Genomic DNA, 54551 nt, shown 5'->3' with positions numbered 1-54551 from the left:
CACAGCTGCGCAGCAAGGACATGAAAATCGAGCTCACAGAGCAGGGTAAAGCCCTACTGGCCAAACGTGGATTCGATCAGGTGCTGGGTGCGCGCCCGCTGCGTCGCACCATCCAGCGCGAGATCGAGGACCAGCTCTCCGAGAAGATCCTCTTCGGCGAGATCGGCCCCGGCCAGACCATCGTGGTCGACGTCGAAGGCTGGGACCGTGTCGCGGATCCCGACGGCGCGGAAGCCGCGAGCTTGGTATTTCGAGTGGAAAGCCGGGAGATTTCGCTGACCTGATTCCGCTGTAATCCGCCGCGCAACACACGACGTGTTGTGCGGCTTCGGCGTGCAATTAATCAGTGCTAATTCGGTGGGACCGGAAATTAATCTTGATACTTGGCCCTTTTGATTCTGCTCATATCATTGACCTAGATAAGTTCAAAAACATATAGTTAATGAGGATCGTTCCAACTAGTACCGCAGACGCTGGAGGTGTCTGGATTGAGCGCCATCAAAGAGACGTACGAATCGCTGAACTTAGAACCGAAGCCGATCCGTCCGCACATCCTCGCCGCCGCTACCGTGGCCTTCGGCGAGGACTACTACGCGGCACGGAAAGAGACCATCAATCTCTCCGGTTTCGTCCAACTGAACAAGTGGCCGATGCCCGGATTCGAGCACCGCGTCGACGAAAGGGGCTACGCGGAGTTCCAGACCGAGTTGATCTCGGCGCCCGAGGTCGGTATCAAGGGCTTCAGCTACGAGTTGGACGACCGCATCCAGGTGCTGTCCAACCCGTTCCTGCCCAATACCGGTCACGTACGGCAGATCACGCCCGGCAAGAACTTCCCCGCGGAGTTCAACATTCGCCGGTTCGGCATCCTGGAGTCCAGCACGTTGCGCCTGGCACACCGCAACGTGATCGACATCTACGGGGTCGTCGACCACATCCCGCCGTTCAAGAAGCCACTGACCGGCCCGTACCTCGGCAAGCCGCGGGGCGACGGACCGTTCGACGTGATCGTCGGGCCCAACGTGGTCCGGGGCACCACCTTGCCCGAGGCCTGGTACCCCGCCAACGATGACAACGAGCCGGTGGGCATCACGCCGAGCATGTTCTTCATGCCCAGCGCCGGGCCGTGCATCTCCATGCTGGTCGATCCGTCGATGATCATGCAGGTGTCGTTGGAGGGCCAGGCCAAGCTGGAGGTGGGCGGTAAGGAAGTGACCGTCGACCTGGCCGGTGATTACAAGAACGCCGCAGGCACGGAGATCCTGCTGTTCGGACCGGAGAAGCACGACGAGGGTGCCGGCGTGCTGGCACAGATCTCGCGCGTCGCGATCTCCGGCCACTGCGCCGCGCTCGGCGGCCGCGTGATGCTGCGAGTCAGCTTCCCGCGGGTGTCCGGTGGCACGCTCGGCGAAGGCAGCGAAGACAGCCTGAGCCGCATCCGCTACCCCAGCGAGCTGCACATCGATACCGAGTTCGAGCTGGTCACGCCCGACGTGACGCTGTACGCGACGAACCCGGTGCATGTGTTCGGCAAGCTGTCGAGCATGGAGGCCACGGGCACCGAACTCCAGATGAACGGCACGGACACCGCGCTGGTCACCACGGAGGACGAGGTCAAGGCCAGGCTGACGGGCATCAACCTGGTCATGCGGGATTCGTTTGTCGGCGAGCACGCGGCCGTCAACGTATAGGCGGGCTTTCCCGGGCGGTCTTCGCTTGACGCGGGCCGCTCGGGTGAGTTCCCTTGAGTTATCAATAGCGATAGTTCAGCCTTGCTGGTCCCTCACCGCGTTGTCGGGAGGGACCAGCGTCCACGACCGGAGGCAGGCACTGTGGACCCGTTGACCCTTCTCATGCACCAGGTGATGCTTTCCGACCGGCCGCGGATGAATGCCTACGAGCAGGCGCTCGCGCAGGTCGTCGAGCCCGGCTCGATCGTGATCGACGTCGGCGCAGGAACTTTGGCGCTGTCGCTGCTGGCGCTGAAACACGGCGCCGAGCACGTGTACGCGATCGAGGCGGACCCGGATATGGCGGCGGTGGCCGACCGCATCATCGCGACCAACGATCTGAAAGAACAACTCACTCTGATCCAGGGTGACGCGCGGGCGGTCCGGCTGCCGCGCAAGGCCGATGTCATCGTCTCGGAGATGATGGGCAATCTCGGCCCGGAAGAGAACATGATGCGCGTGCTGGACAGCGTCGCCCGCAAGAACCTGGCGCCGAACGGCCGGATCATCCCGCGCGAGCTGAGCACCACCCTGGCCGCCATCGAATTCGATGACGAGGGCTGGGGGATGTGGGGACAGGACTTTCACGGCTTCCGGCTCGACGCCGTGCAGGACTTCGCCGAGCCACGCGCCCAGCTGCACTTCTTCCAGCGTGCGCCGCGGCTGCTCAGCGATCCCGTGCCGATCGCGGACCGCGTGCGGCTGCCCATCGCGCGGCCCGGCAGTTTGCACGCCGTCATGGGGTTCTTCACCGCCGACCTGATCGACGGCGTCTCCCTGTCGAATTTCCCTTCGTACCAAGGATGTAACTGGGCGGTGTGGATCTGGCCGCTGCGGCACACGCCGGTGCGCGCCGGCGATGCCATCCAGGCGACGGTGCATCGGCCGTCCGGTTCCGCCCGATCCCGGGTGGTCACCGACTGGCGGCTGGACTGCACGATCGCTCGGGGAGGGGAGGGGTGATGCCGATTTCCGTCGGAACTGTGCGCGACATCCCCGTACGCGCGCTGAAACTGTGCGGCCTGACCTGGTCGGGGGATCTGCTCTGGTTCTCCGAAGGCGTGCTCAACCAGATCATCGCGATCGACCCGGCGACGGGAGCGGTCGAACATCGAATCCCTTGTGCGGCAGTCCGGTCCGACCTCACCACGATGGGTGGCCATCTGATCCAGATCGTCGGCGACGACCGCGCCTTGCGCGTGATCGATCCGGCGACCGCGGATACGGTCGCGGAGTTGCCGAATCCCCGTCCGGGCGAAGGGTTGTCCGGAATCGAGGCGGCCCAGCACGGGGTGTGGCTCGGTTACGAGAATCGGAAGGCGATCGATCTGCGCACGCCCGACGGTCTGCAGTTGATCGACACCATCCCGGTGCACGCTCGGCCCGCGGGCGTCACCGTTTCCGACGACTACCTCGCCTACGCCGACTACAAGAACGCCATGATCAATCTGGTCAGCCTGGTGAGCCGTCGTGAGGTCGCTTCTTACCATGTCGCGGGCAATCCGACCGGACTGACCTGGGACGGCAGCCGGATCTGGTACTGCGACCACACCACCTTGCAGTTGCGGGCGATCATGGTGCCCGGCATCAGTGCCGGATAGCCGGTTTCGCCTTCGTCGCGTCCAGATCGCGCTGTAGGTCGCAGGGCAGCAACGGTTCCCGGAGCAGGCGCAGATAGCGTTCGGCGACGGGCTGATCCGTCGGCCCGGCGGCCAACCAGGCGCCGACCAGCCGGGCGCCCTCGATGTAGGTGACCGTGTATGCCCGCCACAGCGGGTCGGTCAGGAAGCGCACCATGTGCTGAGCGCGGTCGCGCGGCAGCAACAGCCACCGCTCGAGATAGTCGGTGACCTCGTCGACCGTGGCTCCCCGGTCGTGCAACATGATCGCCGCGTCCTGGCGAGCTGCGAACAGCCGCTGCAGCTGGGCCCGCACCCGCTCGACCAGCTCGCCGTCACTGAAAATCCCTTCCGCGGCGAGGATTTGCGCTGTCCATTCGCCCCACCCGGCGCCCAGGACCGCCACGTGCGCGAGTTCGGCGGTGCCTTCCGAGAGCAGGCATTGCGGCGTGTTCACCAGTGCGATGAGCTGTTCGCCGTGTCCGTGCTCGCGCACGAGTCCGGCCTCCTTGAGGCAGTGCTCGGTGTGATGGCCGGGATAGGATTCGTGGGTCACCAGGATCGGCAGCGCCGCGATCGCGCGCCCGGCCTCGTCGTTGAGCGCGACCTTCGAGCGGAAGCCGCCCAGATACCGGTTGAACGCGTTCCAGGGCTTGCCGTGCACCACTTCGTAGTCGACGCGCTCGCCGGCCGGCAGGCCGAACAGCGGTCGTGCCAACCCCCGCAGTTCGTCGGAAACCGCCTGTGCGGCTTGCTGTAAGCGGTCCGGTGGAACGCGATTGCGCTCGTAGTACGCGTCGAGCCGCTCCTGCACTCCGCCAGTGCCCGGTAGCAACTCGGCGATCGCCTCGTGTGCGTCGGCATAGCACGCCGGATCTCCGAGCGCGATCTCCACATCGAAGTACTGACGAATCTCGTCCCGGAAGGGTATGTCCGTGCCGGACAGTCGTTTTCCCACGCACTCCAGCGCCGTGAGTTGCGCCGACAGATACCGCTGCCGCGAGTCGGACAGCCCGGAGTCGGCGAGTTCGGCCCGCAGCCGAGCCGCCTGCCGAGCCAGATCGGCTGGGGCTGCAGGTGATTCGTCCGCAACTCGGGCCGCAAGTCGTGGATCGCCGAACCAGCAGTCCACGAAACCGTCGATCAGTCTTCCCAGACGCAGCCCCAGCAGCAGGTATTCGCGGACCACCGGCTCGTAGGCCGGGCGCTCGGATTCGGCGCCGCTCATTCGGCGGGGTCGAGCCAGAGGTTGGACAGATCGAACCACCGATCGATGGTGGGCATGGCGATCGCGTTGCGCACCCGGGCGCCCTTGATGTGCGGGATGGTCGGCGCGTGCACCAGGATCGGTACGATGGCCGCGTCTTTCATCACCTGCAGATCCACCGCGTGCCAGGCCGCGTGCGCCTGGGCCGGGTCGGTCGCCGAGAGCGCCTCGTCGATCATGCGGTCGACCTCGGGGTTGCTGTAGCACCCGTAGTTTCCGGTGCCGCGAATCTCGTTGGTCTGCAACATCGGTTGCAAGAAGGCGCGCCCGTTGTTGCCGAACCAGTCCGGTGTCCAGGCCGGCGTCGAGATATCCCATGCGCCCGCGCGCGCATTGGCCGGGTCCCGGAGAAACGGGTAGAAGTCGGTGTGCCCCAGGGCGACGACACGCAGTGTGATGCCGATTTTCGCGAGATCGATCGCCACCGCGGCAGCGACTTCGGGGTTCGCGTCGACATCGCGATGCGCGATCGTCAGCGTCAAGCCGTCCGGATAGCCCGCGGCGGCCAACAGCGCCCGCGCCTTCTCCGGATCGCCGCGATCACCCGGTGTCGCGTAGAGATCGAAGTCCTCGTAGCCGTAGTTGCCCGGCGGAATCGCGGAGCGGGCGGGCCACATCACCGTGCCGACACTCAGCTCGTCGAAGATGCGGACCATCACGGTCTTGTCGATCGCGTAGGAGATCGCCTGGCGCACTTGGGGTTTGCCCATGGCCCCGCCGGCGTTCGGGCTGACGGTGTTGAACACCAGGTACGGGTTCAACGCGTAGCCGAGGTTGTTGCCCGGATCGGTGGGGTTCTCGTCGTAGGTCTCGGTGACCGGCGACGCCCAGGACAGGTCCGCGTGCCCGGCTCTGATCCGCTGCCCGACCTGCTGCGGCGTCGCCTTCTCCATGACCACCTCGACACCGTCCAGATACTGGTGCCGTACCGGATCGGTCTCTTGCTGCCACACCGGGTTTCGGGCCATGCGCAGGTGCTTGCCATGGCTGTAGTGGGTCAGCCGGTAGGGCCCCAGCGACCTGACGTTGCGCCGGAATTCCGGACTGTCGGGGACGAAGTCGTCGTATTCGACCGGGGCAGGTGAGGCGAACATCATCGAGATGATGTGGATGAAGTCGAGGGCGGGGCGGATCAATTCGAACACCAGGGTGCGATCGTCGACCGCGGTGATCCCCGGGATATCGCGAGAGTTCTGGAACCGGGCGAGCTCGGCCGGCGCCGGGTTCCGATCGGGTACCGCGGCGGCGTAGTCGTCGCAGTATTCGGCCACGCCCTTGATGGTGCTGGTGTAGTAGTGGATCGCACCTGCGCGGAGCACGGGGTTGCACATGCGTTTGAACCCGCGGACGAAGTCGTGTGCGGTCACCTCGCGCGGGGGAGTGGTGTCCCACCGGACTCCTGGGCGCAGGCGCACGGTATAGGTCAGGTGGTCGCGACTGAGACCGCCGTTGTCGACCGTGGGGATCTCCAGCGCGACATCGGGTACCGGCGTCACCTGATTCCAGTCGTGCAGGTGCGCCACCGGGCGGTAGGTGAACAGCTGGCGGGTGAACAGCCTGATGATCTGCCCGGACAGCATGTAGTAGGAGCTCGCCGGGTCCACGTGATCCATGCTTCCCGGCCCGTACAGGCGCAAGGTGCCGCCGTACTTTGGCTGATCACCGTTCATTGCTCCGACCTCCTGGTCCGGACCGTGCCGAAAGATCCTCTAGATCACTATATGTAATGGAAGTATACTTTGGGGCGAATGCGGAAAGGTGGTGCGGCAGTGCGGGAGACAACCACGCGAGCAGGCTCTGCGGAGCCGCGGGCGCCCCGGCGCGGCGGCACGCTCACCCTGGTCGGCGCCGGTGACGTCGACTATCTCGACCCCGCGCTGGCGTACCACACGGCTACCCGCGGGATCGTGCGCGGCTACACCCGGCAGTTGGTCGGCTGCGTCGCGAGCCGCAACCGCGAGGAGGCCGGAAAGATCGTCGCGGACCTGGCGACCGAAGTACCGACCGTGGCGAACGGCCGGATCAGCGCGGACGGTACGCAGTACCGATTCACCCTCACCGAGGGCCTGCGGTGGAATACGCCGTGGGGTATCCGCCCACTGGTCGCGGGCGATATCGTGCGCGGGATCAAGCGACTGGCCCATCCGGTCGTGAGCAGTCCCGGCCTCGCCTACTACCTGAGCACGATCGAGGGCATGCTGGAGTTCCGGGACGCCGTGGCGGGCGCGCCGGCCGAGTCCGTCGCCGCTCGACTCGAGCACACGGAGATCAAAGGGGTTCGGGCGCAAGGGGACCGCGAGATCGTTTTCACCACCCGGCATCCGGCCTCGGATTTCTTGAACATGCTCGCGCTGCCGTTCGCCACGCCCGCGCCGGTGGAGTACCTGGATTTCGTCCCCGGCAGTCCCGAATTCAACCGGGTGCTCGCCTCCAACGGACCGTACCAGGTGGTGAATTACGTTCCGGGAGAACAGATCGTGCTCGAGCGGAATCCCGCATGGAAACCGAGATCCGATCGGCTGCGTGCCGCCTACGTCGACACCATCGTCGTTCGCGAGGGGATGTCGGAGCGCGCGGCCCACGAACTGGTCGCCACCGGTGCGGCCGAAATGCTCTGGGACATTCAACCGCTCACCGAGGAACTCCCGCAGCTGCTCGGCAGCGCTGATCCACGGCTGGAGGTATACCCCGCCGGATTGTTCAGTCCCTATATCGTGGTCAACTTTTCCAGTCCCGTCATGACCGCCCGTGCGGTGCGCGTCGCACTGCAGTACGCGGTGGACAAGGCCGCGGTATCGCGAGTGTGGGGCGGGCCGAGCCTGAACGACATCGCCGACCAGATCCTGCCGCCGCTGTGCACCGCGCACCGGGAATTTCGTCCGTACGGGACCGAAGGTGGCCGCGGTGATCCGGAACTGGCCAGGCGGCTGCTCGCCGACGCGGGTTATCCGGACGGACTGACATTGCGATTGGTATTCCGCGACCGCGACATCCACCCCGAAACGGCCGAGGTGGTCAAGGCCGCGATGGCGCGTGCCGGAATCCGCGTCGAGTTGGTCGGCGTCTCGATCAATGAACTGTTCTCGGACTACTTTTCCTCGTCGGCCACGCGCACGAGCTGGGATATCGCCCTCACCGGCTGGGAGCCGGACTGGTACGGCAACAACGCGCGCACCTACTTGCAGCCCCTGTTCGACAGCCGGGGCGTGGTCGAGGGCGGTGACTGGGGTTCCAACTTCGGCCGCTATCGCAGTGCGAAGGTCAACGAGTTGCTCGGCGCCGCGCTCACTTCGGCGGACGAGACCCGCGCCGCCGAGCTCTTCCGCCGGATGGAGGCCGAGGTGCTGCACGACGCCGCGGTGGTGCCGGTGCTCTTCGCGCACCAGTACTGGTTCCACGCCACGACCGTCCGGAACTGGCTGCCCTACCCGGTGCTCAACGGCGATCTCACCAACCTGTGGCTCGCTGGAAAGAGCCGTTGACATGCTGGAACGGCCCACGGCGACGCCCATCCACCGTTACTGTGTGTCCGAACTACTATCGAAAGCTTTACCGAATCTCATCAACGTAGAGGAGGCACCATGGTTGCATCGCAACCGATCGAACCGCCGTCCGTGGATCTGGGCATGCTCATCCGCCGGCCACCGCACGACGTCTTCGAGGCCCTGGCCGACCCGTCGATAACGTCGAAATTCTGGTACACGAAGAGCAGCGGCCGCATGGCCGAGGGCGCCGAACTCACCTGGGAATGGGAAATGTACGGCGTCGCCCGCACGATTCGGGTGCAGAAGTTCGACACCGACAGCAAAATCCAATTCACTTGGGATAACTACAATCCCGAGGAGCCGACTACGGTAGAATTCACCTTGATACCGTATGAGAACGACACCACGTATCTGCATATCACCGAAACCGGTTACGGCGGCGATCTGCAAGCTCAGGTCGACGGCGTCCGGGATTCCACGGCCGGATTCGCCTATTTGATCGCCGCGTTGAAAGCGGCCCTCGAACACGACGTGACGCTTCGGTTGGTGCAGGACGAGAATCCACCGAATCTGCAACGGCACTGATCGTTAATTCACAGGCGCGGTAACTCGGCTGACGGGTGACGTCGCGATGCGGTGTGGCAATCACACAGTGAATGAGGATGAGCATCATGGAATTCACCTACGCGACACGCATCGCGACGACACCGGAACAGCTCTGGGCGGCTTTGACCCAGCCGGAATTCACCCGTCGATATTGGTTCGGCGTCGCCATGCATTCGGACTGGCGGGTCGGCTCGCCGGTGAAATGGCAGAACATGCCGGAGGAGGAGCCCCAGGATCTGGGGCAGGTCGTGCTGGCGGCCGACCCCTATCGCGTCCTGTCCTACAGCTGGCACCTGCTGCAGCCCGCGCACGCCATGCTCTTCGGCTGGTCGGACGCCGAACTCGCCGAGTACATGAAGGAACCGCGCACGATGGTCACCTTCGACATCGCACCCGACGGCGACGGCGCGGTCCGGCTGACGGTGACCCACGACGGCTTCGAACCCGGCAGCGTCATGTATCAGGCGATCAGCGGCCAACTGCCGGGCAGCGGCGGCTGGCCGGGACTGATGAACAATCTGAAGGCGTTGCTGGAGACCGGCACGGTTCTCGCCGCCACACCGTCGGCCGCGCATGCCATCCGCGGCGACGAATAGCCCACGCGGATCGATTCAGAAAGCGGCGAACCGATGACCACTATTTCTCGACAGCCGACCATCACTCCAGGCGGACTGCCGCTGCTCGGCCACGGGCTGGCGATGAAGCGAAATCCGGGTCAGCTGCTGCTCTCCCTGCAGTCCGGCGATCCGGTGACCATGATCAGGCTCGGCCGCAGGCCGATGTACGTCGTCAACGACGCCGACCTCATGCGACAGGTCATGCGCGCACCGGAGATCTTCGCCAGGGGCGGCCCGATCACCGAACGGTTCCGCGTCATGTTCGGCAACGGCCTCGGAATTTCCGACGGTGCTTTTCATCGGCGCCAGCGTCGCCTGCTGCAGCCCGCGTTCCATCGCACGCGGATCATCCACTACTGCTCGCTGATCAGCGAATTGGTCGCGGCGCGGATCGATGGCTGGTCCGAGGGGGAAACCCGCCGGATCGAGCGGGACATGGACGAACTCGCCCTGGCCAACGTGACCCAGGTGATCTTCGCGCCCGGCACCGCGCTGGATCAGCGGCGGTTCATGGACGCCACCGGTGTCGTGCTCGGCGGGCTGTTCCGGCGCATCGCGGACACCACCGGCGTGCTGACGAAGCTGCCGACCGCGGCGAATCGCCGCTACCGGGAGTCGGAAGACTACCTGCGGCGGACCATTCACGAGACGATCCGGGAGTATCGGGCCGGCGGCGAGGATCGCGGCGACCTGCTGTCGATGATGCTGTTCGCGCGCGACGAGGACGGCAGCCCGAGCATGAGCGATCAGCAGATCCACGACGAGGTGCTGACCTTCTTCATCGCGGGCAGCAACACCATCAGCAATACCCTGGCGTGGGCCTGTCACGAGATCGCCACCCACCCGGAGGTGGAGAAGCAGCTACACGAGGAAGTGGACAGCGTGCTCGCCGGCCGGGCCGCCGAATTCGACGATGTCGCCCGCTTGGAATACACCCGCCGGGTGTTGACCGAAACGTTGCGCCTGCGCACGCAAGGCTTCTTCCAGACGCGGATGACGACCGAGGACACCGAACTCGGCGGTTACCGCATACCGGGTGGTGAGGCGATCCTCTACAGCTTCTACGCGCTCATGCACAATCCCGGAATCTTCGCCGAGCCGGAGCGGTTCGATCCCGACCGCTGGTTGCCCGAGCGGCTGACCGCGACGCAGCGTAACGCGTTCATGCCGTTCGGTGCGGGGGTGCACGGCTGTATCGGTGAGACGTTCTCCTGGACGGAGCTGATCATCGTGCTCGCGACGATCATGGGGCGCTGGCGGCTGGCGTCCGTGCCGGGGCATCAGCCCCGGCCTAAACCGGCTGTGACGATGCCGGTGGACGCGCTCCCGATGACGGTGCACCGCAGGTCCGCCGCCACGGCCTAGGGCCTACAGTTCACCGGCGATGTGATTTCCCCGGGCGGCCGGGTCGTCGCTCAAATAGAATTCTCTGGAGGCTTGAATGTACTCGTCGGTGGTGATGTAACCGTCACCATCGGCGTCCAACAGGGCGAATGCCTTGTTCGTCTCCTCTTCGGACATTCCGCCTTTGATCTGGGCGGCCATCATTTCCTGCGCGTTGATTCGTCCGTCGCGGTCCTTGTCCGCAGCGGCGAATACCGCCATGCTGAACGGTATCGCAGAATTCTCGACGAATTTCTGAAATTCCGGATGGTCGCCCCAGGCCACCCATTCATCGATGGTCACCTTTTTGTCGCCGTCGGCGTCCAGTGATCCGGGCATATCCCGGAACATGCGGTGGGCCTGCCGGTGAATGCTGCTCCAGTCCGCCGATCGTGGCGGCAGATCGTATGTGTCGCACCACATTTGGGCCAGTGCCGTGACATCCAGTTCGTCCATGACGCCGTCCTGGTCGACATCATAGGCGCTGAACAATTTGCGGAGTTTGGTCGTTCTCAGTGCACTGGTCATCGCGAAATCTCCGTGTATTCGAACCGGATAGTGGGAATGCTGTCGATACTCGATCAACTAACAAATGCTATCATCTTGTATACCTATCTGACTACGGGAGGCTGGAGTGACGATCCGAGAATCCGGATATCACTGCGATGTAGTGATCGTCGGTGGTGGCGCGGCGGGCTTGAATGCCGCATTGATGCTGGCCCGGGCGCGATATTCGGTCGTTGTGGTGGACGGCGACCGGCCGCGCAACGCCCCCGCCGCGCATATGCACGGGTTCCTGAGCCGGGACGGCGTGGCGCCGGGGGAGTTGCTCGTGGCCGGCCGTGCGGAGGTGGCGGGTTACGGCGTCGAGTTCGTCACCGGCGAGGTGACGGCGGTGGCGGCCGCGGACGGGGGTTTCGACGTGGACGTCGTCGATTCCGCAACCATTCGCGGACGCCGCCTGCTCGTCGCGACCGGTCTCACCGATGAGCTGCCCGAGCTGCCCGGACTTGCCGAGCGGTGGGGCCGGGATGTGTTGCACTGCCCCTTCTGTCACGGCTGGGAGGTGCGGGATCAGGTCATCGGCGTGCTGTCCACCACGGCCATGTCCATGCACCAGGCCATGCTGTTCCGGCAGTGGTCGCCGCGGCTCAGCTTCCTGTCGCACACCGGGCCCGCCTGACCGACGCCGAGATCGAGCAGCTGGCCGCGCGCGATATCGAGATCATTCCCGGCGAGGTCGAAGCTGTGCAGGTCAGTGATGATCGCCTGACCGGAGTGCGGTTGCGCAGCGGTGCGACCGTCGAATTGCAGGCACTCGTGTGCGGCCCGCGCTTCTCCGCCCGCGCCGGCCTGCTCGCTCCGCTCGGGCTGACCCCGGCCGCGCACCCGAGCGGCATCGGCGACCACATCGCCGTCGACGCCACCGGCCGTACCGCCGTGCCGGGGGTCTGGGCCGCGGGCAACGTCGCCGATCCGGCCAAACAGCTGATCGGCGCCGCGGCCATGGGCGCCGAGGTCGCGGTCGCGATGATCGACGACCTGATCTCGGAGGAGGTGCGCGGCGCCGTCGACTCCCGGCGGGCCGCTGCCGGCGCGAAGTAGCCGATCCGGCGTCGGCGACCGTGGCCGCCGGCGCCGGTCGTCCTCACGAGGCCGGTGCGAGCGCATGCCGGCGTTCGATGGCGACGGAGACGAACGCGGTGGCCAGCGCGAGCGTCGCGACGATCACGCCGACCCAGATGACGTCCTCGATCGCCCGGTGCGCGATGACGACGCCGCCGATCGCCGGGCCGATCGCGTTGCCGATGTTGAAGGCGGACATGACAATCGCGACTGCCAAGGTCGGCGCTCCGACCGCGAAACCGATCACCCGCGAGCTGAGCGCGGCGGTCATCGAGAACGCGCACACGCCGAGCACGGTGATCGCCGCGGCCGCCGCGATGCTGTGGTGCACGACGATCCGCAGCACCACCATCATGACGATCATCGCCACCAGCGAGCCGATGACGTTCTTCATGGCCGACCACTGCGCCAGCCGGCCGCCGAGGGTGTTGCCCACGAACAACCCGACGCCGAACAGGAACAGCACGATCGGCGCCTGATGCACGCTGATACCGCTGGCGTCGGTGAGGATCGGCTGGATGTAGGCGTACACGCTGAACAGTGCCGTCTCGAACAGCACCGTGGTGGCGAGGGCGACGAAGACCCGGGTCTGCACCAGTGATCGCAGTTCGCGTGCGACCAGGGTTCCCAGCCCGACCTCCGGGCCGCGGTCGCGCGGCAGCCTGGGTACGAAGATCGTGACGAGCAGGGCGCCCACCGCGCTCATCACGCCGATCAGCACGAAGATGACCTGCCAGCTGAACACCGCGCCGACCAGGCTGCCCAGCGGTACGCCCGCCACGTTCGCCAGCGTCATACCGCCGAGGATCACCGCGATCGCCTGCGGCATCCGGCCGGGACCGGCGAGCGCGACGGCCATCACCTGAGCGACGGTCAGTGCGGTCGCACAGGCCACGGCCGCGATCAGCCGCATCGCGAACATGACGGGGAAGACCGGGATCACCGTCAGCAGATCGGCGACGCAGAAGACGACCACGGCGGCCACCATCACAGTCTTGCGGTCCCGTCCGAGCGTCAGGACCGCCATGGTGGGCGCGCCGATCAGCATGCCGATGGCGAACGCCGTGATCAGCTGACCGACCTGGGACACGGAGATGTCGAGCGAACCCGCGATCTGATCGACCAGGCCGGACACGATGAATTCCGAAGTGCCCAAGGCGAATACGCTCGCTCCGAGGACGTACACGCCGATCGGTAGGCGTTTGGAGACGCGAGGTTCCGCGGGGGCTTGATCGTCACGATTAGTCGTTTTGAACAGCCGCCGTCGGATCTCGGACACGCCCGATCACACTCCTGGTTCATATAGTTGTGCCGCCGACCTTACGGCTTTCGGCACACAATGAGGTAGTAACCGATCTTTTCGCGACAGAGTTCGAACATTGTGGTCATGCCGGATTCGAAGGCATCGATCCGTTCCTTGCCGTAGGCGGCGGCCAGGTCGGCGCGCTGGTCGGCCAAGCGGTGCAGGAATGCCCGGTAGAACCGGCGCACGCGATCGCTGCAGTCGAGCTCCTCGAGCACCTCGAAGCCCGCCGCGATCGCCGGCGCCACGGCCTCGCGCATGGTGGTCGGTGGATCCGGTACGGTATTCGCCCGCAAGACCTCCCGTTGCGCCGCCGTCACGTCCGCGATGAGCGGGTATTCCGAGTACACGAGTCGGCTGCCGGGGCGCAGCACTCGATGGATCTCGCCGAACCACTTGTTCTTGTCCCCGGCGTTGGGCACCGAGTCGAAGGCGATGGCGGCGTCGAACTCGGCGTCCGCGAACGGAAGTGCGGCGGCATCGGCCAAGGTGATGGCGATTCGTTCGGACAGGCCGGCCCGCGCGACATTCCTGCTCGCCTCAGCGACTTCCCAGCCGCTGACGGTGATACCGGTGACCGAGATGCCGAGGCGCTCGGCCAGGCGAATCGCCGGTTCGGCCACGCCGCAACCCACATCGAGCAGATGCTGACCCTGCTGCAGGGGCAGTCGGTCGGCGATCATCCAGGTGAGCCTGCCCATGGCTTCGAGGAACGGCGTGTCGTCCTGGTCGTCATCCCAGTACCCGAGGTGCAGGTTCCCCCCGACGATCTCCACCAGTTCGCCGACGCCGTCGTAGTACTCGGCGACCTCATCGGTCATGTCAGCTGATTTCTCGGCCATTACGATCTCCGCGTTCTCTTACCGGTCCGCTGTTCGATTCGGGCCGCAGCGTTCGGCCGACTGCCGCAGGCCACGCAGCGGCAACCTATGGAAATATACTTCTAAAAGATATAGCTAGTTTAGCTCGGATGTAGCGATAGCCGGGTGAGAAACGGGCAGGCGGCCTGTGCGGCAATGGCGCTCGGCCGCCCTCGATCGGAGCTACTCCGCGTTGGCTTTCAGCACGTCCAACTGCATTTTCCAGCCACCGCGGTTGTCGTCGACCCGCTTCGCTCGCTCTTCCTCGGGCAGGTCCAGGGCGGCGAAGCCGCTCTCGATCACGCGCACGCGCGTGCCCCCGTCGTGTTCGGCGAGCCGGAACTCCACCAGCGTGGCCGTGCCCTCGCCCGGTGTCGCGCCGGGGAAGGCGGAGGCCCACCGGTAGGACGCGTAGTCCTGCGGCTCCACCCGCTCTACCCGGACGGGAAACCGGCCGTACTTCGGATCGTCGATCACCTCGAAATCGCCTTCCCGCGAACGACTCTGACCCGATCTGTCGCCGTCGCCCACCCACCAGCCGGGCTCGGTCACCAGCTCCCATACCCGCGCGACGGGTGCGTCGATGTCCACCTCGTGCTCGATCTTGTCGGTGGTGATCATCGGGAATCTCCTCTTCGGTCGGCATGACTGTTCGTGGCGAGCTGCTCACTATGGCGAAGAAGTGCAATCCCACGGTAGCGCGTTTCGCCGTCCTGCCGAGCGGGAATCGGATGTCGACGCCAGGTCTGGCCCAAAACCCTGGCGTCGGAAGGTTTCTGCGCTGCCGTCGACGCTGCGGCGGCACGACCGGCGAGACGGTGGTACGTAGCCGCATGCTTTCGACGGCGACGGCAACTGCACGGGGGCCGGTGTCATGATGGGCCGGCGACCCCGTGCAGGTCCCGGATCTCGTGGTCGGGTGCGACCCTGTTACAGACGGCCCGCCAATTGAGTTCCTGCGGCTTCGAGGTTGTCGCTGCCGAAGAAGTCACGAAGCGCCGCATCGTGTTCGTCGGTCGTGATGTACCCGTCGCCGTTGCCGTCGAGCATCTGAAACATCTTCAATGCGTCGATCTGATTGACCCCCGAAATGGACTGCAGGGTCATCCATTCGCTCAATGACACCGCGCCGTCACCGTCTACATCGCCGAGTTCGAAGGTGAGCTGCGCCAAGGGAATTGCGACCTCGTCGACGAAGCGGGGGTCTTCGTGCGCGGCGATCCATTCCTCCCTGCTGATTTCCTTGTCGCCGTTGGCATCGGCGTGGCCCTGCAGGTCCTGCCACAGCCGATTGGCGCGTTTGATGGTGATCCGCCATTTGTCGGAACCGGGGGGAATTTTGAATGCGTCGCACCATTTGTTGATCAACGCGTCGATGTCCGACTGATCGATCTTGCCGTCATTGTCTGCGTCGTACCGCTCGAAGTGCTTCGCGAATTTCTGGTGCCGGGCTTGCGTGACCATGGGACTCCCTATCTCATTCGGTCTTCAGTCTGCGGACCTCTACTACCCCTACTTTACTGCCGGTCGGGCGGCTCTTCAAGAGGTAATTATATTTTAGTGAAGTTACTTGGCGGTCGCCGGGGAAGTGAAGCAAGCATGTTCCTAAGTGTTGATAACTGGGAAAAGTAGTGGTCAGCGCGATATGCCGGGTATTGCCGCCCGGTGTGCGGCGCGGCGCCACGAAGCGACCGGCCGCACCGGAACCCCCGCATCGAAAGCTGCTCTGCGAGTCGTGCATCGACGCGAGACAGCCATTATCGCGCGGGGGGTCGAATTGTGCTGAATGTTTGCGAGAGTCTGACTACCAGCGCCCGAGCATGAAAACGATCGACATTATCGCCGTGACGACTCCGACCGTCATTTTCGCGAATACCTCGACGAAGAACGCCTGCGTCGCTTCGCCGATGAGATGTCGCGACGGCAAACCGACGTCCGCGGAACGCTCCATGGCCAGCTGCCGGATGGTTTCGATGCGCCAGCCCAACGTCGACAATGCCACCGCCGACACGAATGCCGCGAGCGCACACAGCAACAGGGACAACTGATTCGGCGGGGCGGGCACCGCTCCGTAGGCCTCGGTGAACGTATTCGCCGCCAACGAAAGTACTACTGCGCTGGCCAGGTAGTAGGCGCCGGGATGTACCTGGCCGAGACTGGCACTGATCCTACGAATCACCGAGTACCCTCGCCGATTCCGCCTCGAACAATTCCACCTCGTGTGCCAGCTCGCTCAGGGCGACCACGTCGCACCTGGCTTTCGCCGCCGCCTCCAGCTCGATCAGTTTCTCGGCCCGGCGGGTCAGCGCGGTGCGACTGTTCACCGTGGGGTCGCGGCGCTTGGCGCCGCTGCGTAGTTGCTCCGCGAGTTGCTGGAGCCCGGCGATGCGCCGGCGCAGCTCGGTCTGCGCCGCGAGCGATATCGACGCGACCTCGTTGCGCGCCGTTTCCCGCCGCCGCCGATCCGAGCCCACGAGCAGGTCGCTCACCGTGTCGATGAGATCCGTTGTGCCGTAACCCTCCCGGTCGACATCGCCCTTGATCACGATATCGCCGACGCCGTACCGGAGCAGGATGTTCTTGCTGATCGCGCCTTTCAAGCGCGAGCCGGTCACCACCGCGCGGGGTAGATCGGGCCTGTTCCGCAGGATGTACGACAGGACCTCATAGCCCGAATAATCGTCCTCGTCGGTGAGATTGAGGTCGATCAGTGCGCAATCCACGTCGGGCCGCTGGAGTTCGTCGATCGCCGCATCGACTCTGGTCACATGCCGGACCTCGTGCCCGCGGAGTACGCGCTGTACCGCCCGGGCGAATTTGAGATTGTCCTCGAGTAACAACACGATCGCCATTTACGACCTCCTGCAGGTTGGCAGCACAATAAGAAAAGTGGCGCCGGGTGCACGGCCGGCCTCGACCGTGATCTTGCCGCCCAGGTCTGTCACGATTTCTCTGGCCCGCGCCAAGCCGAGCCCGCGACCTTCGCCTTTTCGCGAGAACCCCAGTTGGAAGATTCCTTCGACGTCCTCGGCCTTGATGCCGGGGCCTTCATCCGACACCATGATAGAGACGGACCTGCCGGTTACCGTCCCGCTCACGAACACCCGTCCTTTGGTGTGCATGGCCTCGATCGCGTTGTAGAGCAGGTTTTCGAACAGGGCGGTGACATCGCCTTTGACCCCGCGCACGAGAACGCCGGCGAGGCCATCGATATCGAGCTCGATGGCGCTGTCCGGAAATTCCAGGCCGAGTCGATTGCGCAGTGCGGTCAATACGCCGCGCACACTGATTTGGGCGACCTTCTGCGCACGATGCAGTTCTGCCGGAGCGCGCGCCAGTTCGGTGCAACCCTCGGTGATATCGTCGATCCACTGCGCGAGTTCGCCGTCCAACTCCACCCCGCGCAGCTGGAGTTCCTCGCGTATCGCATGGACATTGCGCAGGATCGGGTCCACCGCTTTGCGTATGCGATGGGCGAAGTCACCGTTGAGTCGTAGTCTGGTCGCCTCGGCTCGCGATTCGGCGGCCTCTTCCCGCCGCCTGCGAATCTCGGCGGCCAGACGCGCGCTCGCCAGCACGGTCGACGACAGGACCGGCAGCGCATCCCGTTCCAGTTGAGTGAAGGCATGGGGCGCGGCCACTCGGAGCACGTGCAGTCCGAGGAACTCGCCTTCGGCGTGCAGCGGAATCAAACCGACCGTGTCCAACGGCCCCTGGTACGTGTCGAAGAGTTGCTTGAGCAGCCGGTGCGGGCGGGACTTGGAATCATGCAGAATGGATTTGGTGTTCGAGGTGAACCAGTCGAGTGCGCGGCCGATGTCCAGGCCGGCCGGCATGACCCAGCCGCCGCTGCGGAACACTTCGCTGAATTGCCCGCCCTCGTCGGCGTGCCAGACGCTCGATTCGGCCGGCACATCGAGCGCCTGCCGCAGCAGCTCCATGCCCAAGGCGAGGGCGGCGCGCTCGTCCTCACCGGTGCCCGACAATGTCATCGCGCCAACGAGCCGGCGCAGCTGTTCCGAAAGGTCTTCGCGCGCCGCGCTTTCGCTGATGTGGACGGCCTCCGCACGGGTTTTGGTGAGTCGCGCCGCATCCTCGAGGGAGATATCGGTGACGTCGATACCGGCTTCCGCGAGCAGATGCGCGTTGGTGGCCCTGTCGTACAGCGGAAATCGAATCGTCAGCAGCAAGCGCTCCGAGCCGGAGTGCATCACATCGTCGACCAGACTCCGGATCTCGACGCCGGATCGCACTATCTCTTTGTGCTCGGCTATCGCCCGGTCATGCTCGAGCCGATTGATCAACAGGTCGATATAGCTCTCGCCGACGATCTCCGCACTCGAGTATCCGTACAGTCGTTCGGCGCCGCGGGTCCACAGTCTCACGGCGTAGTTGGCTTCCGGACCCGCTGCCGCCCATAGGGATACGGCGGTACCGGCGGCAATCGTGGTGAGCAGTTGTGCGTCGTACTCGTCCACTTCCGCACTCCCTTCACATCCACTTTTCGATGGCGCCCATAAGGGTGAGGATCATCGCGGGCATCTCCTGGTCGGAGTGCCCGTTCATGCCGTCGAGGGCGGGGTCCAGGCGGGGTGTGGTCAGGTCGATCGCGAATCCGTGCGCGGGCAGCATGGCGGCGGCCCGCACGCGGCGACCGCACAGTTCCCGGGACGCGGGGACCTGGAAGAGCAGCGGGACGATCGGCGCGTCGGCCAGTGCGACGAGTTCGGCCTTGCGCCACGCCGCCTCGGCCGTCACGCGGTCCTCCGCCGCGCCGAGCGCCCGGTCGATCAGGGCGTCCACTTCGGGATTGCGGTAACGGCCCACGTTGGCGGGGGAGCCGGAGTGCACGAGCGGCTGGAGGAAGACGCGACCGTTGTCGTGCATCCAAGTGGGTGACCACGAGGCGAGGGCGATATCCCACTCGCCTGCCGCCGCCCGGGCCGGGTCTGCCAGCAGATCCAGGTACTCGGGAACAGCGAATTCGACCGGTATGACAGTGATTCCGGCCTCGGCCAGATCGGCGGCGCAGCGCTGGGCGACCAAGCGGGCGTGCTCGGTGGCCGGATGGACCGCGGTGAGCGTCATCTCGCCCGGATGTCCCGCGGCGGCCAGCATCGCCGCGCACGTGGCCGGGTCGCCGCGATGGTCCAGCGTCGCGTAGGGATCGAGGTCCTGGTGACCGTCGTTGTTCGGCGGGACGATCGAGCCCGCGATCCGGATGATCGTGTCCCGGCCCAGGGCGGCGACGCCGGCCGCGATCGCGGCCTTGTCGATCGCCAGGGATATCGCCTGGCGTACCTGCACTTTCCGCAACGCGCCCGCGGCGTTGGGACTGCGGGTGTTGCACACCAGGTAGGGGTCCAGCGCGAAACCGAGATCATGGTCGGCGGGCATCGCGGGATCCGCGATGCGGACGCCCCACGCCAGATCCGCCTCGTCCGAACGGATTCGGTGCGCCACCTCGTCGGCGGTGACCTGTTCGGCGATGACCTCGACCGCTTCGACATGCCGGTGCCGGACGGGGTCGGACTTCGCGCGCCACGACGGGTTCCGGCTCAGGCGTAGCTCCCGGCCGGGGGTGAATTCGATCGGCCGATACGGGCCGGTGGACCGGATATTTCGGCACAGCTGCACGCTGCCCGGCACGAACGAGTCGTATTCGACCGGCGCGGGCGAAGTGCAGGGCAGCGTCAGCAGATCGATGAAATCCAACGCGGGCCTGCGCAATTCGAACACGATCGTGGTGTCGTCGAGCACCAGCAGGCCCGCAATGTCGTGGGCGCTCTGGTATTCGGCCAGTTCGTGCGCGGTGGGCTCGGTATCGGCGAACGCGGCGGCGTAGTCGTCGCAGAACTGCGCCATGCCCCGGATGGTGTCGGTGAAGTAGGACAGCAACGCGCTGCGGCGCACGGGGTTACCCATTCGCTTGAAGCCCCGTACCACGTCGTGCGTGGTGACCGGGCGCTCGGGGTCGGTGTCCCAGCAGACATCCGGGCGCAGATGGACCACGTAGCTGGTGTGGCTCGCGCCCATGCCTGCGTTGTACATGGACGGAATCTCCGCCGCGAGATCGGGCGTCGGCGCCACGGCCTGCCAATTCCGCAGATCGGCCTGCGTCCGATAGGTGAACAGCTGCCGGGCGAAGAGCCGGACCACCTGGTCGATCGGAAATCTCGGGCAGCACACCGGATCCAACTGGTCGAGCACGCCGGGACCGTACAGCCTCAGGGCCGCCGGATCGGTCATGACATCTCCTCGGCGAGCCGGGCCATGATGTCGACGGCCTGATCGATCTCGTCGTAGTCGTTGAAGATGTGTGTGGTGATCCGTGACGCGTAATGCTGGTGCGGCGAGCCGGCCACGTCGAACTCGGTCCACCTGGTGAAGAGCCGGTGCTCCCGCTGCAGCCGCATGGTGAATTCGTGGATCTTTTTCACATTCCATGCGTCTTCCGGCCGGCGGAAGGGATGGAAGGCGATCAACGGCGACTGCAGTTGGGGGTCCGCGCCGGGCGAATACATCGCCGCACGCCCGAAACGCTGAGCGACGCGATCGCGCGCGTAGTCCGCCAGCCGCATGATCCGTCGTTCGATGCGGCTGCGGCCGATCTCGTCCCACATCTGGCAGGCCGTGGCGAGCGCGGCGCCGCGGGCGATGCTGGCACTGCCCGCGCTCTGCAGATAGTCGGCCATGCTGTCGCTCTCGATCGAGGTCCTCGTCCGGGGCGGCGGGCTGCCCTTCATCGGATACCAGGTGGAGATGATCGGCCAGAACGTGGGCAGCGGCAGCGGATTGTGTTCGGGGTGAATCTTGTTGCGCACGTAGAGCAATCCGGTGCCGAGTGGGCCGCACTGGAACTTGGAGCCGGAGCAGGAGATGAAATCCGCGCCGATGGCCCGCATGTCGATATCGAGCATGCCGGGTAGCAGCGCGCCGTCGATCACCGTGATCAGTCCGTGCCGGTGCGCGAGTTCGCACAGCGCGCGCATCGGCAGTTTGGTGCCGGTGAACAGCGTGATCCCGGCGAAGGCAAGCACTTTCGTGCGCGGGGTGATCGCCGCCTCGAACAGCTCGACGATCTGTTCGGCGCGCACGTCGAATCCGGTGGGCAGGGTGATCGTTTTCAGCGTGACGCCGAAACGGTTGCGCAGCAGGTTGAAATTCGACAGGACGGAGTAGCACTCGTGCGTGGTGGTGACGACTTCGTCGCCGGCGTGCAGATCCAGGCCGTGGATGACCCGCGCGACGCCTTCGGTCGCGTTGTGGGTGATCACCATCTCGTCCTGATCGACCCCATAGGACTTGGCGATCACCGCCCGGTGGTCCTGATACATCCCCGGCGGATAGACATCGCCGAGTCCGCCGGCCCAGTGCCTGGTCACCCGGTCGACGGTGTCGAGCACGGCGTGCGGCATCGCGCCGACGGTGCCGGTGTTGAGATGAATGGCGCCCGGATCCAGTGCGAACAGCCTGCGTATCTCGGGCCAGGTCGCGGTGCGCAGGCTGCGCGGCGGCTCGGCGGTGATCGTCGCCGCTCGATGCTGCAGGGTGGGATCCACGGCGCCGTTCATGGGGGACCTCTTCCACGATGGGCTCGGCCGGATGAGCCGTTCAACTCCGTCGCCTGTGCGCCCGGTCGGCCAGCCATCGTCACCGTGCGTCCGCGACATTCCAACTAACTATATGTTACATAAGTTTTCTGTAGATTCTGCGGCTCTGCACCTTTCGGTCCTGCTGTCAGGCAGCCCTGTGGCGGCTGCCGCGGGGATCTTGCGGCGTTCGGCTCGAGTGGGTCACTCGTTCCGCCTCGGCAGTTGGCTTCAAAAAGCTATGGTGTATCTGGTAGCCGGTTCCGGCGCCGAGTCGGCCTCGTGGCACGCCGCGCGACGCGGATGCCGCTGCTATCCAGGGGGTTTCGGATGGTCACGCCGCACTGGACGGAGCCGAGCGGCGGCGCGGTGCACGGCGACGGGCAGTCCGCGGCGGCCTTCCTCGCGGCGCTGCCGAAGGTGGAATTGCATGTGCACCTGCTGGGTTCGGCGGCGGTGGACACCGTCGCCGAATTGGCCGCGCACCGACCCGACGTCGGGGTGCCGGCCGAGCCCGCCGAATTGCGCCGGTATTACCGATTCACCGATTTCGCGCATTTCATCGAGGTGTACACCGCGGTGAACAGGTTGGTCACCAGCGGTGCCGCGGTGGTGGCGCTGGTGACCGGTCTCGGCGACCAGCTCGCGCTGGACAATGTGCGCTACGCCGAGGTGACCGTGACGCCGCTGTCGCATCTGCGCATGGGCATCGCCGCCGCCGAACTCGCCGAGGCGTTGACGACCGGACGCCGCCTCGTGGCCGAACGCCATGGCATCCACCTGAATTGGATATTCGACGGGTCGGCGGACGACGGTGTCGCGGGCGCCTTCGCCACGCTGGACTGGATTCTGTGCCACCAACCCGATGGCGCGGTGGGGTTCGGGCTGGGCGGTCCGGAACTCGGTGCACCGCGCAGACTGTTCCGCGCGGCATTCGAAAAGGCAAGGGCCAGTGGGCTACACGCCGTGCCGCACGCGGGTGAGGTCTCCGACGCCGGTGAAATCTGGTCCGCCGCGCGAGATCTGGGCGCGGAGCGGATCGGGCACGGCATTCGGGCTCTGACCGACCGCGGGCTACTCGACTATCTGGCGGAACGAAATATCACCCTCGAAGTCTGTCCTTCGTCGAATGTCCGCACCGGTGCGGTGCGGACATTCGACGAGCATCCACTGCCCGCGCTGTTCGCCGCGGGTGTCCCGGTCACCCTTGGCACCGACGATCCGGGGATGTTCGGCACCACGCTGAACCGCGAATACCAGCTGTGCCACGACCGGCTGGGCATGTCGGTCGCCGCGCTCGTCGACGTGGTGGCCGCCGGAATCGATGCGGCGTTCTGCCCGACCCGGATGGCCGCGGAAATCCGTCGTGATCTCGCGCGGGCGCGGGCGCGGCTCGAACAACGGTAGAGAACAGGGAGATGAGATATGCGAGCAGGATTCGCGCTCACGCTGCGGGCAATGCGCGTCGCCGGCACCGTTGTCGCGGTGGCCGTCCCCGCGATACCGGGTGGCTTGATCCGCCGGTTGCGGTACGGACCCGAGTCCGGCCGGCGCCACGTCTATCGGCGGCTCGTCGCGCTGTTGATGGTGCTCGGGCCGACCTTCGTCAAAGCGGGCCAGGTGCTCGGCACCCGCCGCGACCTGTTGCCGCCCGCGCTGTGTGATGAGCTGTCGCTGCTGCAGGATTCCGTTGCGCCACTGGACGCGACGCACACCGCGGTCGCGTTGACCGAGGCCTATGGCGCGGAGGTGGACGACGTTTTCGCCTCGCTCGATACCCGGCCGGTCGCCTCCGGCAGCGTGGCCTCGGTGTATCGGGCGCGTTTGCGCTCCGGCCAGGATGTCGCGGTCAAACTGCGCAGGCCCGGTATCGAGCAGACCATGTCCGCCGATCTCGCGCTGATCCGCGGCGGTGCGGCCGTCATCGCGCGACTACCGATTTTTCGCGGCGTTCCGGTGACGGAAGTCGTCGCGAATATGGCCGACGCCATCCTGGGCCAGCTCGACTTCGAGCGCGAGGCCGACAATCTGCGGCGGTTGCGCAAGAACCTCTCCGAGGTGCCGCGGGTCTGGGTGCCGAAGGTCTACCCCGAGGCCTGCCGTCCCCGCTGCATCGTGATGGAGTTCATCCCGGGCCTGGTGGTGGACACGGCCGAGTACTGTTCCCCGGCGGCTCGCCGGCGCTTCGCGGCCTCGGGCATGGCCGCGATGTACCAGATGCTCTTCGTCGACGGATTCGTGCACTGCGACATGCATCCCGGCAATCTCTACTTCACCCGCAGCGCCCAGGTGGTGGTGCTCGACGCGGGCTTCAGCGTCCAGCTCACCGATCGCCTGCGGCGCCTGTTCGCCGAGTTCTTCATGAACATGGCGATCGGACGCGGACACCATGCCGCCGAGATCGTGATCCAGAGTGCGGCACATATCGCCGCCGACGCCGATCTCGAGGGGTTCACGGTGCGGATGGCAGACCTGGTCGAACGCAGCCATGGCCAGGCGGCCAGCGAATTCAGCCTGATCGCCTTCGCCATGGAGATGTTCGACCTGCAACGCCGTTTCGGCATCAACGCCGCGTCCGAGCTGATCTTCCCGCTGCTGTCGTTGCTGGTGATCGAGGGGACCATCCGGGATCTCGATCCGGACATGGATTTTCAGGAGGCGGCCAAGCCGCAGCTGATGCGCGGCCTGTTCGGTACCGAAGGCGGCCGTTCTACGCTCGATTGAGCACGGAGTCGAGTGCGACGGCACGCAGCGCGCGTGCGGGGAAGTCGCAATACCAGAGATGGCTTCCGTCCCAGGTCATTCCGGTCGGATGGCCCGGGACACGGAACGAACCGAGCGCCGCGCCGGTGCGCGCGTCGAGCGCGCGCACCAGCGCGTCGCCGAAGTCGCCGTGCAACACCATGCCGTCGACATACGTGAGGCCCGAAGGGGATTCGCCACCCGTCGGGTACTCGCGTTCGATCTCCATGGTCGCGTAGTTCCGCAGTTGCACCACGGTCGGCCCACGCAAGCACAGCCACAGTCCCTCGGGGCCGAACTCGATTCCGGTCAGCCTGCCACTGGAGGGCAGTACCGCTTTCTCGCCGACGGCTTCGCCGGTGTCCGGATCGATGAGCACGAGCCGTTTGGGGTGCCCGCCGACCTGGAGCAGCCGGGCGCCGTCGTAGGCGAGGTCCGCCCGGACCCGGGCGCAGGGCCACGAACGAGCGACCGTGCCGTCGTTCGGGTCGAGGGCGTAGATCGCTTTCGCGTCTTGGTCGGAATGCCACAGCATCGAGCCGTCCCAGGTGAGCCCGCACAGATAGCCGGTGGGCGCGCGCAGTGTCTTGGCGACGGGTACGGATTCGCAGTAGGTCATCTCGGTCTCTCCTGACCTGGCGTCGATCTAACTTCAAGAATATATTGTGAATCAGGGGTGATGGTGATGGCAGCGGAACTGGCCGATCTTGCGCAGGCGTACGTCGATCATCACCTGCCCGTCGACGGGGGAGCGCTCGCCGCCTCGGCGGCGTGCACGCTCGACTGGGACGAGGACTACTGCCGCCGGGTGGCCGCGTATTTCGATCAGGCGCCGCGGCTGGCCTACGACCCGCCGCTCGCCCGGCGCTACGACCGGTTCAAGCGGGAGAACCTGCAGCAGTACGCGGTGGTGGCCGACGCGGGCATCGCGGTGCGGCCCTGGCTGGCGCCCGGGCAGCCCTACCGGAGTTCGGCCGAGCTGCGAGCGTCCGTGCGCACGCGGGGTGAGCTTTACGTTTATCTGACGAGTGCCGGGCACGGGCCTGGCCCGGACGAGGAGTTCCATCCGCTGCTGGAATCCTCCGGCATCGTGGTCGAGGGGATCGAGCTCTGCCACAACGACGTGTTCCGGGTCGTGCACGACGTCTTCGGGCATGTGATGTCCGGGCACGGGTTCTCGGCGCGCGGTGAGTTCGGGGCGGCCTTCTGTCATATGGGGATGTACTCCGCGAGCGTTCATCCGGTGCTGTTCACCGAGCAGGTGGCCCAGATCTGCTGGTACTTCTTCGGCCCCTATGCGGACGAACGCCGGTATCCGCCGCAGAAGGTGTTCCAGTTCCCGCGCCGCTATCTGACCGAGTTCCGGAAACTGTTCCAGCTCTAGGCAAACTAACTTCATTTAGATATGGTTATCTAATGACTGATCTGGTGAGTAATGGGAAGATCAGCTCTTCGACTCTGGGGGAGTCCGTCCGGCGCGACTTTCCCATCCTGGAGCGGCGTTTCGGCCCGAATCCGTTGGTGTACCTGGACAATGCGGCGACCACTCAGAAACCGCGCGCCGTGCTCGACGCGCTCGTGGACTATTACTCCGGTGTCAACAGCAATATCGGTAGGGGCTACTACCAGCTCAGCATGGCGGCCACCGATGCCTATGAAGCGGCACGCGAGACCATTCGGCAGGCGATCAACGCCGAGCACCCCGACGAAGTAGTCTTCACCCCCGGCACGACCGCGGCGGTCAACCTTCTCGCCGATACCTTCGGCCGGTCCACCGTGACCGCCGACGACCAGATCGTCGTCACCGGAATGGAACACAACTCCAACATGTTGCCGTGGCGCAGGCTGTGCGAGACCAGCGGCGCCGAGCTGGTCGTCGTTCCGGTCGGCGCCGGGGGACGGGTGGCGCTCGACCGGTTCGTCGCAGCGCTCGGGCCCCGGGTCAAGTTGGCCGCGGTCGCGCAGGTGTCCAATGTGCTCGGCACGGTCAACCCGGTCCGGGACATGATCGGCGCGGCGCATCGGCAGGGCATTCCGGTGCTCGTCGACGGCGCCCAGGAGGTGCCGCACCGGCCGGTGGATGTCCGCGACCTCGGCGCCGACTTCTATTGCTTCTCCGGACACAAGATCTACGGTCCGATGGGTATCGGCGTGCTGTACGGCAAGCGCGAGCTGTTGTCGCGACTGGCGCCGTATCAAGTGGGCGGCGGCACCGTGAAGGGAGTGACGTTCGACGAGCCGGTCGCCTATGTTCCGGTGCCGGCCCGGCTCGAAGCCGGCACGCCGCACATCGCGGGCGCGATCGGACTGGCCGCGGCGTTCGCCTATGTCGAGCGTCTCGGTTGGGACGACGTCCAGCGGCACGACGACCTGCTGGTGCACACCGCCGTCGAGGCACTGGAAAGCGTTGCGCGCGTGCGCATTCTGGGCGACCCGGCGGCCCAGCCGAGTGGGATCGTCTCGTTCGTCGTCGACGGTGTCCACCCCTACGACGTCGGCGGCCACCTGGATGCGCATGGTGTGGCGGTGCGCAGCGGCGTGCACTGCGCCAACGTATTCCTCGACAGCTTCGGTGAAGTCGGCACGGTTCGCCTGTCGTTCGCGGTCTACAACACCGAAGCCGAAATAGATCTGGTCCGGCGCGCACTGACGACCGTGCGGCCCGGTTTCTGGACCCACGAGCACCCCACTGAACGGTTCCTGGCGATCGATCCGTCCACCCCGCACCAGAACTGACGGGACAGGTGTCATGACCACTGCCGATTTCGATCCGGTGAGTTTCAAACGGACGCAACGAGCCAACTGGAACGCGATCAGCGACGGCTGGGTGTCCTGTGCGGCCGACTTCGAAAGAGGCGGCGCGCCGGTGACCGCGCGACTGCTCGAACTCGCCGGAGTGCGGCCGGGTCACCGGGTCCTCGACATCGGCACCGGCACCGGAGAACCGGCGCTGTCGGCCGCCGCCGTCGTCGGCTCGGCCGGCGCGGTGGTCGGCATCGACCTCGCGCCGGAGATGATCAGCCGGGCTCGGGAGCGGGCGCGCGGTCTGGACAATATCGAATTCGCTGTCGGCGACGTCGAATCGCTGGAATTCCCCGCCGCGTCGTTCGACGTCGTGCTCAGCCGATGGGGCCTGATGTTCGCGGTCGATCACGTCGAGACGTTCCGGGCGCTGGCGCGGGTGCTGGTGCCCGGCGGGCGGTTCGCCGCCGCCGTGTGGGCGGTTCCGGGGTCGGACGTGCCCATGATGTCCCTCGCCTTCCAAGTCCTCAGTCGACGGCTCGAGCTGCCGCCCGCACCACCGGGGACGCCGGGGCCGTTCAGCATGGGCGACCCGGAAGCGCTCGCCGCCGAAGTGACGAAGGCCGGTTTCACCGATGTCGAAGTGACCCCGTTCCGGGTTCCGTTCGTGCTCGAATCCCCGCAGCACTACATCGAATTCAGCAAGGTGGTCAGTCCGCCCGGCCTGAAGACCATGCTGCGGGAGAAGTTCGGCAGTGCCGACGATCCGCAGACCTGGACCGCGGTGGGCGCGGCCGTCGAGCCGTATCGCACGTCCGCGGGCGAGATCGCCCTGCCGAGCAAGGCCCTGCTGGTGCGGGCCGCCGCGCCGATCGGCTGATCGTCATGCGCTTCGACACCCGGCTCGTGCACAGCGGGCAGCGGCCCGCGCCCGGCACCGGTGACATCGTGGCGCCGATCCATGTCGCCACCACCTACGATCGCTTCGCGCAGGAACCGTTGCGGCTGTTCTATTCTCGCGGCGAGAACCCGACCAGGGAAGCCTTGGAGGAATGTCTGGCCGCACTGGAGGACGCACGGTTCTGCGCGTCCTTCTCTTCGGGGCAGGCGGCCGCGACCACGGCGTTGTCCGTGCTGTCGCCGGGGCAGCGTCTGGTGTCGTCCGACGATGTGTACGGCGGCACCTACGCGTTGTTCTCGACCTTGGGGCGATTCGGCATCCGGGTCGACTATGTGGATCTGACCGATCCGGGCGAGGTGCGGCGGGCGCTGGCGACCGACACCGCGATGGTGTGGGTGGAGACGCCGAGCAACCCTTTGCTGAAGATCACCGATGTGGTCGAGGTCAGCCGGCGGGCCCATGCGCGGGGCGCGATGGTGGTCGTCGACAACACGTTCGCGAGCCCGGCCCTGCAGCGTCCATTGGATCTGGGCGCTGATGTAAGCCTCTACAGCACAACCAAATTCATCGCGGGGCACGCCGACGTGCTCGGTGGTGCGCTGGTGTGCGGCGACGAAGCGCTGCATGCCCGATTCGTCGAACATCGGACGGTGACCGGTGCCGTATCCGGCGGTCTGGACTGCTATCTGGTGCACCGCGGCGTGAAAACGCTGTCCCTGCGGGTGAGTCGCCAGACCGCGACCGCGCGCTCGATCGCCGAGGAGCTGTGCAGCCATCCCGCTGTCCGCGAGGTGTGCTATCCCGGCCTGCCGTCGCATCCCGGGTATCGGCTGGCCACCCGGCAGATGTCGGGACCGGGTTCGATCGTGAGCTTCCGCTACCGCGGCGATCCCGAGAAGCTGATGGCGCGCACGCAACTGTTCGCCTGCGCGGTGAGTCTCGGTGGGGTGCGCTCACTGATCGAGTGCCCGGCGTTGATGACGCACCGACCGATACCGCGGGCCACCAGGCACGCGGCCGGCATCACCGACGACCTGATTCGGCTTTCGATCGGGATCGAAGACCCGGCCGATCTGGTCGAGGATCTGACGACTGCGCTGGAGGGTGACTGATGACGAATTCCTATGCTGGCCAAGGGGTCGTGCTGCTCGACGGGGGCAGTGCGACCGAGCTGCAACGCGCCGGATTGTCGGTGCGCCCGCCGTGGTGGACGGCGCGGGCCATGCTCACCGATGCGAACCGAGGCGTGCTGCAATCGGTGCACGAGGCGTATCTCGCCGCCGGCGCCCAGGTGATCACCGCGAACACCTTCCGGGCGAACCTGCGCGCGCTGAGCCGGACCAAGCTCGACGACGCGGGCCGGGCCTGGATGGTGCACGCGGCCGTCGGGGTGGCCGGGGCCGCCCGCAAACATGCCCGCGTGCCCGAGGCGCGCATCGCGGGCTCGATCGGACCGGTCGAGGATTGTTATCGACCTGACCTGGTGCCCTCCGACGAGGAACTGCGCGCCGAGCACGGCTGGCTGGTGCGTGAGCTCTCGCGGGCCGGGGTGGACCTGTTCCTGATCGAGACGATGAACACCATCCGCGAAGCCCGGATCGCGCTGGCGCAGGTGCTCGCCGCGGGCGGGCGGGCCTGGGTGTCGTTCGTCTGCGCCGACGATGCGACGTTGCTGTCGGGGGAGCCGTTGACCGGCGCGGTACACGCGGTACAGCGCGACGGCGCCGAGGCCGTGCTCATCAACTGCAGTTCACCGCACGGCACGGAAGTCGCGCTGCGGGTGCTGTGCCGCGGGCGGGCTGGACTGATCGGGGTTTATCCGAATATCGAGGACCGGACCGGCCTGCCGCCCTACGAACACGTCGATCGCGCTTTGCCCGCGGCGTTGTCACCCGACGAGTACGCCGAACTGGTCGCGCGGTGGTGCACCGACTACGGGCTGGACATCGTCGGCGGCTGCTGTGGCACCTCGCCCGCGCACCTCGCGGCGGCGAAAGGCCTGCTGAGCGCGGCTGTCGCGACGTGAGATCCCGGTTCGACGGCGATCTCGGCCCGAGTGGCCGCAGCCCCTTCCGAGGCGTAGGCTTAGCAGGGATAACTATATATTAAGATATTTTTGTGGGGGAGATGTGCTGTGGGCTGTCGGGCGACCGTCCGGCAGCCGGTGGACGGCTACGGCCAGGGGCCGATGCGGCCGCGGGCCGATCGGCCGCTCACGCTCCCGCCCCCGCGTCGAAGTGTTATTTCCGGATGGATCAGTTCTCGGGGCACAGCCTGCGGACCGGTCCGGCACCGCCGTTGCCACACCGTTAGCTCGGAAGGTACTGGCGGTCGGCGGGTCGGCCACAGCTACCGAAGGGAAACACTTAACGTAGTATCTATGTCACTAGTAAGTTGTAGTGACCCGAGACCCGAGGTGCCCACATGGGAACGAAGCGCTACGCGCAGATGTGCGCAGTAGCGGCCGCGCTCGACTTGGTCGGCGAGCGCTGGACCCTGCTGATAATCCGCGATCTCACGACAGGTCCGAAGCGATACAACCAGTTGCTCGAAGAGACCTTGGTCGGCATCGGGCCGAACCTGCTCGCCGCGCGGTTGCAGATGCTCACCGAACACGGGGTCATCCAGCGCGAGCCGGTGTCCGGCGACGGCCGCGGTGTCCAGTATCGGCTGACGGCCAGCGGCGAAGCGCTCCGGCCGGTGATCATCGGATTGGCGTCGTGGGGTCTCACGCACATCTCCTCCTACGAGCAGGACGGGCTCGTCCGCTCCGAGTGGGGACGCTTGGCCTTGGAAGCGATGATCTCGGTCGGGCCGCCGCCCGAGGTCGACGAGGCGTACGAGTTCCGGATCGGTGACGAGGTGTTCCACGTGCGGTGCGAAGACCACGCGGCTCGCGTCGTCGACGGAACCCCGCCGGACGAACCGGCGCTCGTCGTCACCTGCGATCCGGAGACGTTCATCCGGATCGGCACCGAGCAGATCGGCATCCTCGACGCGATGCTGTCCGGCAACCTGACGGTCAGCGGCGATACCACCTCGTTGACGCGCTGCCTGCGCCTGCTCGACCTCGAGCTCACCTCGAAGGCGCAGCCGGCCGAGGCCCACGCCGACGTATCCTGACCGCGTTCCGCGCGCGACCGACCGGTCATGACTCAGTCGGCGCGGCGACCGGCCGGGACGCGCACGCCGCTTCTCAGGTGATCGGATTCGGCGTAGGGCTCGAGTGCGCGCCGCAGGCTTTCCGGCACCCGGGTCGGCTCGACCCGAGTTCCGTTGTCGCGCATGCACGCCACCCGTTGCCGGCCCCGGGCCACCAGGTGCTCGACCGCGCTCTGGTCGTCGATGTCGAGGTAGGCGAATTCGAACTCGATCTGTGTCTGGGTGAGGTCTACCAAGGTCATCCGGATGGTGAGGTGTTGGAACGCGGTCAGTTCGGCGAAGTATTCGCATTCGCATCTGATCGTGAAAAGCTTGAGGTCCCGGTTGATTTCGTCGAGCACGTCCGGCGCGTGCTCCATCAGGAACATTTCCCGGCAGCGGCCTTGCCAGCGGAAATAGTGCACGAAGTAGACGTTGCCGACGAGGTTGGTCTCCTCGAAGCCGACGATGTGGGAGATCTCGTAAGCGCGCACGTATCAACCTTTCTCGGTCACCGAGAACACAATCGATTGCTGGAATGCCGGTAACGCCAGGGTGGTGCTGAACGACCAGATGACATCGGTGCCGTGCCGCAACGCCAGCCACCCGTCGGCCGCGGACCGGTTGTCCAGGGTCAATCGCGCCCTGCTGACCGTGACGCCGAGTTTCGTGACGGCCTCACGCGCGCTCCACACCCGGGTCGCGGCGGTGTCGAAGGACTGACCCGTGGCACGGGCGCACAGCTGGGCGAGCGAGACGCCCGAATTGCCCAGCAGGCCGGTCCATTGCGCCGGTGTGCGCGCCTGGACCGGTTCGATGTCACAGCCGACGGGGCAGGCGGCGACCACGGCGACGGTGAGTCCGGCGCCGTGCGAGAAGCTCGCGTATCCGTCCGGTATCTCCGGCCGCCCGTCGGGGCGGTGCCGCAGGACCGCCGCTCGTCCGAGCGCGGCGGCCAGCGCGCGGCGGGTGGCGACACGGCGGTTCGGAATCCGCGGGTCGGTGTCGTCGTCGGCGACAGGCCGCGGCTGATCCCGGACGATCGCCAACTGGACAGGCCGGGGCAGTAGGGTTTCGAGACGCCGCTGCAGGTGCGGACCGAGCAATTCGGGTGTCCACCCGGACGGTGACGTAATAGGCGCGACCGCAGTGAGTTCCAGCGCCTCCCAGATCGCGACGACCGCGCCGTTCTCGTCGTGCACGACGACGTCGTAGATATACGTCGATTGTTCGTGGGACCGTTCGCGCGCGGCCAAGACGACGGTCCGGACGTCGGGCGCCACCGGTAACGACAGCACCCGTGCCACTTTCGACGGCAGCAGGGTCGAATCGGGCACACAGACTTGAATGGCATGCATGAACGCGTCGCGCGCTGCCGGATCGTCCAGCACGAGCGAACCCGGCAGCATCGGCGAGAACCAGCGCTCGTCGCGGACACGAATCCGGGCTACGCATTGTCGAGCGGATAGATGATGATAATCCTCGACGGACCGGAACATCGGGCCGTGGAACATGATCCGGTCGTAGAAGTCGGTGTCGACGGCCATCCCCAGGCCGGCGGTCGCCGTTCTCGCGGTGTGCGCGAATTCGACCAGTCGCTGCAGCGGCTCGGTCGCCGCAGCCGGAATGACCGGAGTCGCCTCGACGGCAATGTCGTTGCGCTGCCGGGCCTGTCGGCAAACGCCGCGGAAATGGTCGAGCTGAAATGCGGTGGTGCTCGACCGGATGGCCACCCGGACGGTGTCGCCCGAGCGCAGGGCGGCGACCCGGATGGTGGTGACGCGGTCCGGTGCCGCGACGATCGGCCGGAGGAATTCGAGATCGTGCAGCTGCACCGGATGCTGTTCGCCGAACAGCGCGGTGGCGGCCTGCGCCATCGCCTCCATGCCCAGCACTGCGGGGAACAGTGCGTCGCGGGAGAATTGATGATCGGTGAGATAGGGGTCGGTCGCCGTCGAAATATCCGCGTCGGCGAGCAATTCGATCCGGGGGACATGCAGGCGCGGACGTTCCAGGAACCGCAGCAGCGGCAGTTCGATCTCGTCGAACCGGATCGTCGGCAAGCCGCCGGTCCTACCGATCACCACCACACTGCTCGGGCAAGCCGGAGTGCGCAGCAGGTCCAGCATGAGTTCGACGCCGACGTCGGTCGGAATCGGCTCGATACCCTCGCGGACCAGCGAATCCAGCACGCCGAGCCGTTCCCCCATCCCGGTTCCCGCCCAGACCGACCACTCGATGGTGACGCACCGGCAGTCCGGCAGTTCGCCCGCGAGGGTATCGATGGCCGAGCGCAACCAATCGTTGGCGATCGCGTAGTGCGCCTCACCGCGCAGGCCGGCCCGGCCGATGATGCTGCCGAAGCCGACCACCAGCCGGAGTTCGGCCGGGTGCAGCGCTTCGAGCAGGTTGTGCAGGCCGTCGACCTTGGGTGCGATGGTTCGCGCCATCTGGTCCTCGGTCAATGATCCGATCGCCGCGGGAATGTTGATGCCGGCGCCGTGCAGAATGCCGGTGATCGCACCGAGTTCGCGTCGAATCGTGGCGGTCGCGTCGGCGACCTGGCTCCGGTCGGTGACGTCGGCGGTGTAATAGTGTGCGGTCAAGCCGGATTCGCGCAGTCGAACCATATTCGCGGCGATATCGGGATCGTCTGCGGGGGTACGCGCGATGACCGCGAGCACGCACCCGGTCTGCCTGGCGAGCGCGACAGCGCATTCGATGGCGATACCGCGCACCCCGCCGGTCACTGCGACCACGTCGCTCGCGCCGAGCGGCAGGCGAGCACCGACCATCGGCAGCTCACGCAGGACCGGCTCGGTCCGGGTGCCCGCCCGGTCGTAGTGGACTTCCCGGAAGGCGGTGGTCGCGCCGATATCGGCGCAGATCAGCCGCGCGCCGTCCGCGGGAGCCAGACCAGCGGCCAGATGGACGACGGTCGTGCGTACCGCAGGCGCTTCCAGATGCACCGTCTTGGCCAGCGCGGCCGCATCGCGGCCCTCGTCGTCCACGACCACCAGGCGAGAGCCGGTGTCGATCGCGGCGCGCGCCGCGGAAAGCATTCTGTCGATGGCGATCTGGGTCGATTCCGCAGTCGCCGCGCCGAGCCGGAGCAGCACACCGTCGCCGAGGCGGGCGGTGTCGAGCCGGTGCCGGAGGGCGGCGGTGAGTTCGTCGTCCGGTGGTGCGAACACCCGCCACTGGCCCGGCTCGTCGCCACGGAAGGCGGTCGGCACCGAGGCGGCGACCAGATCAATGGTGAACGGCCGCACCCAGATATCGACACCGGTCAGATCGTCGGCCGGTTTCGGCGGCGCATCGTCGCGCGCCGCGTGCACGATATCGTCGATCGCCTCGGCGAGTTCGGCGATCGTCGCGGTGGCGACGTTGGTGGTCGGTTCCGGGATCTCGGTGCCGAGCAATTGCAGTGCGTCCGCGACCAATTGGGTGATGGTGATGCTGCTCAGGTGGAGATCGTCGAGCGGGTGGGTCTCGGGGGTGATGCCTTCGACCGGGAGTTCGACGCGCTCGGCGATCAACCGCCGCAGCGTCTGCAAGGTCGAGGTGTCCTCGACCGCTACCGGGTCGGCTTGTTCGGCAACGGCCGGTGCGACTTCCGCGTGCGCTGCGGACCGTGCCTGGGCGAGGAACGAGTCGTTCGGTGCTTGCTCGCAAGGGCTTTCGAGGAAGACGAACTGTTTGTCGAGCGGGAGCGAGCGGGTGAAACGTTCGGCGGCGAATCCGTCCAGATCGGGCCGGGCGCCCAGGACATAGCACGCGGCGAGCGTGCGCAGGATCCCGGCGACGGAATCGCCGTCGGTTTCCATTGCGAGCGTGGGTACTCCGGGACAGACCTCGGCCGCCAGGGCCGACAGCGTCGAACCCGGACCGACCTCGACGAGCAGATCGCAGGTCTGCGCGAGTTGGGACAACGCGTCGGCGAACCGGACCGGTGCGTGCACCTGGCGTTCGAGCAGATCGGCCACGGCGCAGCCGGCCTCCAGCGGACCGGCGGTGACGGTCGAGAACAAGCCGGATCGTTTGATATCGCCGAGTTCGAGTTCGTCGAGGTAGTGGCGGAAGGCGTGCGCGGCCGGCGCGACCAGCGGCGAGTGGAACGCGTGCGAGACCCGCAGCCCGTGGCCGCGCAGGCCGGCGGCGCGCGCGCTCACCAGCACCGCGTCGACGGCTTTGGCCGGGCCCGCGACCACCGTGTGTTTCGGACTGTTGTATCCGGCGATCACCACGGGGCTGTCGTGCAGCAGCGGCGCGACATGATCGGCGGCCGCGAAAATCGTTGCCATGGTGCCGGGCTCGTCGATGGCGGCGGCCTGCATCGCCTGGCCGCGAAACGCCGCGACGCGCACCAGTTCGGTTTCGTCGAACACGCCCGCCCAGTAGAGCCCGGTCAGTTCCCCCAAGCTGTGCCCGACGCAGCCGACGACGTGCACGCCGGCGGCATCGAGCACCCGCAGTCCGGCGAGCGAGGCCGTCACGATGCGCGGCTGCGCGTCCTGGGTGGCTTCGCCTTCGGCGTGCACGCCGACCTGTCGGTACAGGTCGGCGATGCCCGCGAAACGGCGTGCGGGCCGGCCGCCGTCACCGTGCCCCGGCGCACCCTGCCCCGGAAACATCAGGCCGATGCGCGGCGCGGAACCGAGGTCCGCGCCGAGGAATTGGCCGGTGCCCGGCGCGAACCGGTGCCGTTCACCGGCGGCGAGGGCGTCGGCCAGTTCGGTCAACCGGTCCGCGCCTTGCTTTTGGTCGGCGGCGACCACCGCCGCCTTGCTCGGCAGCCGGGAGTCGACCCGGGTCAGTTCGGCGGCGAGATCACCGAGTTCGGCGAACGAACATCGCGCGGCGAGTGCGGCGGCCGCGCGCAGCTTGTCCGCCAGCTCCAGCGGTGTCGCCGCGGACACGATGAACAGCTCGGCGTCCTGCGCGCTGCGTGCCAGCCGAGTACCGGCTGTGCGCGACAGCGCGCGCGGTGGCACCCGGCTCTCCAGCACGACATGGGCGTTGCTGCCGCCGAAACCCAGCGACGAGACACCGGCCCGGCGCGGCGGCACGGTGTCGCGGTCCGTCGGCGACGCGTCCCCGGAAAGCTGTTGCGCACCAGGCCATTCGAGCGCTCGGTCAGGGAGCCGGAGTCGGTTCCCGGTACTCGCGAGGACCGGATGGGCCCGGTCGGTTCCGGTGATCGGCGGAATGGTGCCGTGGTGCACGGCGAGGGCGGCCTTGATGAGCGCCGCGACGCCGGCCGCCGCCTTCGTGTGACCGATGTTCGCCTTGATCGATCCGATCGCCACCGGTGGCCTGCCCGCATCCCGCGCGGCGACGGCGGTGTTGAATACCTCGAGCTCGGTTCGGTCGCCGACCGCGGTACCGGTGCCGTGGCCTTCGAGATAGTCGACCGTGTCGATCCCGAATCCCGCCATCCGGTAAGCGCGTTCGATGGCCCGTAGATGTCCGTTGCGTTCGGGCCGGGTGATGCCGCCGCGCCCGTCGGAGGAAATACCCCAGCCGGCGATCGTCGCGTAGATTCGCGCGCCCCGGGCGATCGCGTCCTGCTCGCGCAGCAACACGAGGATCCCGCACCCCTCACCCGGCCAGAAGCCGTTCGATCGCTCGTCGTACACGCGCATCTGCGACCGCGACAGCGCGCCGGTCTTCGCGAACCCGACCAGTTCGAACGGGTCGATGGACAGGTCGACGCCGCCGACGACCGCGGCGTCGATATGCCCGGCGCCCAGGGCGTCACCGGCCTGCGCGATCGACAACAGCGACGACGAGCAGGCGCCATCGATGGTGAAACCGCCGCCGCCGAAATCGAAGTGGTTGCAGATCCGCCCGGCGATCGTGTTCGCCAGGCCGCCGGCCAGGCTGTCCTCGGTGATCGCCGGAAACGGCGCCTTGTAGTCCGCCTCGTAGTCGTCGAGGAAGACGGCGATCTCCGCTGCGGGCCAGCCCTTGCGTTGCAGTGCCCCGGCCAGGGTGCGCCGGACGTAGGGCCACCGCAGTCGCATGGTCGAAGCTCGGGTCATGTCGCCGGTGAGCGTATTTCCGAGGATCACGCCGATCCGCTTGCGGTCCAAGCCTTCTCCCGCGGGAAAGCCCGCGTCGTCCAGCGCCGCCGCGGCGGTGTCCAGGGCGAGCCAGTGGACGATGTCGGTGGCCCGAAAGGTGCCTGCGGCGACGCGATGCCTGGCTCGATCGAAGGTCCAGCCTTCGATGACCGCCGAATGCGTCGCGTAATGGCGGTCCGCCGCCGCGGGATCACTCGCGTAGTAGTCGGCCGCGTTCAACCGGACGGACGGGATCGGCCGGAATGCGCGCCTGCGGGCAAGGACGTTGTCCCACAGTTGAGCCGGAGTCGCGGCGTCGGGAAACCGGCACGCCATACCTACGATCGCTAACCGAGGCATCGGTCATGCTCGCTGCGTGGGGGCGCCGGGGGACAGCGCCGGAACCCGTTCGCCGCGCCGACGTTCGGCGCCGCGGTCCGCGGCGGCCTTGCGCCAGTGGGTGAACCAGGCGTAGCAACCACGGATCGCGCACACGATCGTGAGGGCGAAGAACAACGTGTAGACCACGTTGACGGCCATCAGCACCCCGTACACGGTCGCCACCGAGGCGCCGAACATGAATTGGATTCTGGGCGGGAACGGTGTGGTGCCGGGGTCGGTGATCATGTAGTTGGTGAACAGGATGAACGCCGTACCGGTCATGGTGCCGAGCGCGGCGACGAGGGCGATATCGAACAGTCCGTCGCGGACCAGGGCCTGGATCACGAAACCACCGAGCCAGCCGACGATCAGCGGCACCCGGCCGACGAGCGTCGCGTTGATCACCGAGCCCGCGACGAGCAGCACGAGCGGGACAGCTACCCGGAACATCGTGTTGATGTTCTCGCCGAATTCGTAGGGTGGCGCGATGCTGACCCAGGCGCTGAAGCACAGCAGCGCGAGCGTGATCCCGAAGTTGGACGGATTCATGAAATGTCGCATCCGCCCGGCGAACGGGGCCTGGAACACATACTTGCCGGTGATCGCGGCCGCGACGGCGAACAGGACCGGCCAGAACTGGTTGTTGGCGTAGAGCAGCATATTCACTGCCAGAGCGGTGATATGGGCCGGCAGGAGGAACTCGTAGACGCCGCGGGCCCCGCGACCCTGGAACCGCGGGGTCGTGTGCCGCGACCACGCGGTGATCGCTTCGAAGGACAGATCCAGCACGTAAGCCGATAAGAGCGCCAGAATGGGCCATAACGGCGGCTGTTCGAAGCCGAGCAGGGTGTAGCCGATGATATTGAGGACGCTGAGCGAGATGGCGAAGTTGCGCAGCGCCAGATATCGCACATCTTTCTTGGGAGGTTGGGGGTCGCGTTGCCGGTCGCTCGGCGCCGCACCGTTGGTGGCGGGCGGTGCGGCCGTGGTCACGGCCGGATGATCGCGCTGGATTCGTTTACGGTTGAGCAGAGTCATGGTGCGGTGATCCCCTCGGCGATCTCGGTGGCCGTGTCGGTCAGCATCAGCGCGTGCGTGCCGGGCCTCAGCTGGAGTGTCTGGTGCCGTGGGACACCGTTGTTGTCGAGCCATGCGATCTCGGCGGTGACCGGGCCGGTGCTCGCGCCGAGTCCGAAATGGACGTCGAAACTGCGCTTACCGCTGTGCCCGCTGCCGCCGTCGAGCTGGCTGTGCATGGTCCGGCCGTCGGCGGTGCGCACCGTGACGGTCGCGTTGTACGCGGGCTGGCCGATGACCGCGGCAGACCCGCTGCGGGATTGCGGCGCCGGCCGATAAAGGCTCAGCTGCAGTGGATTTCCCATACTCGGTGAGCGGTTCGCGAAGAACGCGGGCGGTCCCCACTGGCGGGCGACCGCGAAATCGAGGGTCCCGGTGCCGGTGGTGTCGGCGATGGCGACGCCACGGGTCGGTATCGGCGCGTCGGTGCCGAGCTGATCGGTGATGTTGACGTACTTGCCGTCGGTGCCCTTGGCATAGAACGCCATGGTGTGATCACCGGCGATGTCGTCGCCGGGCGCCACCCGCGGCCACGCCCTCGGGTCGTGGACCAGCACGTCGTTGCTGGTGGCCAGTTCCTGTAGCCAGGTCCACCGGTTCTCGCCGCTGCCCTTCACGAACCCGGTCGTCTGAAGCACGTTGAGGGTTCCCGAATTGCGCAGGTCGGCGGCTTTGATGTCCCAGCCCCAGCCCGACCACGCCAACCCGAGTTGCTGCGCCTGCTGGGAGAACGGAGCCCGTCCGTCGGCGAGTTCTCGGCGCATGTCCTCCGGGGAGGCCGTGTCATTACGCCAGGCGAAGTTGCTCTCCTGGATTCCCCACGGGGTCGTGATGTTGCTGACCAGCATGTCGAATTTCCCGCGGTTGTACAGGTCGACGAAATCGACGCCCATGCCCTTGAACGAATCAGCGCCCAGGACAAAGGATTTGGGATCGGTCCAGCTGCGCTGTCCGCGCGCGATGCCGAAGCGGATGCTGCCCGGCGTGGACTGGTTGTACAGCAGATGATCGTGGCCGAAGTCGTTGCCGATATAGAGCTCGGGCCGCAGGTCGCCGGTCAGATCACCCGCGCCGAGCGCCAACGTCCAGCCGGTGGCCTGGGCGTAGGGGACGGCCTGCTTCTCTTCGGTGTAGATCGGGATTCCGTTGGGATCGTTGCCGTTCCACCGCAGTACGCGCTCGCCCGCGGCGTTCTTCGCGTTCGACATCGAGTCGTTCATGACGACGTCGGGCCGGCCGTTCGGGTCGAGGACGCCGGAATTCGGGAAGTAATTCCCGAAAACGATGTCGGGATGGCCGTCACCGTCGAAGTCCGCGATCGAAACAGCGTTGGTGTTCCATCGCTCGCCGTTGTATTGATCGCGGGTGTTGCCCGGCGGGACCACCTCGACCGGAACGTACGCCGGGGCCGGACCGGCGGCATTGTCCCTGTGCAGGAACATGATCGGAGTGCGTCCCCAGTAGTAGACGAGCAGGTCCATGGCGCCGTCGCCGTTGAAATCGCCGGGGGCGCAACCCATCGGCGCCATCGTCGAATCCATGACGAGCGGGTCCGGCCGCAGCAGGAACGGTGTGAAGCGATCCGCCTGCGGTGCGGTCGGTGTGTGCGTCACGATCACCGAGTCGGTGCGCGTGTCGACAATGCACATGCCATTGGATCGCCCGTGCCCGACCAGGTCGTTGATAGCGATCGACGCACCGACGGAAGAGATCCAGGAGCGGATGTTCTGATACGCCGGGTTCACCTCGCGCACGGTTTTCGCGGGCAGCTGGTCGTATCCGGGCGGCATCGCGATCGACATGGATTCGAACTTGTAGTCCTGCGCCACGTCGGCCGGGTCGTCGGTGGCCACCTGCGCCTGTGCGATCAGGAAGGCGGCCAGCAGCACCACCACCGCGCAGATAGTCGGTACCAGGGCTCTCATGCGGGAGTTCATGATTCGGCCTTTGCGGTTGTTTCCGGGGCTGCGGAAGCGGTCGGGTCGGGTGGCTCCGTGGTCAGGCAGCGGCGCCGGATCCGCTCTCGCCAGAGTTCGAAACCAGGGCTGCCGTTGATCGTGTGCGCCACGGGCCGGGCTTCGATCGCGATCGCGGACGCGTCGGCGACGCGCTGACCAGTGAGTATCGCCAGGGCGGTCGTGGTGTTCGGCTGCACGATGCGGGCGCGAGCACGAGCTTCGGCGGCGAATATCGCACCTTGACCGAGGTCTCGGCGGTAGGCCGACCCGCGGTCGCGCAACGTGGCGAGCTCGTCCGCGGTGGCGCCGCCCGCGTAGGTCGCCGCCAGGCCGAGGCCCGCGAACAGGTCCGGCCGTCGAGCTGCCGCGAACCCGTCGATCAGCGCGCACGCGGCGGCCGGATCGGCGCCCGAGACGAACCACAACGCGCGCCCGATGCCTTGATCGATAGCACGCGGTGTATAGCCCGGATGCCGGTTCGACACGGCAGGGGGATTCGCGTCAACATACTGCTGTTTCACATAGTGATCTGTGTGGAAATAGGCTTGGTGAAACCCGTAACCATCTAGTGCCAGCCACATCAGAACTGGATCCGCCGCGCCGGTGAGCGCCGCCCGGTGCAGCGGCCGGGGGAGTCTGGCCAGCGCCCAGCCGACGCCGACGTAGATCATGTAGAGATGCTCATCGGCCGCCGCGATGAAATCTGTCACGTGATGGTTGTGGCCGAGTGGCAGCCCGTCACGGATCGCCAGCGCCATCGCGGCGCCTTCGAATGCGAAACCCCTTCTGTTGCTTTCTATTTCGGATAACCGCTGCGCGGCTTCCGCGGCTGTGCCACACTCCGCGGCCACCCCGAATCCTTCGAGGAACGTCGAGCCGGCCGTCTCCAGGCAGGACGCGGCGTGTGGATTGCGCGCGGGGAATCCCCGAACCCTCAACGATGCTTGCCGCGTGTCCGGCGTAAAGATCTTCCGGCGAAGCTTTCCCAGTGCGGAGACCATCCGAAGTCCTCCCTCGCGGAACCTGTACTCAAGATTGCCATCCGGCCGCGTCTGGGGCTTCTTCCTCGTTGCTCAATCTACAAAATAGAAGTATTCTACCGTCCAGTTACATCGAACAATCATGGTGGCGAACTGAGCCACCAGCGGCACTCCGCGCGCTGCCTCGCTGCATCGGGGCTGTGGGGCTTGCGTCGGGGCTACGGGGCAAGGGGGTACCGAGCGGAAGTGCAACCGCCACTGCGGAATCGACGGCTTCACTTATCAAGCATTCATCCCACGGCCGATGGGTCACCGACATTTTCGTAATGAGCGTGCGGCCTTGGGAGCGACACCTGAATGGTTCGACCTCGGTGCCGGAGGCGGCCGGTCAGTGAAAAATCAGCGGCAGCGACCTGGTTTCGCTGTCCCAGCAAAGACGCTATTTTGCAGCTATTCCGCAGCCGTACGGCTGCGGAAGGCTTGATTCTGCTGCCGGCTCGGGCATCCTGGATTGTTATGAGTTTGGAGAGTTCGTGTCCGATCATATCGCTGACAGCATCAAGTACATGTGGGAAAATTGTGGGCAGCAAGTTTCCTTGGACGACCTCGCCGACGTGGCGAAATGCAGTAAGTTCCACTTCGTCAGACGGTTTCGCGTTGAAACTGGCTGGTCGCCGGTTCGGTTCCTCGCGGCGATCCGGCTGGCGCGCAGCAAGAAGTTATTGGCGTCCACTTCTATGAAAGTTTCTGAGATCTCATATGCTGTCGGGTATTTGAGTTACGGGACCTTCACGTCACGATTCACCGAAGCGGTCGGACTCAGTCCGTCGCAGTATCGGCGCTACATCCGCGGCGAACATGTTCCGCTGAGATGGTCCGAGCAACACACATATTGTGGTAGGGATTCCGGCAGGCCGTTACTGTGCGGAAAATTGTCCGATCCGGGCGGAATCATGGCCAGCCGAAGGTATATGAGTATATACTCCGCGGCAAACCCGCTGACGTCCGCCGTCGCGTTACTCAATGTTTCGGATCGGGGAGCGTTCAGTATCAGCTGCCTGCCACCCGGGAAATGGGTGGCTCGGGCGATCGCGGTCTCCACTGTTTGTGACGACAGAAATCGTCGAACAGCCAGGGACGTCCGCACGGGAATCTGCGAGTTCCGGCTCCGCGAAAACGATCGACTCGAAATCGGCATCACCTTGAGCGAACAGACGATCCGGAGCGCCCCATTCTTGCTGGCGCTGCCGCAGCGCTGAACCTCCTACCCGCACCCGGCGAGATCGCGTTCAGCCCGGCCTGCCAGTCCGGCCGGGCTGAACGTGCTGGGGCGAATCGTCTTGCGGTCCTGGTGCGGACGTCCTCGGCGTCCCGACCTGGACTGGTGAACGAAGATCGGTTGAACTATGTTCACTGGGTCGAGACCGCAGGGTCGTTCCGTGAGGTGGAACCGGACAGCGCACCGCAAGATCACCGGTTAGATGAGGGATGTATGGCAACACCCGGCTTCCCGCCGAATACGCTTGATACCGAGGGCGTCCCGTTGTGGATCAGCGAGCTGGCAAACGACGACCCCAATCATTGCGTGCACGTCGTCCGTGGGCTCGAACCCGCTGCGGCGCTGGAGGCGCTGGGGGCCAAGGCATCGCTGTTTCGTCCATGCGAACTCCCGGTCGGCAAGCCGGACGAGTGGACGTCGCTGCCCGCGGCGGCGCTCGGCGGCGAGCGCAGCGATGCGGCGACGCTGCTCGCGGGCCGGATCGGCGAATGGACCTTCGTCTACGACGACGCCGGGGCCACCGACGACGTGGCAGCCCTGTCGGCCGATGGGCGAGTCGCGGCGACCAGCTACTACTCCATCAACGCCGATGCCAGCCTGACCTATTGCACCGACGGAAACGAGATCGCCTGGATCAACGTCGACGACCTCGAACTCGACACCGACCTGGCCGACCTACCCGCCGAACTCCGCGCGGCCTTCGAAGCCGCAGGCACCCTCGAATTCGACTACCTCGAGCCGGGCGATGCCGACTACGCCATCTGCATGCGCGCCGTCACCGCCCTGGCCGCCCTCCCGCCCACCCTCGCCGAGTTCCGCCGTATCCCGTTGCTGCTCACCCCTTTCGGCTGAGGTGGACTGCGCCGGTCAGCGGCCCGGTGTGATGAAGCCGGACTCGTAGGCGGTGATGACCGCCTGGGTGCGGTCTCGTGCGCGCAGTTTCAGCAACACGTTGCGTACGTGGGTTTTGACGGTTTCGACACCGAGGAACATCGAGGTCGCGATCTCGGCGTTGGTCAGGCCGCTCGCCATGGCACGCAGTACTTCGGTTTCGCGGTCGGTCAGTTTCGCCTGCGCCAGAACATTGTTCGGCAGCGCTGGGCGCGCGGCGACCAGCGCGCGGATCGCGCTCGGGAACAGCACCGAGTCGCCGGTCGCGACCGTGCGGACGGCCTGCACGAATTCTTCGGGCCGAGCCCGCTTGAGCAGGAAGCCCATCGCGCCGACGCGCAGCGCGTCGTAGACGTACGAGTCGTTCTCGAAGGTGGTGATCACGACTACCTTCGGCGGATCCGCCAAGGCGGCCAACAGATTTCTAGTGGCGGTGATGCCGTCCACGGCCGGCATCCGGACGTCCATCAGCACGACGTCCGGTCGCGTTGCGCGGACGCGATCGAGCACCTCGCTGCCATCCTGTGCTTCGCCCACCACTTCGATGTCGCGCTCGGCATCCAGGATCGCGCGTAAGCCGGTGCGCACCAGGGGATCATCGTCCACGACGAGCACCGCGATCACGGCGTCGCCACCCACGGCAGGGTGGCGTCGACCGACCATCGCCCGCCTGTCGCGCCTGCGCGTAACTCACCACCGAGTACCAGAACCCGTTCCCGCATGCCGATCAAGCCGCGGCCGTGACCGGTCGACGGCCCACGAGCCACGCCGTTCGACACCTCGAGCTGAACGATGGGCGGCGCCGCACGAACGACGAGATCGATTGCGCCACCGTCACCGTGCCGCACGGCATTGGTCAGTGCTTCCTGCAGTACTCGGAAAGCCTCGCGAGATACCAAGTCGGGCACGGTATTCAGATCGCCGACGATCGTGGTCTCGATCCGTGCGCCGTGGCAGCCCGCGGTGAGTTGATCGAGGCCCGCGAGGGTCGCGCCGGACAGCTCCTCGTCTACGCCCCGGCGCAGCATTCCGAGCGCCTGGTCGAGTTCGTCCAGGGCGGCCCGTCCGGTTACCTCGATCTGCCGCAGCGCACGCCGGGCGAACTCCGGATCGTCGTCGAGCACCCGTCCGGCGGCCCCGGCTTGCATCGTCATCGCCGTCAATGCGTGGCCGACCGAATCGTGCAGGTCGCGGGCGAGCCGGTTTCCCGCGGCGAGTTCGCGCTCCTGGCGGCGCAGCGCGGCCACTTGGTCGGCCTGGGTCGGACCGAGCAACGCCGGGGCCAGCCGTACCAGCAGCGAACCGGCCCCGGCGACGACGTACAGTGCGACAACCAGTAAACCGGCACCCGCACAACCGGTCAGGATAGCCGTCGGCAGGTCGGGAGCCGACACCGTGAACCGCTCGGTCAGATGCAGCGTCGCCTCGTGCGAGCCGGCCAACGGCACGGCGAGCATCGTCGCGGCGGTCGGGACGGCCCAAATGAACACACTCGTCGCACAACCACCGACGACCAACGTCAGGAAATACCAGACGGCTCCCCGTGTCCGCGATTCCCACGCACGACTCGACACCGGGTCTGGATCCGGCAGCCATACCCCCAAAAGCGCTCGGACAATGAAGATTTCGAGCACCCGCACCGCCGGGAGCAGTGTCACGCCCACGGCGACCACAGCCGTACCGGCGGCGAGCGCGATGACGAGAGCCAGGTCGCCCGCGGTGGCCTCCGCGCGCCGCAGACCGATCACGAAGGTTGCCGCGAGGCCGACGTAGGGGATGGCCGCCACCCCGCCGAGAGCCAGATAGACACCGCGCAGATAGGTAGCCGGCCGCACCAGCGGGCCCGTCGCCGACCGCAGCGTCTGCCGGAATTGCACCCGTCGATCATCTCAGAATCACGGATACGGCGATTCACTCGAATGGGGGAGTCGATTCACTCCCTGGCGGGAAGTGGTCAACGCCGCCGTGCAGAACAGTCGAACCATGACAACCAGAACATTCGACGCCCGCTCAGTAGTCTGGGCCGGCCGTCTGATCACCCTGCTCGGCGCCGGCCACACGATCGGCGCGCTCATCCTCACCCGCGGCTTCGTCGACGACTGGCTGGCCGGCGATCTCTGGGACAGCTCCCTGGATCTGCGGGCGCCCCAACCGATCCTGGGCGCCTTCTTCGTCTCGGTAGCCAGCTTCGGCATCCCACTACTCCTGGTCGGCTGGGCGATCACCCGAATGGGCCACCACAACCTGATCCCACCTCCGCTCCTCACCTGCACCCTCGCGCTCTGGATCACCGCCTGCGACCTACTCGGCGGCCCGAGCCCCCTCCTGCTCGCCTGGCTGTCGATCCTCACCCTCCTGATCGCCGCCCACCGCAAAGCACGAGCCACCACCCCGACCGCCCGGTCCTACCAGGCCCCCACCACACCCCGGTGACCGAGGTGCAAGCGGTATTCGATCGCGTAACCCGGTGCCACCGACTACCTTTGCCGCATGCTCATCCCCGCGCGTGAGTTGACGCGCATTCAGCGGAAGATCGTGCTCGTCATGGCGACCTTGTTGTCCTGTGTCGTCACCGCGGCCTTGTGTTCGTGTGCCACGGCCGCGCCCCAGGAACGGCCGGAACTGCCGGAGTTGCCGTCGTACACCGATCAGCTCTCGGCAGCGGACCAGGAAAAGATCAACTTCCGCAACAGTATTCGGGCGCTGGATCCCTGTGGCTACGTCGATCCCGTCGCACTGGGCCGGATCGGGAAGACGGTGATGAGCGGGGCGTCGGGCTTCGTCTTCGGGCCGTGCGAGATCTGGTTCGACGGTCCGCGGCTCACGATCGACCTCGGCAAGGTGGTCGCCGATGCCGTGCCGCGCGTGGTCGGCGGCACCACGGTGTGGATGCACCATGCGGAGGAGTCCGGCAACTCGTGTTCTGCCCAGCTGCGCCTGAACGACAGCTATGGCGTCGATTTCGGTGTGACACTGCGGCGCAACATCGGCGATCCGCCGACACCGGTGGAAGCGTGCAACATGGCCGCCGACCTCGCCGCCGCACCTGCCGCCCGGCGCACCGATCGCCCGTTGCGCGCGGAATCGCAATACTCGCAAATGAATTCGCGGTTGGCGTCCATCGACCCGTGTGCCGTGCTCGGCAAGGTCGGACCAGGACACCGCCCCGTGCTGGAGCCGGACTACGACGACTTCCCGTTCTGGTGTGGTTTCCGCCTGGACGAAGGCGACGAGTCGAGCTTCCAGGCCATCCAGTACGTGTATCAGAGCTATAGCTACATGAAACCGCTGCGCGGGCAGCGGGAAATGACGATCGGCGGATTCCAGGCATTGGAGGATCCCAAGCCCATCGACTCCGAACCGGGCACCTGCGCGATCTACATCGCGACCGACCCGCCCGAGACCGAGAGCAGGGCCCAGACCGAGACCGTAGAGGTCACCGCGCGCAGCGGTTGCGCCGCCGCCAACACCCTCGCCGAGGAACTCATCCGCCTCTATAACGAATTCGCCCGCTGACTCGCATAGTCCCTCGTGAGAGCTATGCGGAAGTGGGCTCTGCGGTGGGATGTGGGGTGGCGGGGAGGCGACCTATGGTCGGGAGGTGATCGAAGCAAGAGGCTTGACCAAGGCTTATGGCCAGACGGTCGCGGTGCGGGACGTGGGGTTCACCGTTGCGCCCGGCCGGGTGACCGGGTTCCTCGGCCCGAACGGATCGGGCAAGACGACGACGCTGCGGATGATTCTCGGGCTGGCTACGCCGACGCGCGGGGAGGTGCGGGTGGCAGGCCGGCACTATCGCGAGCTCGTCCGTCCACTACATGTCGTCGGCGCCTTGCTGGACGCCGGTGACGTACTGGCGTCGCGGACCGCGGTCGCGCATCTGCGGGTGCTGGCGGCGGCCAGCGGGATTCGTCGCTCGCGAGTGGACGAGGTACTCGGGCTGTCCGGGCTGGCCGAGGTCGCCGGACGACGGGTCGGCGAGTTCTCGCTGGGGATGCGGCAGCGGCTGGGTATCGCGGCGGCGTTGCTCGGCGATCCGGCGATCGTCGTGCTGGACGAACCGATCAACGGGTTGGACACCGAGGGCATCCGCTGGATTCGCGGGCTGTTGCGATCGATGGCCGACCAGGGCCGCACGGTGCTGCTGTCCAGCCATGTGCTGAGCGAGATGCAGCTGGTCGCCGATCATCTGCTGGTGATCGGCACGGGCCGGTTGCTCGCGGACGAGCCGATGACGCGATTCGTCGAGCGGCACGCGGATCCGGTGGTGCGGGTTCGCGCGGCCGAGCTCCCGGTGTTGCTCGATGCGATCGACGTCGCACCGGAGCGGGTGGTGCTGAACGGTGATTGCGCTGTGGTGCACGGGGTCTCGTCGCGGGCAATCGGTCGGTTGGCGGCGCGGTGCGGTGTCGTGCTCGATGAGCTGACGCCGGTACACGCCTCGGTGGAGGAGGTGTTCACCCGATTGGTCGAGCAGCATCAGCAGTTCGCGTCCGGCGACCAGGGGCGGGCGGCATGAGCACGGTACGCGTCGCCGCTCCCTACCGAGCGCTCCTTGGCGACCAAATCCGTTCGGAGACAGTCAAAATCAGGTCGGCGCGGGCGCTGTCGCTGCTGCCGGTGGCGGCGATGATGCTCGGGCCGGTGTCGGCGCTGCTGGTAGGGGTGACCGGCAGCCTGTCGCCGGGTGACACGTTGATCGGTGGTGCGCTCACGGGCGCGTCGTTGTCGCTGGCGGTGGTCGCGGCCTGGGGCGCGCTGGTGGTCACGACCGAGTACTCCGCGGGCACGATCCGCCCGGTGCTGACCGCCACCCCGCAGCGGACCGTCGTGCTGGCGGCGAAGGCGATCGTGGTCGCCGTGGTGGCCGCAGTCGTGGGCGTGCTGTCGCCGTCGGTGTCGGTGCTGGTCGGGCTGGCGACCATCGATGCGGCGAAATATCCAGCGGGGGAGGCCTTTCCGGGTCTGATCGGTATCTGGTGTTGTTTCCCGTCGGTCGCGCTGCTCGGCGTCGGCGCCGGGGTGATGCTGCGCGGTTCGGTGGGCGCGGTGGCGATGGTGTCCGCGCATATAGTGCTGCCACAGCTGACCGCGGCGCAAGCGTTCGGGGAGTTGCACAAATGGGTCACCGTGGCCGCGCCGAGCGCTGTGGTGGCGAAGCTGTCGCACAACGCCGATGCCGCCCCCGAGCTCATGGGCTCGCTCGGCGGTTGGCCACGGCTGGCCGTCGTGGCCGCTACCACCGGGTCGGCGCTGTACCTGGCGCGGCGGGCACTGGAACGCAGGGACGTATGACGATTCGGATCGGGGAGCGGTGGCAGGTGCCGGCGGTGCTGGCCGTCGCGGTGTTCGTGTTCGTGGTGGTCGACCATACGCTCGTCTCCGACACTGATCTAGGCCTTCGGCAGTCCACCGGTTTGGCGTTGCTGCAAGCACTGGCGATCGTGTTGCAGTTGCGGTTCGCCATGCTCGGCTGGCTGGTCAGTGCGGTAGCGGTCGGGTACGCGTCGGTCGCGGTGGGCGGGCCGTTGTGGGTGGAGCCGATGTTCAACAGCTACCTGGTGGTGCTGGCTCTGCTGGCGGTCCGGGTGCCCTGGCGCACCGCCGCAGTGGTGTGGACCGCCACCACCGGTACGGGCGCCGTGCTGACTGTGGTGATGCCGCACGCGCAGTGGCCCGATGTCGTCGGGTCCGCCGTGCTGACAGGTCTGGTGCTGGTGGCCGCGGCGGCGGTGCGGGCGGTGATCGACGCCCGCCGCGCCGCGTACGAGCAGGCGCGGGAATCGGCGCGCCAGCGGCAACGCACCGTGCTGCTCGAGGAGCGGGCCCGCATCGCACGCGAGTTGCACGACGTGGTCGCCCACCATATGTCGGTGATAGCGATCCAGGCCGAGTCCGCGCGCTACCGTATCGCCGACCCGCCACCGGAGTTGCTGACGAGTCTGTCGGCGATCCACGCCGGGGCCTCGGCGGCCCTGGGCGAGATGCGGCGCATTCTGGGCGTCCTGCACGCCGACGCCGACGAGCCCACCCATCCGCAACCCCGCATCGCCGATATCGACGGCCTGGTCGAGGGCATCCACGCCGCCGGACGGCAGGTGCTCTTGGGGCGCGAGGGGTCGGTGCGGGCGCTTGCGACGGGCGTGGAGGTCTGTGCGTACCGCATTGTGCAGGAAGCGCTGAGCAACGCGGTCCGCCACGCTCCCGGCGCCGATATTCGAATCGAACTGCGTTATCGCACAGCGGCACTGGAGATATCGGTGACCAACGGGCCCGGTGGCCCCGGTCCGCCGGCGCGAAGCGGCGGTCGTGGGCTGATCGGAATGCGCGAACGAGTTGCCGTTTTGGGTGGCGGTCTCGAGACCATGCAGACACCGGAAGGCGGCTTCTCCGTCCGGGCCGTCCTGCCACTGACTGAGCGGAACACACCATGACGATTCGCGTGCTGATCGCCGACGACCAGCCCCTGATCCGCGACGGGCTCTCGGTGCTGCTGACCGCACAGCCGGATATCGAGGTGGTCGGCGAAGCCGCCGACGGCGTCGAAGCGGCCAGGCTGACGGCCGACCTCCGACCGGACGTGGTGCTGATGGATATCCGGATGCCGCGACTCGACGGGCTGGAGGCCACCGCTCGCATCGTCGCGGCCGGCGCATCCGCCCGGGTGATCGTGCTGACCACTTACGATCTCGACGAGTATGTCTTCCGCGCGCTCCGTGCCGGAGCCAGCGGCTTTCTGCTCAAGGACGCCAGTGGACTCGCGATCGTGGACAGCGTCCGCACGATCGCGCTGGGGGACGCGATGCTCGCACCTTCGGTAACCCGGCGGCTGCTGGACGAGTTCGCCCGCTTGCCTGCACGGCCCCGACCGGACGGGGCGCGCCTACGGGCACTCACCCACCGCGAAACCCAGGTGCTGACCCTGATCGCCCGCGGGCTGTCCAACGGCGAAATCGCCGAAACCCTCGGCATCGCAGAAGAAACCGTGAAAACCCACGTCGGGCGGATCCTGGCCAAACTGCGGCTGCGTGACCGCACCCAGGCCGCGATCGCGGCCTACGAAACCGGCCTCGTCACACCCGGCTGATCCACCCCGGAGACATTGCCCATGCGCGTTCACACTCTCATCAGCGGAGCCGGACCCACCGGCCTGACCTTGGCCATCGACCTCGCCCGCCGCGGGATCCCGGTCCGGATCGTCGACAAGGCGGTGCGGCACGCGACCGGTTCCCGGGGCGACGGCTTACAGCCACGCACCCTCGAAGTCTTCGACGACCTCGGCATCATCGACCGCGTGCTGCAGGCCGGTGCGCCGCAACCGGTCGTCATCGCCTACCGTGCCGGCGCCCCCGTGCGTGAACTGCGCATGACCGATCCGAAGCCGCCGAGTTCTGCTGTGCCTTACCCGAATCCGTGGACGCTCGGCCAAGCGGACACCGAAGCGATCCTGCGCGCCCGTTTGGCCGACTTCGGTGTCGAAGTCGAACTTGGCACGGAATCAGCAGCATTCGTCGCCGACGACGCCGGAGTCACGGCGACCCTGGCACACGCGGGGACCACCGAAATCGTCCGAGCCGACTATCTGATCGGCGCGGACGGCGCGCACAGCCTGGTGCGCCGCACCCTCGGGATCGAATTCGACGGTTCCACAGACGAATCCACCCGTCTGCTGCTCGGTGATGTCCGTGCCGACGCCCTCGATCACACGCACGGCCATTGGTTCGCCTCCGCCGACGCCGCCACCGGGATCGTCTTCTCTCCGCTTCCCGGGCGACGGCACTTCCAAGTCGGCATGCCGCTGCGCGCGGGGCTCGAACCCGGCCTCGGCCTCCTCCAAGACGCCGTCGACACCTACTCCGGCCGCTCCGATATCCGCCTGACCGACCTGGCCTGGTGCACCGTGTGGCGCCCGAACATCCGCCTGGCCAGACGATTCCGGTCCGGCCGGGTCTTGCTGGCCGGCGACGCCGCGCACGTCCACCCACCCACCGGCGGGCAGGGACTGAACACCGGCATCCAGGATGCCTACAATCTCGGCTGGAAACTCGCCGACGGTGACGACGAACTCCTCGACACCTACGACCTCGAACGCCGCGCCGTCGCCGCCGATGTCCTCGGCATCAGCACCGCACTGCTGCACCGCGCCACGAGCGGGGCCCAAGACGCCCACCGCCGCGACCACACTCACCAGCTCGACATCACCTACCGTGACCCCGCCGCCACCGGCACCCTCGTGCCAGGCGACCGCGCCCCCGACGCATCCGTGACCGACACCGCCGGAGGGCGCCTACGGCTGTTCGACCTCTACCGCGGGCCCCAGCACACCCTCTTGTCCTTCGGTGAAACCGTCTCTTGCGCAACCGATCCCGACGTCCATGTCTGGGCGGTGCGGGGCCCTGGGCACTGCGCGGACGATCCGGGTATCGGCCGCCACATCGTCGACGTCGACGGCCACGCCTTCCGCGACTACGACGCTCGTCCCGGAACGCTCATACTCGTCCGGCCCGACGGACATATAGCGGCGCGCACCGATCCCCGTTCGTCCGAATGACCCTCGGACGGTCCTGTCGCAGAGCCGATGTGCGACACTGACGCGGTGCAGCCTAAGCGCAGGATTCACTTCGTGGGCAGCTTGCCCGGACAGTTGGACACTCCAGAGAAGGCTATGGCGTTCGCCGTCGACACCGCCGGTGCATATCTGGACGGCGTGCTACCCGGTGGCGAGGCCGATCCTTATCGCGCTCAGTGGTACATCAGGCCGATCATCGACCGGCTCGACAGCATCCCGGCGCTGGCGCCCGTGCGCCGCGGGGATTGGTCGACGCTGCGGGCCCGCAACACCTTTCGGCTCCGGAAAGGCCGGTCGCTGATCGAAGCCGATCTGGACGCCGCGCTCGGCTACGCGGCGGAGACCGAACGCGCGCTCGAGGCGCTGGCGGACATCCGGCGAACCGATCCCGGACTGCGTTTTCAGGTAGGCATCCCGACGCCATTCGTGATCGGCTTCATCGCCTTCGAGGCGCGGATGCTCGTGTGGCGTCGACGCTCGGCGCAGCGTGGTGCCCGAGCCTTCCCGTATTACCGCCCGATCGTCGACGCCACCGTCCGGGAGATCGTCCGCATCCACGAGAAGCTGGGGAACACCGTCGTCTTCCAACTCGAACTGGCCGCGGAGACGCTCATCTGTGCGCGCATGCCCGGAGTCCTGCGGCGGGGCCTGGCCGACGCGGCGGGCCGGGCGATCGGCCGGCTCGTCGCACGGACGCCGCACGATGCCCATTTCGGCGTCCATCTCTGTTTCGGCAGTCTCGACGACAAGCCGGCCGTGTCGCCGAGGTCGGCGGCCCCGGTCGTCGACCTGGCGAATGCGATCGCGCGATACTGGCCTGCGGGAAGGCATCTCGATTTCGTCCACATGCCGATCGGCGACGGCAAGCAGGCGCCGGTTCAGCCGCGGTACTACGCGCCCCTGGCCCGGCTCGAACTGCCCGCCGACACCCGGGTCGCCGCCGGCCTCGCGCACGCGGCGCAGCCGCTCGCGCAGGCGCGGCAGGCGTTGGCGATCGCGGAGGCGGCCTACGGCGGGCCGTTGGACGTCGCGGCGCCTTGCGGTCTAGGGCGCTATACGACCGTCGACCGGGCGCGGTCCGCGGTCGCGCACGCGGTCGCCCTGGCGGAAACGGATCTGTGAAACGGCCTTTGGTCACAGTGGCCGTTGTCGGCGGTCGCCAACCGGGTCGAGCACGCGCGCGCATAGTGCCCCCCGCGACGTTCCGGGAACAATCCGAACCGCGGCGAAAGCCGTAGCCGCATGCCGAAATCCGCTCATCGGCGCGGCGGAATCGGCGTATATCGGACTGTCGGTGACGTAGCGAACACCGTTGTGCCGGAGCGCGGTTCGCCCCGGCGCAGACCGAAGGGCCGGTTTGGATCGCCCGCTACGGGGTACGGTGACGCGAATTCCAACACATCCGCGCGCCAGATCCGTGGAGGAGCACACGCCTGCGGGGGTGATCGGCTACGGTTACACCCGTGGTCGAAGCAACTGAAGGGCCTGCGCCGGAGAACGACCGAAAGCCGGAACCGTTCGACCCCGGCGCGCTGAACTCTGCGCGGGTGTACGACTACCTATTGGGTGGGAAGGACTACCGCGAGGTAGACCAAGACATGGGCAACGAAATGCTCTCTCGCGCACCGGAAATCAAGACGGTGGCGTGGTTCGCGCGCAGCTTCATGCTCAAGGCGGTCCAGATGGCCGCCGAGGCCGGTATCCGGCAGTTCATCGATCTCGGCTCGGGTATCCCGG

At 66.7% G+C, this 54551-nt stretch carries 47 protein-coding genes and 1 pseudogene; 28 read left to right on the top strand and 20 right to left on the bottom strand.

Annotated elements, in window-relative coordinates; all coding sequences use genetic code 11:
- The 4 genes from NBRGI_RS41125 to NBRGI_RS41110 form a co-directional block, all read left to right on the top strand.
- The coding region (locus NBRGI_RS41125; protein WP_235211278.1) for a hypothetical protein at positions 1-284 on the top strand (284 nt) is incomplete at its 5' end.
- Between the two features lie 204 nt (positions 285-488).
- On the top strand, positions 489-1691 hold the full coding sequence (locus tag NBRGI_RS41120; protein WP_029903461.1) for a DUF6004 family protein: 1203 nt from the start codon (positions 489-491) through the stop codon (positions 1689-1691).
- Between the two features lie 141 nt (positions 1692-1832).
- Positions 1833-2693, top strand: coding sequence for a 50S ribosomal protein L11 methyltransferase (locus NBRGI_RS41115; RefSeq protein WP_029903459.1), 861 nt, complete (start codon positions 1833-1835; stop codon positions 2691-2693).
- Complete coding sequence (locus tag NBRGI_RS41110) at positions 2693-3331, top strand: hypothetical protein (protein WP_029903456.1); 639 nt, start codon at positions 2693-2695, stop codon at positions 3329-3331. The genes NBRGI_RS41115 and NBRGI_RS41110 overlap by 1 nt, the downstream gene beginning before the upstream one ends.
- Here NBRGI_RS41110 and NBRGI_RS41105 read toward each other — a convergent pair.
- Together NBRGI_RS41105 and NBRGI_RS41100 are read right to left on the bottom strand one after the other, a co-directional pair.
- On the bottom strand, positions 3318-4577 hold the full coding sequence (locus NBRGI_RS41105; RefSeq protein WP_029903455.1) for a hypothetical protein: 1260 nt from the start codon (positions 4575-4577) through the stop codon (positions 3318-3320). The two genes, NBRGI_RS41110 and NBRGI_RS41105, sit on opposite strands and share 14 nt — an antisense overlap.
- On the bottom strand, positions 4574-6286 hold the full coding sequence (locus tag NBRGI_RS41100; RefSeq protein WP_029903453.1) for an ABC transporter substrate-binding protein: 1713 nt from the start codon (positions 6284-6286) through the stop codon (positions 4574-4576). The genes NBRGI_RS41105 and NBRGI_RS41100 overlap by 4 nt, the downstream gene beginning before the upstream one ends.
- Before the next feature lie 99 nt (positions 6287-6385).
- Here NBRGI_RS41100 and NBRGI_RS41095 point away from each other — a divergent pair, with 99 nt between their 5' ends.
- The 4 genes from NBRGI_RS41095 to NBRGI_RS41080 all read left to right on the top strand — a co-directional run bounded on the left by NBRGI_RS41095 (position 6386) and on the right by NBRGI_RS41080 (position 10689).
- Entirely contained in the window at positions 6386-8098 is a 1713-nt protein-coding gene (locus NBRGI_RS41095; RefSeq protein WP_081878460.1) for an ABC transporter substrate-binding protein, read from the top strand.
- A gap of 99 nt (positions 8099-8197) precedes the next feature.
- Positions 8198-8686, top strand: coding sequence for an SRPBCC family protein (locus NBRGI_RS41090; protein ID WP_029903449.1), 489 nt, complete (start codon positions 8198-8200; stop codon positions 8684-8686).
- Between the two features lie 77 nt (positions 8687-8763).
- A complete protein-coding gene (locus tag NBRGI_RS41085; protein WP_029903447.1) occupies positions 8764-9303 on the top strand; it encodes an SRPBCC family protein in 540 nt (179 codons plus the stop codon).
- Positions 9304-9336: 33 nt separating this feature from the next.
- Positions 9337-10689 carry a cytochrome P450 gene (locus tag NBRGI_RS41080; RefSeq protein WP_029903445.1) on the top strand — a complete coding sequence of 451 codons (1353 nt, stop codon included), beginning with the start codon at positions 9337-9339 and terminating at the stop codon, positions 10687-10689.
- A 3-nt stretch (positions 10690-10692) separates the two neighbouring features.
- On the opposite strand, the gene NBRGI_RS41075 is transcribed toward NBRGI_RS41080, so the two are convergent.
- Positions 10693-11235, bottom strand: a complete 543-nt coding sequence (locus tag NBRGI_RS41075) for an EF-hand domain-containing protein (RefSeq protein WP_029903444.1) — start codon at positions 11233-11235, stop codon at positions 10693-10695.
- Positions 11236-11377: 142 nt separating this feature from the next.
- Between NBRGI_RS41075 and NBRGI_RS44750 the strand changes: the two are divergent.
- Positions 11378-12312, top strand: a pseudogene (locus tag NBRGI_RS44750) (NAD(P)/FAD-dependent oxidoreductase).
- Positions 12313-12355: 43 nt separating this feature from the next.
- On the opposite strand, the gene NBRGI_RS41065 reads toward NBRGI_RS44750, so the two are convergent.
- The 9 genes from NBRGI_RS41065 to NBRGI_RS41025 all read right to left on the bottom strand — a co-directional run bounded on the left by NBRGI_RS41065 (position 12356) and on the right by NBRGI_RS41025 (position 22070).
- Entirely contained in the window at positions 12356-13519 is a 1164-nt protein-coding gene (locus NBRGI_RS41065) for an MFS transporter (RefSeq protein WP_051728424.1), read from the bottom strand.
- A gap of 134 nt (positions 13520-13653) precedes the next feature.
- Positions 13654-14457 (bottom strand): SAM-dependent methyltransferase, encoded by an 804-nt coding sequence (locus NBRGI_RS44745; protein ID WP_158440020.1) that lies wholly within the window; start codon positions 14455-14457, stop codon positions 13654-13656.
- A gap of 222 nt (positions 14458-14679) precedes the next feature.
- Entirely contained in the window at positions 14680-15117 is a 438-nt protein-coding gene (locus NBRGI_RS41055) for an SRPBCC domain-containing protein (RefSeq protein WP_029903436.1), read from the bottom strand.
- Positions 15118-15426: 309 nt separating this feature from the next.
- A complete protein-coding gene (locus NBRGI_RS41050) occupies positions 15427-15960 on the bottom strand; it encodes an EF-hand domain-containing protein (RefSeq protein ID WP_014985450.1) in 534 nt (177 codons plus the stop codon).
- Between the two features lie 340 nt (positions 15961-16300).
- Entirely contained in the window at positions 16301-16675 is a 375-nt protein-coding gene (locus NBRGI_RS41045) for a hypothetical protein (RefSeq protein ID WP_029903435.1), read from the bottom strand.
- The gene (locus NBRGI_RS41040; protein WP_014985448.1) at positions 16665-17348 is read right to left on the bottom strand and encodes a response regulator; all 684 of its coding nucleotides are present in this window, start codon (positions 17346-17348) and stop codon (positions 16665-16667) included. Before NBRGI_RS41040 ends, NBRGI_RS41045 begins: the two co-directional genes overlap by 11 nt.
- A complete protein-coding gene (locus NBRGI_RS41035) occupies positions 17349-18974 on the bottom strand; it encodes an ATP-binding protein (protein WP_029903432.1) in 1626 nt (541 codons plus the stop codon).
- Positions 18975-18987: 13 nt separating this feature from the next.
- A complete protein-coding gene (locus tag NBRGI_RS41030; RefSeq protein WP_051728423.1) occupies positions 18988-20745 on the bottom strand; it encodes an ABC transporter substrate-binding protein in 1758 nt (585 codons plus the stop codon).
- Positions 20742-22070, bottom strand: a complete 1329-nt coding sequence (locus NBRGI_RS41025; RefSeq protein ID WP_029903427.1) for an aminotransferase class V-fold PLP-dependent enzyme — start codon at positions 22068-22070, stop codon at positions 20742-20744. The genes NBRGI_RS41030 and NBRGI_RS41025 overlap by 4 nt, the downstream gene beginning before the upstream one ends.
- A 348-nt stretch (positions 22071-22418) precedes the next feature.
- Between NBRGI_RS41025 and add the strand changes: the two genes are divergently transcribed.
- Both add and NBRGI_RS41015 read left to right on the top strand, forming a co-directional pair.
- On the top strand, positions 22419-23495 hold the full coding sequence (gene add, locus NBRGI_RS41020; protein WP_081878458.1) for an adenosine deaminase: 1077 nt from the start codon (positions 22419-22421) through the stop codon (positions 23493-23495).
- Between the two features lie 18 nt (positions 23496-23513).
- Positions 23514-24812 (top strand): ABC1 kinase family protein, encoded by a 1299-nt coding sequence (locus NBRGI_RS41015; protein WP_029903423.1) that lies wholly within the window; start codon positions 23514-23516, stop codon positions 24810-24812.
- Here NBRGI_RS41015 and NBRGI_RS41010 read toward each other — a convergent pair.
- On the bottom strand, positions 24799-25449 hold the full coding sequence (locus NBRGI_RS41010) for a hypothetical protein (RefSeq protein WP_029903420.1): 651 nt from the start codon (positions 25447-25449) through the stop codon (positions 24799-24801). The genes NBRGI_RS41015 and NBRGI_RS41010 overlap by 14 nt on opposite strands.
- A 66-nt stretch (positions 25450-25515) precedes the next feature.
- On the opposite strand from NBRGI_RS41010, the gene NBRGI_RS41005 reads away from it, so the two are divergent.
- The 6 genes from NBRGI_RS41005 (at position 25516) to NBRGI_RS40980 (ending at position 31596) form a co-directional block, all read left to right on the top strand.
- On the top strand, positions 25516-26214 hold the full coding sequence (locus NBRGI_RS41005) for a crotonobetainyl-CoA--carnitine CoA-transferase (protein ID WP_235211277.1): 699 nt from the start codon (positions 25516-25518) through the stop codon (positions 26212-26214).
- Positions 26215-26246: 32 nt separating this feature from the next.
- Entirely contained in the window at positions 26247-27566 is a 1320-nt protein-coding gene (locus NBRGI_RS41000; RefSeq protein ID WP_029903416.1) for an aminotransferase class V-fold PLP-dependent enzyme, read from the top strand.
- A 13-nt stretch (positions 27567-27579) separates the two neighbouring features.
- Entirely contained in the window at positions 27580-28452 is an 873-nt protein-coding gene (locus NBRGI_RS40995) for a class I SAM-dependent methyltransferase (protein WP_029903414.1), read from the top strand.
- 5 nt (positions 28453-28457) lie between these two features.
- Positions 28458-29585, top strand: coding sequence for a trans-sulfuration enzyme family protein (locus NBRGI_RS40990; RefSeq protein WP_029903412.1), 1128 nt, complete (start codon positions 28458-28460; stop codon positions 29583-29585).
- On the top strand, positions 29585-30499 hold the full coding sequence (locus tag NBRGI_RS40985; protein ID WP_029903410.1) for a homocysteine S-methyltransferase family protein: 915 nt from the start codon (positions 29585-29587) through the stop codon (positions 30497-30499). The genes NBRGI_RS40990 and NBRGI_RS40985 overlap by 1 nt, the downstream gene beginning before the upstream one ends.
- Before the next feature lie 398 nt (positions 30500-30897).
- Complete coding sequence (locus tag NBRGI_RS40980) at positions 30898-31596, top strand: winged helix-turn-helix transcriptional regulator (RefSeq protein WP_029903407.1); 699 nt, start codon at positions 30898-30900, stop codon at positions 31594-31596.
- Positions 31597-31628: 32 nt separating this feature from the next.
- On the opposite strand, the gene NBRGI_RS40975 is transcribed toward NBRGI_RS40980, so the two are convergent.
- From NBRGI_RS40975 to NBRGI_RS40955, 5 genes are read right to left on the bottom strand one after another with little or no spacing between them, the layout of a single operon-like run.
- The gene (locus NBRGI_RS40975) at positions 31629-32108 is read right to left on the bottom strand and encodes an acyl-CoA thioesterase (RefSeq protein WP_029903405.1); all 480 of its coding nucleotides are present in this window, start codon (positions 32106-32108) and stop codon (positions 31629-31631) included.
- A gap of 3 nt (positions 32109-32111) precedes the next feature.
- On the bottom strand, positions 32112-38039 hold the full coding sequence (locus NBRGI_RS40970) for a type I polyketide synthase (RefSeq protein ID WP_029903403.1): 5928 nt from the start codon (positions 38037-38039) through the stop codon (positions 32112-32114).
- A 3-nt stretch (positions 38040-38042) separates the two neighbouring features.
- A complete protein-coding gene (locus NBRGI_RS40965) occupies positions 38043-39098 on the bottom strand; it encodes a hypothetical protein (RefSeq protein WP_036562682.1) in 1056 nt (351 codons plus the stop codon).
- Positions 39095-41062: a CRTAC1 family protein gene (locus NBRGI_RS40960; protein WP_029903399.1), complete on the bottom strand. Its 1968-nt coding sequence runs from the start codon at positions 41060-41062 to the stop codon at positions 39095-39097. Before NBRGI_RS40960 ends, NBRGI_RS40965 begins: the two co-directional genes overlap by 4 nt.
- A gap of 8 nt (positions 41063-41070) precedes the next feature.
- Positions 41071-42096, bottom strand: coding sequence for a DUF1702 family protein (locus tag NBRGI_RS40955; RefSeq protein WP_081878457.1), 1026 nt, complete (start codon positions 42094-42096; stop codon positions 41071-41073).
- Between the two features lie 512 nt (positions 42097-42608).
- Between NBRGI_RS40955 and NBRGI_RS47050 the strand changes: the two genes are divergently transcribed.
- On the top strand, positions 42609-43334 hold the full coding sequence (locus NBRGI_RS47050; RefSeq protein WP_081878456.1) for a helix-turn-helix domain-containing protein: 726 nt from the start codon (positions 42609-42611) through the stop codon (positions 43332-43334).
- Positions 43335-43567: 233 nt separating this feature from the next.
- Positions 43568-44206 carry a DUF6461 domain-containing protein gene (locus NBRGI_RS40950; RefSeq protein ID WP_029903395.1) on the top strand — a complete coding sequence of 213 codons (639 nt, stop codon included), beginning with the start codon at positions 43568-43570 and terminating at the stop codon, positions 44204-44206.
- 15 nt (positions 44207-44221) lie between these two features.
- Here the strand turns inward: NBRGI_RS40950 and NBRGI_RS40945 are convergent, their stop codons facing one another.
- On the bottom strand, positions 44222-44851 hold the full coding sequence (locus NBRGI_RS40945; RefSeq protein ID WP_370627929.1) for a response regulator: 630 nt from the start codon (positions 44849-44851) through the stop codon (positions 44222-44224).
- Positions 44852-44865: 14 nt separating this feature from the next.
- Positions 44866-46122, bottom strand: a complete 1257-nt coding sequence (locus NBRGI_RS40940; protein WP_051728421.1) for a sensor histidine kinase — start codon at positions 46120-46122, stop codon at positions 44866-44868.
- A 106-nt stretch (positions 46123-46228) separates the two neighbouring features.
- On the opposite strand from NBRGI_RS40940, the gene NBRGI_RS40935 reads away from it, so the two are divergent.
- From NBRGI_RS40935 to NBRGI_RS40895, 9 genes are all read left to right on the top strand, one after another.
- A complete protein-coding gene (locus tag NBRGI_RS40935) occupies positions 46229-46678 on the top strand; it encodes a hypothetical protein (RefSeq protein WP_148311155.1) in 450 nt (149 codons plus the stop codon).
- 57 nt (positions 46679-46735) lie between these two features.
- Positions 46736-47761: a hypothetical protein gene (locus tag NBRGI_RS40930; RefSeq protein ID WP_029903388.1), complete on the top strand. Its 1026-nt coding sequence runs from the start codon at positions 46736-46738 to the stop codon at positions 47759-47761.
- Positions 47762-47846: 85 nt separating this feature from the next.
- Positions 47847-48764 (top strand): ATP-binding cassette domain-containing protein, encoded by a 918-nt coding sequence (locus NBRGI_RS40925; RefSeq protein ID WP_036562696.1) that lies wholly within the window; start codon positions 47847-47849, stop codon positions 48762-48764.
- Positions 48761-49540, top strand: coding sequence for an ABC transporter permease (locus NBRGI_RS48410; RefSeq protein ID WP_051728419.1), 780 nt, complete (start codon positions 48761-48763; stop codon positions 49538-49540). The genes NBRGI_RS40925 and NBRGI_RS48410 overlap by 4 nt, the downstream gene beginning before the upstream one ends.
- Positions 49537-50679, top strand: coding sequence for a sensor histidine kinase (locus NBRGI_RS40915; RefSeq protein ID WP_051728418.1), 1143 nt, complete (start codon positions 49537-49539; stop codon positions 50677-50679). The genes NBRGI_RS48410 and NBRGI_RS40915 overlap by 4 nt, the downstream gene beginning before the upstream one ends.
- Positions 50676-51332 (top strand): response regulator, encoded by a 657-nt coding sequence (locus tag NBRGI_RS40910; protein ID WP_029903378.1) that lies wholly within the window; start codon positions 50676-50678, stop codon positions 51330-51332. The genes NBRGI_RS40915 and NBRGI_RS40910 overlap by 4 nt, the downstream gene beginning before the upstream one ends.
- Before the next feature lie 21 nt (positions 51333-51353).
- On the top strand, positions 51354-52796 hold the full coding sequence (locus NBRGI_RS40905) for an FAD-dependent monooxygenase (RefSeq protein WP_029903376.1): 1443 nt from the start codon (positions 51354-51356) through the stop codon (positions 52794-52796).
- A gap of 72 nt (positions 52797-52868) precedes the next feature.
- Entirely contained in the window at positions 52869-53936 is a 1068-nt protein-coding gene (locus NBRGI_RS40900) for a hypothetical protein (protein ID WP_148311154.1), read from the top strand.
- A 341-nt stretch (positions 53937-54277) separates the two neighbouring features.
- Positions 54278-54551 (top strand): SAM-dependent methyltransferase (locus NBRGI_RS40895; protein WP_029903372.1); only part of this gene is annotated, 274 nt, incomplete at its 3' end.

It is taken from the genome of Nocardia brasiliensis IFM 10847 (genome assembly GCF_000710915.1).
In the GTDB taxonomy this organism is placed as follows: domain Bacteria; phylum Actinomycetota; class Actinomycetes; order Mycobacteriales; family Mycobacteriaceae; genus Nocardia; species Nocardia brasiliensis_A.
Note: the sequence above shows the minus strand (reverse complement) of the source record. Positions and strands in the feature narration are given on the sequence as shown.

Coding starts and splice junctions, on each gene's coding strand:
- NBRGI_RS41110 (WP_029903456.1), top strand. CDS start 2,693: ATGCCGATTTCCGTCGGAACTGTGCGCGACATCCCCGTACGCGCGCTG.
- NBRGI_RS41105 (WP_029903455.1), bottom strand. CDS start 4,577: ATGAGCGGCGCCGAATCCGAGCGCCCGGCCTACGAGCCGGTGGTCCGC.
- NBRGI_RS41100 (WP_029903453.1), bottom strand. CDS start 6,286: ATGAACGGTGATCAGCCAAAGTACGGCGGCACCTTGCGCCTGTACGGG.
- NBRGI_RS41090 (WP_029903449.1), top strand. CDS start 8,198: ATGGTTGCATCGCAACCGATCGAACCGCCGTCCGTGGATCTGGGCATG.
- NBRGI_RS41085 (WP_029903447.1), top strand. CDS start 8,764: ATGAGCATCATGGAATTCACCTACGCGACACGCATCGCGACGACACCG.
- NBRGI_RS41080 (WP_029903445.1), top strand. CDS start 9,337: ATGACCACTATTTCTCGACAGCCGACCATCACTCCAGGCGGACTGCCG.
- NBRGI_RS41075 (WP_029903444.1), bottom strand. CDS start 11,235: ATGACCAGTGCACTGAGAACGACCAAACTCCGCAAATTGTTCAGCGCC.
- NBRGI_RS44745 (WP_158440020.1), bottom strand. CDS start 14,457: ATGACCGATGAGGTCGCCGAGTACTACGACGGCGTCGGCGAACTGGTG.
- NBRGI_RS41055 (WP_029903436.1), bottom strand. CDS start 15,117: ATGATCACCACCGACAAGATCGAGCACGAGGTGGACATCGACGCACCC.
- NBRGI_RS41050 (WP_014985450.1), bottom strand. CDS start 15,960: ATGGTCACGCAAGCCCGGCACCAGAAATTCGCGAAGCACTTCGAGCGG.
- NBRGI_RS41040 (WP_014985448.1), bottom strand. CDS start 17,348: ATGGCGATCGTGTTGTTACTCGAGGACAATCTCAAATTCGCCCGGGCG.
- NBRGI_RS41030 (WP_051728423.1), bottom strand. CDS start 20,745: ATGACCGATCCGGCGGCCCTGAGGCTGTACGGTCCCGGCGTGCTCGAC.
- NBRGI_RS41025 (WP_029903427.1), bottom strand. CDS start 22,070: ATGAACGGCGCCGTGGATCCCACCCTGCAGCATCGAGCGGCGACGATC.
- add (WP_081878458.1), top strand. CDS start 22,419: ATGGTCACGCCGCACTGGACGGAGCCGAGCGGCGGCGCGGTGCACGGC.
- NBRGI_RS41015 (WP_029903423.1), top strand. CDS start 23,514: ATGCGAGCAGGATTCGCGCTCACGCTGCGGGCAATGCGCGTCGCCGGC.
- NBRGI_RS41010 (WP_029903420.1), bottom strand. CDS start 25,449: ATGACCTACTGCGAATCCGTACCCGTCGCCAAGACACTGCGCGCGCCC.
- NBRGI_RS41005 (WP_235211277.1), top strand. CDS start 25,516: ATGGCAGCGGAACTGGCCGATCTTGCGCAGGCGTACGTCGATCATCAC.
- NBRGI_RS41000 (WP_029903416.1), top strand. CDS start 26,247: ATGACTGATCTGGTGAGTAATGGGAAGATCAGCTCTTCGACTCTGGGG.
- NBRGI_RS40995 (WP_029903414.1), top strand. CDS start 27,580: ATGACCACTGCCGATTTCGATCCGGTGAGTTTCAAACGGACGCAACGA.
- NBRGI_RS40990 (WP_029903412.1), top strand. CDS start 28,458: ATGCGCTTCGACACCCGGCTCGTGCACAGCGGGCAGCGGCCCGCGCCC.
- NBRGI_RS40985 (WP_029903410.1), top strand. CDS start 29,585: ATGACGAATTCCTATGCTGGCCAAGGGGTCGTGCTGCTCGACGGGGGC.
- NBRGI_RS40980 (WP_029903407.1), top strand. CDS start 30,898: ATGGGAACGAAGCGCTACGCGCAGATGTGCGCAGTAGCGGCCGCGCTC.
- NBRGI_RS40970 (WP_029903403.1), bottom strand. CDS start 38,039: ATGCCTCGGTTAGCGATCGTAGGTATGGCGTGCCGGTTTCCCGACGCC.
- NBRGI_RS40965 (WP_036562682.1), bottom strand. CDS start 39,098: ATGACTCTGCTCAACCGTAAACGAATCCAGCGCGATCATCCGGCCGTG.
- NBRGI_RS40960 (WP_029903399.1), bottom strand. CDS start 41,062: ATGAGAGCCCTGGTACCGACTATCTGCGCGGTGGTGGTGCTGCTGGCC.
- NBRGI_RS40955 (WP_081878457.1), bottom strand. CDS start 42,096: ATGGTCTCCGCACTGGGAAAGCTTCGCCGGAAGATCTTTACGCCGGAC.
- NBRGI_RS40950 (WP_029903395.1), top strand. CDS start 43,568: ATGGCAACACCCGGCTTCCCGCCGAATACGCTTGATACCGAGGGCGTC.
- NBRGI_RS40935 (WP_148311155.1), top strand. CDS start 46,229: ATGACAACCAGAACATTCGACGCCCGCTCAGTAGTCTGGGCCGGCCGT.
- NBRGI_RS40930 (WP_029903388.1), top strand. CDS start 46,736: ATGCTCATCCCCGCGCGTGAGTTGACGCGCATTCAGCGGAAGATCGTG.
- NBRGI_RS48410 (WP_051728419.1), top strand. CDS start 48,761: ATGAGCACGGTACGCGTCGCCGCTCCCTACCGAGCGCTCCTTGGCGAC.
- NBRGI_RS40915 (WP_051728418.1), top strand. CDS start 49,537: ATGACGATTCGGATCGGGGAGCGGTGGCAGGTGCCGGCGGTGCTGGCC.
- NBRGI_RS40910 (WP_029903378.1), top strand. CDS start 50,676: ATGACGATTCGCGTGCTGATCGCCGACGACCAGCCCCTGATCCGCGAC.
- NBRGI_RS40905 (WP_029903376.1), top strand. CDS start 51,354: ATGCGCGTTCACACTCTCATCAGCGGAGCCGGACCCACCGGCCTGACC.